The sequence below is a fragment of the Streptosporangium sp. NPDC002721 genome (assembly GCF_042888905.1).
Lineage (GTDB): Bacteria > Actinomycetota > Actinomycetes > Streptosporangiales > Streptosporangiaceae > Streptosporangium.
Genome location: NZ_JBIAQI010000018.1, coordinates 56224 through 112248, shown reverse-complemented (window position 1 = coordinate 112248; position 56025 = coordinate 56224). Strand labels below are relative to the sequence as shown.

The 56025-nt window shown below is 70.0% G+C and carries 66 protein-coding genes (2 of these 66 cut by a window edge); 60 read left to right on the top strand and 6 right to left on the bottom strand.

The genetic code is table 11. From position 1 onward, the window contains the following. The 3 genes from ACFYWM_RS25695 to ACFYWM_RS25685 form a co-directional block, all read left to right on the top strand. A protein-coding gene (locus tag ACFYWM_RS25695) for an IS701 family transposase (protein WP_389918127.1) crosses the window boundary here: on the top strand, positions 1-45 show its final stretch. Its footprint begins 1194 nt before the window's first position; 45 of the gene's 1239 nt are visible here — the last part of the coding sequence; the start codon falls outside the window, past its left edge; its stop codon occupies positions 43-45. A gap of 161 nt (positions 46-206) precedes the next feature. Next, a complete protein-coding gene (locus tag ACFYWM_RS25690; protein WP_389918125.1) occupies positions 207-1082 on the top strand; it encodes an IS5 family transposase in 876 nt (291 codons plus the stop codon). Between the two features lie 76 nt (positions 1083-1158). Next, complete coding sequence (locus ACFYWM_RS25685) at positions 1159-1503, top strand: hypothetical protein (RefSeq protein ID WP_389918123.1); 345 nt, start codon at positions 1159-1161, stop codon at positions 1501-1503. Positions 1504-1650: 147 nt separating this feature from the next. On the opposite strand, the gene ACFYWM_RS25680 is transcribed toward ACFYWM_RS25685, so the two are convergent. Beyond that, on the bottom strand, positions 1651-2058 hold the full coding sequence (locus tag ACFYWM_RS25680; RefSeq protein WP_389918121.1) for a hypothetical protein: 408 nt from the start codon (positions 2056-2058) through the stop codon (positions 1651-1653). Further along, the gene (locus tag ACFYWM_RS25675; RefSeq protein ID WP_389918120.1) at positions 2055-2216 is read right to left on the bottom strand and encodes a hypothetical protein; all 162 of its coding nucleotides are present in this window, start codon (positions 2214-2216) and stop codon (positions 2055-2057) included. The genes ACFYWM_RS25680 and ACFYWM_RS25675 overlap by 4 nt, the downstream gene beginning before the upstream one ends. 206 nt (positions 2217-2422) lie before the next feature. On the opposite strand from ACFYWM_RS25675, the gene ACFYWM_RS25670 reads away from it, so the two are divergent. The 14 genes from ACFYWM_RS25670 (at position 2423) to ACFYWM_RS25605 (ending at position 23237) form a co-directional block, all read left to right on the top strand. Beyond that, entirely contained in the window at positions 2423-4051 is a 1629-nt protein-coding gene (locus ACFYWM_RS25670) for a major capsid protein (RefSeq protein ID WP_389918118.1), read from the top strand. Positions 4052-4127: 76 nt separating this feature from the next. Beyond that, positions 4128-4967, top strand: a complete 840-nt coding sequence (locus ACFYWM_RS25665) for a hypothetical protein (protein ID WP_389918116.1) — start codon at positions 4128-4130, stop codon at positions 4965-4967. A gap of 8 nt (positions 4968-4975) precedes the next feature. After that, the gene (locus ACFYWM_RS25660; RefSeq protein WP_389918114.1) at positions 4976-5404 is read left to right on the top strand and encodes a hypothetical protein; all 429 of its coding nucleotides are present in this window, start codon (positions 4976-4978) and stop codon (positions 5402-5404) included. A 109-nt stretch (positions 5405-5513) separates the two neighbouring features. After that, positions 5514-9248: a hypothetical protein gene (locus ACFYWM_RS25655; RefSeq protein ID WP_389918112.1), complete on the top strand. Its 3735-nt coding sequence runs from the start codon at positions 5514-5516 to the stop codon at positions 9246-9248. A gap of 53 nt (positions 9249-9301) precedes the next feature. Then, positions 9302-15190, top strand: a complete 5889-nt coding sequence (locus tag ACFYWM_RS25650) for a hypothetical protein (RefSeq protein ID WP_389918110.1) — start codon at positions 9302-9304, stop codon at positions 15188-15190. Between the two features lie 51 nt (positions 15191-15241). Next, positions 15242-15718 (top strand): hypothetical protein, encoded by a 477-nt coding sequence (locus ACFYWM_RS25645; RefSeq protein ID WP_389918109.1) that lies wholly within the window; start codon positions 15242-15244, stop codon positions 15716-15718. 3 nt (positions 15719-15721) lie between these two features. Further along, the gene (locus ACFYWM_RS25640) at positions 15722-16036 is read left to right on the top strand and encodes a hypothetical protein (protein ID WP_389918107.1); all 315 of its coding nucleotides are present in this window, start codon (positions 15722-15724) and stop codon (positions 16034-16036) included. Between the two features lie 65 nt (positions 16037-16101). Beyond that, the gene (locus ACFYWM_RS25635; RefSeq protein WP_389918105.1) at positions 16102-18915 is read left to right on the top strand and encodes a hypothetical protein; all 2814 of its coding nucleotides are present in this window, start codon (positions 16102-16104) and stop codon (positions 18913-18915) included. Positions 18916-18925: 10 nt separating this feature from the next. Continuing rightward, positions 18926-19222, top strand: a complete 297-nt coding sequence (locus ACFYWM_RS25630) for a hypothetical protein (protein ID WP_389918103.1) — start codon at positions 18926-18928, stop codon at positions 19220-19222. Between the two features lie 317 nt (positions 19223-19539). Further along, positions 19540-20232, top strand: a complete 693-nt coding sequence (locus tag ACFYWM_RS25625) for a hypothetical protein (RefSeq protein ID WP_389918101.1) — start codon at positions 19540-19542, stop codon at positions 20230-20232. Between the two features lie 114 nt (positions 20233-20346). Then, entirely contained in the window at positions 20347-21144 is a 798-nt protein-coding gene (locus tag ACFYWM_RS25620; RefSeq protein ID WP_389918100.1) for a hypothetical protein, read from the top strand. Further along, positions 21135-21677, top strand: coding sequence for a hypothetical protein (locus ACFYWM_RS25615; protein ID WP_389918098.1), 543 nt, complete (start codon positions 21135-21137; stop codon positions 21675-21677). Before ACFYWM_RS25620 ends, ACFYWM_RS25615 begins: the two co-directional genes overlap by 10 nt. 305 nt (positions 21678-21982) lie before the next feature. Then, complete coding sequence (locus ACFYWM_RS25610; RefSeq protein WP_389918096.1) at positions 21983-22360, top strand: DUF4262 domain-containing protein; 378 nt, start codon at positions 21983-21985, stop codon at positions 22358-22360. Positions 22361-22598: 238 nt separating this feature from the next. Next, on the top strand, positions 22599-23237 hold the full coding sequence (locus ACFYWM_RS25605) for a hypothetical protein (protein WP_389918094.1): 639 nt from the start codon (positions 22599-22601) through the stop codon (positions 23235-23237). 103 nt (positions 23238-23340) lie between these two features. Here ACFYWM_RS25605 and ACFYWM_RS25600 read toward each other — a convergent pair whose 3' ends face one another. Then, positions 23341-23817 (bottom strand): hypothetical protein, encoded by a 477-nt coding sequence (locus ACFYWM_RS25600; RefSeq protein ID WP_389918092.1) that lies wholly within the window; start codon positions 23815-23817, stop codon positions 23341-23343. Positions 23818-23954: 137 nt separating this feature from the next. On the opposite strand from ACFYWM_RS25600, the gene ACFYWM_RS25595 reads away from it, so the two are divergent. The 23 genes from ACFYWM_RS25595 to ACFYWM_RS25485 all read left to right on the top strand — a co-directional run bounded on the left by ACFYWM_RS25595 (position 23955) and on the right by ACFYWM_RS25485 (position 40807). Continuing rightward, a complete protein-coding gene (locus ACFYWM_RS25595) occupies positions 23955-24206 on the top strand; it encodes a hypothetical protein (protein WP_389918090.1) in 252 nt (83 codons plus the stop codon). Between the two features lie 257 nt (positions 24207-24463). Beyond that, a complete protein-coding gene (locus tag ACFYWM_RS25590) occupies positions 24464-25123 on the top strand; it encodes a hypothetical protein (RefSeq protein WP_389918088.1) in 660 nt (219 codons plus the stop codon). Then, positions 25123-25443, top strand: a complete 321-nt coding sequence (locus tag ACFYWM_RS25585; RefSeq protein ID WP_389918086.1) for a hypothetical protein — start codon at positions 25123-25125, stop codon at positions 25441-25443. The genes ACFYWM_RS25590 and ACFYWM_RS25585 overlap by 1 nt, the downstream gene beginning before the upstream one ends. Next, positions 25440-25802, top strand: coding sequence for a hypothetical protein (locus ACFYWM_RS25580; RefSeq protein ID WP_389918085.1), 363 nt, complete (start codon positions 25440-25442; stop codon positions 25800-25802). The genes ACFYWM_RS25585 and ACFYWM_RS25580 overlap by 4 nt, the downstream gene beginning before the upstream one ends. Beyond that, the gene (locus ACFYWM_RS25575) at positions 25799-26272 is read left to right on the top strand and encodes a hypothetical protein (protein ID WP_389918084.1); all 474 of its coding nucleotides are present in this window, start codon (positions 25799-25801) and stop codon (positions 26270-26272) included. The genes ACFYWM_RS25580 and ACFYWM_RS25575 overlap by 4 nt, the downstream gene beginning before the upstream one ends. Before the next feature lie 86 nt (positions 26273-26358). After that, a complete protein-coding gene (locus tag ACFYWM_RS25570; RefSeq protein WP_389918082.1) occupies positions 26359-26697 on the top strand; it encodes a hypothetical protein in 339 nt (112 codons plus the stop codon). Continuing rightward, the gene (locus tag ACFYWM_RS25565; RefSeq protein WP_389918080.1) at positions 26691-27119 is read left to right on the top strand and encodes a hypothetical protein; all 429 of its coding nucleotides are present in this window, start codon (positions 26691-26693) and stop codon (positions 27117-27119) included. Before ACFYWM_RS25570 ends, ACFYWM_RS25565 begins: the two co-directional genes overlap by 7 nt. A gap of 102 nt (positions 27120-27221) precedes the next feature. Continuing rightward, entirely contained in the window at positions 27222-27848 is a 627-nt protein-coding gene (locus tag ACFYWM_RS25560) for a hypothetical protein (protein ID WP_389918078.1), read from the top strand. Further along, positions 27841-28341, top strand: coding sequence for a hypothetical protein (locus tag ACFYWM_RS25555; RefSeq protein WP_389918076.1), 501 nt, complete (start codon positions 27841-27843; stop codon positions 28339-28341). The genes ACFYWM_RS25560 and ACFYWM_RS25555 overlap by 8 nt, the downstream gene beginning before the upstream one ends. A 280-nt stretch (positions 28342-28621) precedes the next feature. Continuing rightward, positions 28622-29248, top strand: a complete 627-nt coding sequence (locus ACFYWM_RS25550; RefSeq protein WP_389918074.1) for a hypothetical protein — start codon at positions 28622-28624, stop codon at positions 29246-29248. A gap of 10 nt (positions 29249-29258) precedes the next feature. Continuing rightward, positions 29259-29726, top strand: coding sequence for a hypothetical protein (locus tag ACFYWM_RS25545; RefSeq protein ID WP_389918073.1), 468 nt, complete (start codon positions 29259-29261; stop codon positions 29724-29726). 73 nt (positions 29727-29799) lie between these two features. After that, positions 29800-30024, top strand: coding sequence for a hypothetical protein (locus tag ACFYWM_RS25540; protein WP_389918071.1), 225 nt, complete (start codon positions 29800-29802; stop codon positions 30022-30024). 135 nt (positions 30025-30159) lie between these two features. After that, positions 30160-30603 carry a hypothetical protein gene (locus ACFYWM_RS25535; protein WP_389918069.1) on the top strand — a complete coding sequence of 148 codons (444 nt, stop codon included), beginning with the start codon at positions 30160-30162 and terminating at the stop codon, positions 30601-30603. A gap of 87 nt (positions 30604-30690) precedes the next feature. Continuing rightward, positions 30691-31167 (top strand): hypothetical protein, encoded by a 477-nt coding sequence (locus tag ACFYWM_RS25530; RefSeq protein WP_389918067.1) that lies wholly within the window; start codon positions 30691-30693, stop codon positions 31165-31167. A gap of 3 nt (positions 31168-31170) precedes the next feature. Further along, positions 31171-31758 (top strand): hypothetical protein, encoded by a 588-nt coding sequence (locus tag ACFYWM_RS25525; protein ID WP_389918065.1) that lies wholly within the window; start codon positions 31171-31173, stop codon positions 31756-31758. A 56-nt stretch (positions 31759-31814) separates the two neighbouring features. Next, a complete protein-coding gene (locus tag ACFYWM_RS25520) occupies positions 31815-35687 on the top strand; it encodes a hypothetical protein (protein ID WP_389918064.1) in 3873 nt (1290 codons plus the stop codon). Between the two features lie 266 nt (positions 35688-35953). Then, positions 35954-36454, top strand: a complete 501-nt coding sequence (locus ACFYWM_RS25515) for an endonuclease VII domain-containing protein (protein WP_389918062.1) — start codon at positions 35954-35956, stop codon at positions 36452-36454. Next, a complete protein-coding gene (locus tag ACFYWM_RS25510; protein ID WP_389918060.1) occupies positions 36441-37766 on the top strand; it encodes a hypothetical protein in 1326 nt (441 codons plus the stop codon). Before ACFYWM_RS25515 ends, ACFYWM_RS25510 begins: the two co-directional genes overlap by 14 nt. 3 nt (positions 37767-37769) lie before the next feature. Beyond that, positions 37770-38819, top strand: a complete 1050-nt coding sequence (locus ACFYWM_RS25505; RefSeq protein ID WP_389918058.1) for a hypothetical protein — start codon at positions 37770-37772, stop codon at positions 38817-38819. A 14-nt stretch (positions 38820-38833) separates the two neighbouring features. Next, positions 38834-39034, top strand: a complete 201-nt coding sequence (locus ACFYWM_RS25500; protein ID WP_389918056.1) for a hypothetical protein — start codon at positions 38834-38836, stop codon at positions 39032-39034. 363 nt (positions 39035-39397) lie between these two features. Next, positions 39398-39865, top strand: coding sequence for a hypothetical protein (locus tag ACFYWM_RS25495; protein WP_389918054.1), 468 nt, complete (start codon positions 39398-39400; stop codon positions 39863-39865). Positions 39866-40288: 423 nt separating this feature from the next. Continuing rightward, the gene (locus tag ACFYWM_RS25490) at positions 40289-40495 is read left to right on the top strand and encodes a hypothetical protein (RefSeq protein WP_389918052.1); all 207 of its coding nucleotides are present in this window, start codon (positions 40289-40291) and stop codon (positions 40493-40495) included. Positions 40496-40504: 9 nt separating this feature from the next. Next, positions 40505-40807, top strand: a complete 303-nt coding sequence (locus ACFYWM_RS25485; protein ID WP_389918050.1) for a hypothetical protein — start codon at positions 40505-40507, stop codon at positions 40805-40807. A 1-nt stretch (position 40808) separates the two neighbouring features. Here the strand turns inward: ACFYWM_RS25485 and ACFYWM_RS25480 are convergent, their stop codons facing one another. Further along, a complete protein-coding gene (locus ACFYWM_RS25480) occupies positions 40809-41006 on the bottom strand; it encodes a hypothetical protein (protein WP_389918048.1) in 198 nt (65 codons plus the stop codon). Beyond that, entirely contained in the window at positions 41003-41206 is a 204-nt protein-coding gene (locus ACFYWM_RS25475) for a hypothetical protein (protein WP_389918046.1), read from the bottom strand. The genes ACFYWM_RS25480 and ACFYWM_RS25475 overlap by 4 nt, the downstream gene beginning before the upstream one ends. A 309-nt stretch (positions 41207-41515) precedes the next feature. On the opposite strand from ACFYWM_RS25475, the gene ACFYWM_RS25470 reads away from it, so the two are divergent. Genes ACFYWM_RS25470 through ACFYWM_RS25450 form a run of 5 tightly spaced genes read left to right on the top strand, consistent with a single transcriptional unit; the run spans position 41516 to position 44037 of the window. Next, complete coding sequence (locus tag ACFYWM_RS25470; RefSeq protein ID WP_389918044.1) at positions 41516-42460, top strand: hypothetical protein; 945 nt, start codon at positions 41516-41518, stop codon at positions 42458-42460. A gap of 20 nt (positions 42461-42480) precedes the next feature. Continuing rightward, entirely contained in the window at positions 42481-42810 is a 330-nt protein-coding gene (locus ACFYWM_RS25465) for a hypothetical protein (protein ID WP_389918043.1), read from the top strand. Between the two features lie 2 nt (positions 42811-42812). After that, positions 42813-43403: a hypothetical protein gene (locus ACFYWM_RS25460; RefSeq protein WP_389918041.1), complete on the top strand. Its 591-nt coding sequence runs from the start codon at positions 42813-42815 to the stop codon at positions 43401-43403. Continuing rightward, on the top strand, positions 43403-43702 hold the full coding sequence (locus ACFYWM_RS25455; RefSeq protein ID WP_389918039.1) for a hypothetical protein: 300 nt from the start codon (positions 43403-43405) through the stop codon (positions 43700-43702). The genes ACFYWM_RS25460 and ACFYWM_RS25455 overlap by 1 nt, the downstream gene beginning before the upstream one ends. Continuing rightward, positions 43699-44037 (top strand): hypothetical protein, encoded by a 339-nt coding sequence (locus ACFYWM_RS25450; RefSeq protein WP_389918038.1) that lies wholly within the window; start codon positions 43699-43701, stop codon positions 44035-44037. Before ACFYWM_RS25455 ends, ACFYWM_RS25450 begins: the two co-directional genes overlap by 4 nt. A gap of 89 nt (positions 44038-44126) precedes the next feature. On the opposite strand, the gene ACFYWM_RS25445 is transcribed toward ACFYWM_RS25450, so the two are convergent. Beyond that, complete coding sequence (locus ACFYWM_RS25445; protein WP_389918036.1) at positions 44127-44357, bottom strand: hypothetical protein; 231 nt, start codon at positions 44355-44357, stop codon at positions 44127-44129. Positions 44358-44686: 329 nt separating this feature from the next. Here ACFYWM_RS25445 and ACFYWM_RS25440 point away from each other — a divergent pair, with 329 nt between their 5' ends. From ACFYWM_RS25440 to ACFYWM_RS25370, 15 genes are all read left to right on the top strand, one after another. Next, entirely contained in the window at positions 44687-45469 is a 783-nt protein-coding gene (locus ACFYWM_RS25440) for an N-acetylmuramoyl-L-alanine amidase (RefSeq protein WP_389918035.1), read from the top strand. Further along, a complete protein-coding gene (locus tag ACFYWM_RS25435) occupies positions 45448-45723 on the top strand; it encodes a holin (protein ID WP_389918033.1) in 276 nt (91 codons plus the stop codon). Before ACFYWM_RS25440 ends, ACFYWM_RS25435 begins: the two co-directional genes overlap by 22 nt. Positions 45724-45917: 194 nt before the next feature. Further along, positions 45918-46343 carry a hypothetical protein gene (locus ACFYWM_RS25430; RefSeq protein ID WP_389918031.1) on the top strand — a complete coding sequence of 142 codons (426 nt, stop codon included), beginning with the start codon at positions 45918-45920 and terminating at the stop codon, positions 46341-46343. A 103-nt stretch (positions 46344-46446) separates the two neighbouring features. Next, on the top strand, positions 46447-47907 hold the full coding sequence (locus ACFYWM_RS25425) for a hypothetical protein (protein ID WP_389918030.1): 1461 nt from the start codon (positions 46447-46449) through the stop codon (positions 47905-47907). Next, positions 47904-48908, top strand: a complete 1005-nt coding sequence (locus ACFYWM_RS25420) for a hypothetical protein (protein ID WP_389918029.1) — start codon at positions 47904-47906, stop codon at positions 48906-48908. The genes ACFYWM_RS25425 and ACFYWM_RS25420 overlap by 4 nt, the downstream gene beginning before the upstream one ends. A gap of 4 nt (positions 48909-48912) precedes the next feature. Beyond that, the gene (locus tag ACFYWM_RS25415; protein WP_389918027.1) at positions 48913-49986 is read left to right on the top strand and encodes a helix-turn-helix domain-containing protein; all 1074 of its coding nucleotides are present in this window, start codon (positions 48913-48915) and stop codon (positions 49984-49986) included. A gap of 444 nt (positions 49987-50430) precedes the next feature. Further along, positions 50431-50712, top strand: a complete 282-nt coding sequence (locus tag ACFYWM_RS25410; RefSeq protein ID WP_389918025.1) for a hypothetical protein — start codon at positions 50431-50433, stop codon at positions 50710-50712. Beyond that, positions 50709-51713, top strand: a complete 1005-nt coding sequence (locus tag ACFYWM_RS25405; RefSeq protein WP_389918024.1) for a hypothetical protein — start codon at positions 50709-50711, stop codon at positions 51711-51713. Before ACFYWM_RS25410 ends, ACFYWM_RS25405 begins: the two co-directional genes overlap by 4 nt. A 3-nt stretch (positions 51714-51716) precedes the next feature. Continuing rightward, a complete protein-coding gene (locus ACFYWM_RS25400) occupies positions 51717-52079 on the top strand; it encodes a hypothetical protein (RefSeq protein WP_389918022.1) in 363 nt (120 codons plus the stop codon). Between the two features lie 197 nt (positions 52080-52276). Next, a complete protein-coding gene (locus tag ACFYWM_RS25395) occupies positions 52277-52537 on the top strand; it encodes a hypothetical protein (RefSeq protein WP_389918020.1) in 261 nt (86 codons plus the stop codon). Beyond that, entirely contained in the window at positions 52534-52743 is a 210-nt protein-coding gene (locus ACFYWM_RS25390; protein WP_389918018.1) for a hypothetical protein, read from the top strand. The genes ACFYWM_RS25395 and ACFYWM_RS25390 overlap by 4 nt, the downstream gene beginning before the upstream one ends. A gap of 208 nt (positions 52744-52951) precedes the next feature. Beyond that, a complete protein-coding gene (locus tag ACFYWM_RS25385) occupies positions 52952-53191 on the top strand; it encodes a hypothetical protein (protein WP_389918016.1) in 240 nt (79 codons plus the stop codon). Between the two features lie 125 nt (positions 53192-53316). Next, positions 53317-53571: a hypothetical protein gene (locus ACFYWM_RS25380; protein WP_389918014.1), complete on the top strand. Its 255-nt coding sequence runs from the start codon at positions 53317-53319 to the stop codon at positions 53569-53571. Positions 53572-53599: 28 nt separating this feature from the next. Then, positions 53600-54709 (top strand): LLM class flavin-dependent oxidoreductase, encoded by a 1110-nt coding sequence (locus ACFYWM_RS25375; RefSeq protein WP_389918012.1) that lies wholly within the window; start codon positions 53600-53602, stop codon positions 54707-54709. 369 nt (positions 54710-55078) lie between these two features. Beyond that, a protein-coding gene (locus tag ACFYWM_RS25370) for a saccharopine dehydrogenase family protein (RefSeq protein WP_389918011.1) crosses the window boundary here: on the top strand, positions 55079-56025 show its 5' portion. It continues 376 nt past the right edge of the window; only the first 947 of its 1323 coding nucleotides appear in the window; its start codon is at positions 55079-55081; its stop codon lies off the right edge, out of view.

The following is a 56025-nucleotide window of genomic DNA, read 5'->3' as shown; positions in this document are numbered from 1 at the left end:
ACCGAACTGCGCTTGAGCTGCCCAAAAGCAGTCGGGGCGGCCTGACGCTCTACACGATCCTCAAAGAGCTCCAGGCCCTGCTGGCCACCTGGGCAGGCCGATGCCCCACCTGCCACCAACAACCGCCCTAACCACCTAACAAAGCACTACTAGGGTCTGTTGCATAAGTTGATCTTTGTGTTACTTCTCGTCGAGATGATCGCTGCGTGCGTGGGGATCTGACTAATGAACAGTGGCAGGCATTGGAGCCGGTGCTGCCGAGCATGGCCAAGCGTGGTCGTCCGGCTGTATGGCCGAAACGCCAGCTCATCAACGGGATCAGGTGGCGGGTGCGGACCGGCGCCCCACGGCGGGACATGCCCGCCATCTATGGGCCCTGGCAGACCGTCTATGGCCTGTTTCGCCGCTGGCAGCGCGAAGGAGTCTGGGAGCAGATCCTGTCTCGGCTGCAGGCCAGGGCGGATGCCGCAGGGTTGATCTGCTGGCAGGTCAGCGTGGACTCCACCATCTGCCGCGCGCATCAGCACGCGGCCGGCGCCCGCCGCGATGGCAACGCGCAACGACAACCGCCGGGCGGTATCAGCAGGCCAGAACCTGCTGATCACGCGCTCGGTCGTTCTCGCGGCGGGTTCACCACGAAGATTCATCTGGCCTGCGAGCAGCGGCAAAAGCTCTTGTCCATCCTCCTCACCGCTGGTCAGCGTGGAGACTCCCCGCAGTTCGCGGCGGTACTGGAGGCCATCAAAGTGGCCCGGCTGGGGCCGGGCCGGCCTCGGAGCCGACCCGAGCGGGTACGCGGCGACAAGGCCTACTCCTCCCGGGCCAACCGCACCTACCTGCGCCGCTGCGGAATCCGTGCCACCATCCCCGAGCCCGCCGACCAGATCGCTCACCGCAAAAAGCGCGGCTCGGCCGGTGGCCGCCCGCCCACCTTCGACGCCGAGGACTACAAGGCCAGGCACGCGGCGGAGTGCGGCATCAACCGGCTCAAGCGCCACCGGGCGGTGGCCACCCGCTATGACAAGCTCGCTGTCCGCTTCGAAGCCACCGTCCAGGTCGCCGTGATCGGTGAGTGGCTGTGACCACGCCCCCGCCCAGGCTGGGATCCTAAAATCGTTCGTTACGGCAGGCGCAGGATGCGACAGAAGGAACGAAACGATGAGGAGCGACGACATCCGACTGAAAGCCGAGACCGAGGGCGGCGAACTCATCGTAGAACCGTCCGAGGACGCTCTCCACGAGATGATCCTTGAGTTGCCCGCCCCCGACAACACCTTCGTCATCATCGAGCCCGACGAAGACGACCCGCTCTGGTTCGCCTCGGTCTCTCGCCTCGATAACGGCACCTACGAGGTCGAATACCGCGATGCCGTCCGCAGCCGTCACCACCTCAGCGTCGAGACCGACCCCAGCCGTATTGCCAACGACGTGACCTGCTGGACCGCGGCAACCGCCCGGGCACACAGAGCTCTCAACCGAAACCAGCCCTCAGCCGACTTCTGAAACAGGCCCTAGTGGAGACGAGCCCACGCCTGTGTCGTAAAGAGTCCTGCGATGGCCCGCCCCGGGAAGCGTTCCCGAGCAGGGGCCGCACGCAACGGCCCTCGCGTTCCCCGGACGGACCTACGTCTGCGTCGGGGACCGCACCATCTACGGGATGAGGTCGATCTCCACGTCAGCGGCCAGCTCCTGCAACGGGGACGGATTGGCTGTGATCACGGGAAGTCCACGTCGTGTCGCGGTGTGCACGATGCTGGCTGCGGTGAGCTGCTCGGCCGCGTACGGCCCGGCCGTTTGGAGAATCGCCGCCACGCCTGGTGCGCTGCCAGGGGTGAGATCGTCGACGATGCTGATCTCCATCCCCAAGAGCGCGTTCAACACCGGAACGTCTTGGTCGGGGAGTTGAGCAAGCGCCGCGGTGAGCGCAGCCGCCGAGGTGACGACAGGAACGACATATCCGCTGTGCTGGGCTCGCGACCACACCGTGGCGTCAACGTACGGCGAGGTTCGGCGGCTCCAGGCCAGCAGGGCGCTCGTGTCGAGAACGCGTCCGATCACGCGGCGTGGCTACGGCGAGCGGCGAACTCCTCGTCGCGCCGGTGGGCGAGCTGAAGCATCTCCGGGTCGGGCTCCCCGCCCATGATCTCCCGCAGGCGGGCAAGGTCACGCTCGCGCTGCTCGTCGGTGTAGACGATCTGCTCCTGTTCGGCGTCCATGCCCTGAGAGTACCCTCCGATTGCTCTCAGTCACTAGCGAACTGTGTGATCTAGGACCAGGGGGAGTGTTTCCCCTGCTCGGGGCAAGCGCGAAACGCAGTCGGGCAGGAGGTCGTAGAAGCTCCGAAGGGCACCGTACGGGTACGCTACCTGCCTAGATAGCTGCTGGCCGCGGGCCGGGCTCTCCGACTGACCCAGGAGAGACCGTGGAGCGGTTCGAGCTGCCCGACGACATCACCAGCCTGGACGACGGCGAACTTTCTGCGCTCCTTGAGGGTGCTGTCGCCGCGTTCGATGCGCTGTCCACTTCCGATCGGGTGTCCTCAGACGACCTGAACGAGCTGCGCCGCCTGTCGACGGCGGTCGGCGACATCCGCGCCGAGCAGGAGAACCGCCGCGCCGCCGCTGAGGCGGCCGCCGCCGAAATCGACCAGCTGGCCGCCCAGGTGCGCGGAGGATCCGCTGAGGCGGCGACCGAAGCTGTGGAGGCCGCGGTCGAGGAGCCGGTCGAGGCGGAGCCCGCCCCGGCTCCGGAGCCGGTCACCGCGTCCGCGCAGGTGCCCGCCCGCCGTCCGGCGCTGGACCTGTCCGGGGTGCGCCGCCGCATGCCGTCGGTGCTGCCGGCGCCGCCACCCCCCGGCCCGGAGATCACCGCCAGTGTGGACGTGCCCGGCTACCAGCCCGGCCAGCCGCTCGACATGGACGGCGTCACCGAAGGCATCATCCGCCGCGCCAACGCGCTGAAGACCGCTGGTGGCGGCGTCGGCCTGACCGCCTCCTACCGGCTGCCGTTCCAACACGACCTGATCATCAACGACTCGTCGTCGGGGACCGAGGGCACCCGCGCGGTGATCCTCGCCGCCGACCAGGCGCGCCTGCCCGGCGATGACCTGGTCGCCTCAGGCGGCTGGTGCGCGCCCAGCGAAACGGTGTACGAGCTGACCAGCATCGCCTGCCCGGAGATGCTGTGGGACCTGCCGGAAATCCAGCTCGCCCGCGGCGGCCTGCGCTACTTCCCGATCCCGTCGCTCGACGTGGCCAGCATGACGTTCGTGCACACCGAGGCCGACGACATCGCCGGGTCGACGAAACCCTGCTTCAAGATCCCCTGCCCGGACCCGATCGAGGTCCGATGCGACGCCATCGGCGTCTGCCTGGAATCGGGCATCCTCACCCAGCGCCACTTCCCCGAGCTGGTCGCCTGGTACCAGCGCAACGTCATGGTCGCCCACGAGCTGCGCATCCGCCAGCACCTGTTCGAGCAGGCGCTGACGCAGGCCACCCCGGTCACCATCGCCGCCACCTTCGGCGCCCTGTCGGCCATCTACGCGGCCATCGCCCTGCAGGCCGCCGACATGGTCGAGCGGCACTCGCTGTGCGACAGCATCAACATCGAGGTGACGCTGCCCTGGTGGTCGCGCAGCCTCATGCTGGCCGACCTGGCGCGGCAGAACGGCCGCCGCCTCGACGAGGTCCGCGCCCAGGAGCTCGTCGAGCTGTTCGCCACCCTCGGCGTGCGCATCCAGTGGGCGCGCGGCCTCGGCCCGGCCGTCCCGGCTGACATCGGCGGCCTCACCCCGGCCCTGGACTGGCCCGCCCAGCTGCGGTTCCTCATCTACGTGGCCGGGTCGCTGCAGGCCGGACGCGGCGGTGAGATCAGCCTCGGCGTCATCCACGACAGCACGAAGTTCTCGACGAACGACTACACCGCCCTGTTCTCGGAGGAGTGTGTGGCGCTCGTCAACCGGGGCCCGGACCTGCGGCTCGTCACCGTCCCGATCTGCCCGAACGGCGCCACCGCCGCCCAGATCACGGCGGCCTGCCCGATCGCCTGACCGCACCTCCAACGATCGCGCCAGGTACGCGGCCTTCGCGCCTTGGTGCTCCTCGACCTCGTGAGGAGGTGGAACGATGCCGCACCCCGGCATGAGGCGCCGCGTCCAGGCCATCCCGGGCACACCGCTGCCGCACGGGCTGCTCAACGGCTGCACGACCATCCTCGACGTCGAAGACCCCCACGAGCTGCTCGGCGTCGACTGGGTGTCGCTGTCGTGCAAGGAAGCCCACCCAACCGACTGGTGCCCGACCGACGACGTCGGCAACCCGCTGCCGGCGCCCGGCCCGAAAACGTTCGACCGTCCGGACTCGGAAACCGCCGGCCCGGTCACGATCTACGCCGGCGCCGTCTGCTCGGCCCCCGGCTTCAGCTACGCGGAGGCGGAACAGCACGCGCGGGCGGGCCTGTCCCAGGGGGAAGGCCGCGCCCTGGAGGAGTGGTTCTGGCAGAACGTCCTCGCCGAGCAAGCCGTCGACCGGACCCCGGCGGCCGGAGCGGTGTCCGTCAGCCAGGGCATCTCGATCCTGGAGGGCTGGCTGGCGACCGACTACGGAGGCGTCGGCGTCATCCACGTCCCGGCGGGCGCGGCCGCGCTGCTCGGCCGCTTCCACCAGCTCGTGCAGCAGGGGTCGCGGCTGCGGACGTGGCTGGGCAACTGCGTCGTCCTCGGCGCCGGTTACGCCGTCAACACCGGCCCCGACGGGAGCCCTGCCCCGGCTGGGCAGGCGTGGCTGTACGCCTCCGGCCCGGTCGTGGTCCGCCGCGGCCCGGTCGACGTCATCCCGAGTACCGCGTCGGCCTCGGTGAACATCCGCAACAACGACCGCCTCGTGCTGGCTGAACGGACGTTTGTGCCGTCCACGACGTGCGCGGTCGAAGCCGTCCTCGTCGACCTGTGCCTGTGCTGCCCGTAGGAGACCGCGTGATCAAGATCTGGCCGCGACGAGACCTGCGGCGCGACTTCGCGCGGTGGGCCGCCCCGCTCGGCATCCGCACCGTGTCGGTGACCGAGTTCGCCGTCCCCGACTCCCTGATTCCGGCCATCCCCGAGGAACTCCTAGCGGGCGCCCGCCTCGATGGCCAGCTGTACGTGGCTCCCGCCCCGGAGCAGCAGACCATGCGAGGGGCTGCACCACCCCCGGGGCAGGAGCCGCCCCCCGCCGGCGACGGCGGAGAAGACGAGGGCGATGGCGGCCAGGCCGTCGCCGAGCAGCCGGCAGCTCCGGCCCAGGACCCCGGGCCGGAGCCCGCCACCTCACCCACACCGCAACCCGCGCCCGCTCCGGAGGGCATCGCGCACTCCGCGTCTCGCCGGAGGGCGGCCCGCGGCAAGGGCGGGGAGGGCCGCTGAGATGCCGGTCGAGCCTCAGCCGTGCGCCCCCGGCGGAGGCGGCGGTTCAGCTGAGGGCTGCTGCAGTCCGTCGATCGCCTCTCAGGCGTTGTGCCGGGCGGACGGCACGATGGTCCTGCTCGTGGTGCGTTCCGGGTGCGCCGAGTGCGGCACTGCCGCAGCTGATCCGCAGCCGGTGGGGTGGATCGACCCCGCGACAGGCGTGTTCACCGCAGGCCCGCTCCCGGCTGGGGTCGGGCCGTGTGACGGCGGCTGCCTGGACGTCACGACGGTCCAGCTGTGCGACCTGACCCCGGGCGGCGGGTGCGTGCCGTTCCTGCGGCACCTGCTGCGCGACTGCGACGGGGCGATCACCTCCAGCACCGACACCGCGCTGGATGGCACGACCGCCTACACCGTGGTGGGGACGGCGGGCGACTGCTCGGCGTGTGCGGTCGAGTGCGTCGACACGATCTGCGTGCAGCGGTGCGACGACACCGACGGTGACGGCCAGGCCGACCAGACCTACTCGGAGCTGTGGTGCGTCCACGCCGACGGCTCCACCGAGCTGGTACTCACCTACGCCGACGATCCTTCCCAGCCGTACACGCCGCTCGCCCCGGTCGAGTGCGCCTACGGCTGCCCCGAGTCCCAGACGGTGCTGCTGTGCGACGATTCCGGCGCGTTCTTGCGCCGCTACACGTTCCTGGCCGGCACCGCCACGTACGAAGACGTGGCCCTCGACGGGCAGACCCCGCACGTCGTCACCGGCACCGTCGGCGCCTGCGCCGGAGACGGCGAAAGCGCCGCGCCGTGCGAGGAGCAGACGACCCCGGCCGCCACGCTCGGCCTGTGCCTGGCGGACGGCACGCCGATCGCCGTGGTCGTCACCCGCGACTGCGCTGGCACCGTGACCCAGGACGGGTGGATCAACCTCACCACCGGCACCTGGTCGGCGGGCTCGCCACCTGCCGGCGCGCAGGCGTGCGGCGACTCCCGCGCCTTCGGGTTGGCCGGGCTCCTGTGTGACGTGGATCTCGCGACGGGCGACGTGCTCGGCCTGGTCCTGGTGGAGTACGAGTACAACCCTGACGGCAGCCTCGCCAGCGTGCGCCTGGTCGACCCCGCCACCGGCACCACCTACACGCTGCAGGGCGAGCTGAGGAACTGCCCCGGCGGCAGCGCGGCGCAGCCCGAGCAGGACCTGGTCGTGCTGTGCGACACCGCCGCCGACGGGACGGTCACGGCGTTCCTGCGGGACTATCGCAGGGACGCGGCCGGCGCGATCACCGGCCACTCCGACTACGCCCTTGACGGCGCCGCCTACGTTCCGGCCGGGACGGTCGGGTCCTGCCCGGAGTCGTCGTCGTGCCGCCAGTGCCAGACGCAGATCCTGTGCGACACCCCGGCGGGCATGGGTACGGCCGACGTGCCCGGCAACACGGCGAACGGCCCCGGCACCGTGGCCGGAACGCTGTCCAACGGCGTCGACTACGCGATCACCGGCACCACTCGGTTCAACGGACAGCAGTGGTGGGGCATCGGAGCCGCCGGTACCGGGCCGCAGGTCTGGACGTTCACGCAGCCGGTCACGGCCACGTGGGCCGTGCGGATCATCTTGCAGAACCAGTGCGCGGTGTTGCCCGAGGGCAGCGAGCTGGTTGAGCTGTCCGCGACGCACACGTGGGATCCAGCGACGCGGACCCTGTGCACGACCGTCAACAGCGACCAGTCCACCTCCACGTTCAGGCACTCCGCCCCCGTGACGTCGCTGTCGTTCGACATGAGCGGCCCCGGCAACACGCCCACGCGCATGGTCGGCCTCATGGCCGTGACGCCAGTGCCGGTGACGTTCCAGCGCACCACGTGCCGGGACTGCGACGGCGAGGTCACCAGCACCACGGACACCACGCTCGACGGGCAGCCGTACACCCCGGCCGGCACCGTCGGTGTGTGCGGACCCACTGCCGGCACCGGCACGGAGCCGTGCGGACACAGCGAGGCCCTGCCGCTGTGCGACGTCGCCACCGACGGCACGAGCACGCCGTTCCTGCGGCACCTCGTCTACGACTGCGCCGGGGCGGTCACCGGCACCGCGGACACCGCTCTCGACGGCACAACCCCGTACACCCCGGCCGGCACCGTCGGTCTCTGCCCCACCGAGAGCGCCGATGACGGGCCGCTGGAGGTCGGAAGCTACCCGCTGTGCGTCATCGACAACGCTTCGGGGAACGTGCTCCAGCACGTGCGGCGGGAAGTCGTCTACGACGCCGCTGGCGATGCCGTGGCGGAACGCTTCGTTGACGCTGTGACCGGTGGCCCCGTCGCGATTCCCGGTGGCGCCCACCTCGGCGTCTGCCCCTCCGAGCACGCGTGCCAGGACTGCCAGACGGTGCCGTTGTGTGACACCGGCGTCGACAACAGCTCGTTCGAGCAGGTGCCGATCTCGATCCTTCCGAACGGTGGCGGCGGCCTGGGCAACCCGGACTGGCCGTACGGCAGCGTCGGTGTCAATCAAGGGGCATGGGTCGCCAGCCCGGGCTACTGGATCACCGTGCCGCCGCAGGCGCAGCAGTGGCAGATCGGCATGCCCGTCTACATGCGGCTCGGCATCAAGGGCCTCGCCCCGGGCGAGACGATCAGCATCAACACGGCTGGATACGTCGTGGAGTCGCTGAGCCCGAACCACATCCTGGCGGGGAACGTCCTGACCGGTGGCCCCGCCTCCACCGCCGCCGATGAGACGATCCTCCGCTACGACACGCCGCGTCAGCAGTTCATCCTTCAGCCGCAGTCGGGTGACGGCAGCGGCCTGAGCTTCCTCCAGGTCAGCCTTGAGCAGCCGTGGGCCACGGAGGCGACGGTCACGCCTTTCCTGCGGACCGTGTGCCGGGACTGCGACGGCGCGATCACCAGCACCACGGACACCACGCTCGACGGGGAGCCGTACACCCCGGCCGGCACCGTCGGGGTGTGCGGGCTCACTGCAGGCGCCGGTACGGAGCCGTGCGGACACAGCGAGGCTCTGCCGCTGTGCGACGTCGCCACCGACGGCACGATTACCCCGTTCTTGCGGCATCTGACCTACGACTGCACCGGCGCGGTCACTGGCATCGCGGACACCGCTCTCGACGGGACGACGCCGTACACCGCGGCCGGTACGGTCGGGGTCTGCTCGCCGCAGCCGGAGTCGTGCCCGGTGCAGGTGATCGAGCAGTGCCGGTGTGATGACACCGACGGCGATGGCGTGGGCGACACCGATTATGTGGAGCTGCTCGGCGTCGCCTGCGACGGCACCCTGACCCCGCTTGGCATCTACACCGCGGACCTGGCCGGCCCTTACACGCCGGTGGCGCCTGTCGAGTGCCCAGTGGAAGGCGCCCCGGAGCCGGGGTGTCCCCAGCACCTGCTGCGCGAGTGCCGCTGGGACGACACGACGGGTGACGGCCTCGGCGATACCACCTACGTCGAGTTGATCTTGGTGGATGGCTGTACCGGCCAGCTCACCAGCCTGGGCAGCTATCTGCCGGACCTCACTGGCCCGTACACGCCGGTCGCGCCGACCACTGAATGCCCCGTCGAGGGCGCTCCCTCGGCCAGCCCGGTGCAGGCCCGCCGCGTCCAGCTCGACCCCGGTGGTACCTGGGGCGCCGCCGCGGTGCCGCTGCTGCAGTCAGTCACCGCCACCGCGCACGGCGGCAACGGTGTCGTAACAACGATGGATGGCGACTCCACGCTCTTCGCGGGCGAAAGCATCACCTGGAGTACTCAAAGGGACGCCGACGTCCTACTGGTCGGCCCGCTGACCATAACCGCCCAGACCGGGACTGTGACCATCACCTACACCACCGGAGTGACCTTGTGAGCGGATGCTGCGGGCCTGGCCCGGTCATCGTCAACAGCCCCGCCAGCGCGCGGGTGGATGTTGAGACGCTGCTGCTGTGCGACGTCCTGCCTGATGGCACCGTGGCCGGTCTCGCCCTGGTCGAGCCGATCTACGACACGAACACCGGCGACCGGGTGGCCACCCGCCTGGTCGACCCGGCCACCGGCGCCGTCTACACCCCGGCGGGCACTCTGGGCCCGTGCGCGACCGGCGGCTGCGGCAGCGTCGACACGCAGCTGCTGTGCGACGTCACCGCCGCGGCGTCGACGCCGTTCCTGCGCGCCGTCGTCTACGACTGCGACGGCGCGGTGACCGGCACCGCCGACCTGACGCTCGACGGCGCCCCGTACACCGTTGCCGGCACCGCCGGACTGTGCCCGCAGACCACGGACTGCGCATCCCCGACGACTCCCACGGCGACGGTCGGCCTGTGCCTGGCCGACGGGACACCGATCGCGGTCACCGTGGTGCGGGACTGCGACGGCGTGGTCACGTCGGAAGGGTGGATCAACCTCACCACTGGAGCGTTCTCAGCCGGGGCCCCGCCGGTGGGAACGGTCGCCTGCGGAGATTCCCAGTCGATCCAGATCTCCGGCACGTTCTGCGACCTCGCCCCCGACGGCACCGTGCTGGGCCTGGTCCTCATCGAGTACTCGTACGCGGCTGATGGCACGATCGCCTCCGTGCGCCTGGTCGACGCCGTCACCGGCGCCACCTACACGCCGACCGGCACCGTTACTGTCTGCCCGGCCGGGGTGGAGCAGCCGGAGCAGGACCTCGTGCAGCTCTGCGACGTTGCCGCCGACGGCACGAGCACCGCTTTCGTCCGCGACTACCGGCGCGACGAACTCGGCGCGATCACCGGGCACTCGGACTACCTGCTCGACGGCACGGCGTACGTCCCGACCGGAACCGTCGGCATCTGCCACGCGGAGTGCCGGAACTCCTCCACGGTCCTGGTGTGCGACGTCCCCGCGGACTCCTCCTCGGAGATCACACCGACGATCGTGGACGGCGTGGCGGCCGATATCGCACAGACGCAGTTCGCCAACCTGGCCGGACCCTACACCTCCCTGTGGACCGGCGGCAGCCTGGTCTACCCGGCGGGGACAGGTCCAGCCCAGGAGCACCTGATCGCCGTCGGGCAGCTCACGGCTGGCACTGCGGGTTGCGAGGGCGCCTCGGGCACCGTGACCGTGTCCGTCCGCGTCACACAGAACGGGCCAGGCACCGGGCAGCTCTGGGACGGCGCGCTGCGGATCTTCCGGGGGACGACCGTCCTCATGGATGACCCGGTGGCGCTGTACGCCCCTCCGGGGCACGTGCAGACCCTCACCGTCAGCGCTTCGGTGACTGCCGCTGACCTCGTCGCCGGGGACATCCGGTTCGGGCTGGCCCTGGAGACCTTCCACGGCACCGCGAAGAGTTGGACGGCCGACGAGTTCAGCGCGACGATCGAGCTGGAGGGCTGTGAGGCCACCAGCAGCGTCCAGTTCTTGCGGACCCTGGTCACGGACTGCGTGACCGGCGAGGTCGTCTCGACCACGGACACGACCCTCGACGGCGACCCGTACACCGTCACCGGCGAGGTCAGCCAGTGCACGCCCACCGAGCCCGCCGAGTGCCGCAACTGCGAGGGCGTCGTCCTGTGCGACACCGTCGACGACGCAGAACCGCACACCTTCCTGCGTACCGTGTGCCGGGACTGCACCGGCGCGGTCATCAGCGTCCTGGACACCGAACTCGACGGCACCGCCCCGTACGCGCCGACCGGCACTGTGGGCCGCTGCCCGCAGGTGAGTGGCTGCGCTTCGCCGACCACGCCCGTAGCCGCCGTCGGCTTGTGCCTGGCGGACGGTACCCCGATCGCGGTCACCGTGCAGCGGGACTGCGACGGCGCGGTCATCTCCGAGGGCTGGATCAACCTCACGACGGGCGCGTACAGCGCCGGGGATCCGCCGACTGGGGCCGGAGCGTGCGGCGACTCGCAAAGCGTGCAGGTGTCCGGGACGTTTTGCGATATCGACGCGGACGGCGACGTCGTCGGCCTGGTTCTCATCGAATACTCCTACGCGGCGGACGGCACGATCGACAGCGTCCGCCTGGTCGACGCCGTCACCGGCACCACCTACGTACCGCAGGGGGCGATCACGGTCTGCCCGGCGGGGGTGGAGCAGCCGGAGCAGGACCTGGTCGTGCTGTGCGATGTCGCCGCCGACGGCACCGCGACCCGCATGCTGCGGGACTACCGGCGAGATGAGAACGGCGCGATCGTCGGCCACAGCGATTACACCCTGGACGGGGCGGCCTACACGCCGACTGGCACGGTAGGGCTGTGCGGCGGCTGCAACACCACGCAGGTGTGCGTGCGCTCCAGCGGCCGGGTGGAGTTCTTGACCAACCCCGAGGGGTTGGCCGACAACAGTGTGGACTCCGACTGGACCTGGTCGCCGAACCTCGCCGGGCCGTGGTGGCCCACCTACCGGCTGACAGGGTTCCCGGGCTGGTTCACGGTGGACGGCGGCACCCCGGAAGGCACCGCGCACTGGGTCGCCCCCCACCCCGGCGGCGTGCTCAACAACACCGGCCAGCCCGGTGAGGGTCCTGCCGTTCCGCAACCGCCCGGCTCCGGCGACTGGTACGTGCGTGCGGCGTTCACGCTGCCGGACGACACCGACCCCGCCTCCATCCGCATCAGCACGACGGCGCTCAACGCTGACCAGCTCGCCGTCGAGTGGCGGCTGAACGGCGGCGCGTGGCAGCCGGTCGGCACCAACCACACCGGCCCGCCGTACGTGCTGGCTCCCACCGCGGTCCCAGGCGCGCAGGCTGGCGTGAACGAAATCATCGTGCACGTCCGGGAAACCTTCGCCAATCAGGGCGCGGCCGGGCTGCTGCTGCACGTGATCGCCGAATACGACGTCGACCCGTCCTCGTACCTGCTGTGGACCCAGGTGGTGTGCGACGACGGCAGGGTCTACTACCTCGACGATCAGGGCGAGCGGCAGGATGCGCTGCCGGACGGTTGGATAACCGTGCCATGCGCCTCCAGCACCCCATGTCTGGCCTGCGAGACGTTGCCGATGTGCGACGCCGGCGAGACGGTGACGCTCACCCTCGACCGGACCTTGACCGACACCGACCCGACGCCGTATTTCAAGGCCGCTGACAACCTGTGGAAGGTGCCGCTCCCCGGCGGCGGGCAAGTCTTCTGGGACGGCGCGGCGCTGCACTGGCCGACCGAGGCCACGCCGCCTCCGCCGGCGCAGCAGGCCAATGGGCAGCAACACCACTACATCGCCGCCCTCATCCAGGGTGAGCCGTTCGTCGCGGATTGCCTGGGCGTGGAGCCGCCGACGGAGGTCACGATCACGGCCGCAGCCGTCATCCAGAACCTCGGCCCGACCAACGCAGTTCTGACGGCCGCGCTCTTCCGCCTCCATGACGGCAATACGCAGCTCACCGCGACGTCGACGGCCAACATGGGCCCCGGCTCGATCCGCACGCTGACGTGGACGCACACGGTCACCTACGAGCAGTGGCTTTCCGGGGACCTCGCCGTTGACCTGGACATGGAGACGTACACGAACGGTCCGAAAGGCTGGGAGACCCGGCAGTTCACCCTCACCGCGACGGCGGAGGTGGCCGGCTGCCCGACGACGTTCCTGCGCACCGTCTGCCGGGACTGCACCGGCGCGACCGTGTCCACGACGGACACCAGCCCGGACGGTGCCGCCTACACGCCGACCGGCATTGTCAGCGTCGGCGCGTGCCCGGAGGTGGCGGAGCCGTCCTGCCAGCACTGCGAGACGGTGGTGCTGTGCGATGGCGCTGGCGACACGGCCACGATCACCGGTTCGGCCGCGTCCGGCACCCTGGCAAACGGGGTCACGTGGGCCGCGACGGGCGCGACCAGCCCGGGACCGGCACAGCCGCCGACCACGAACAACGGCGACGGCTCATGGTGGGGCCTCCACTCCTTCCCCCACACCGCGGAAGCGCCGACCACGTGGACGTTCTCGCGGCCGTCGGTCGTCGAGTTCTCGGTCTTCCTCCACTACAACCCGACGACCCCGGCGATCAACACCGCGCAGCTCCCCGCCGGGCTGGAAGTCGTGCACCTGCCAGACGGGTACTCCTACAACGCAGCAACCGGCGTGCTGGCTCGCACCTCGGACGCAGCCCCGGGCGACCCGTGCACGTATTCGACGGACCCGCAGGTCGAGACCAGCGCCCGGTTCCGCACCGCTGGCCCGGTCACGACACTCAGGACCGCACCGGCGCCCGGCAGCCGTATCGCACTATGCGGGAGGTTCTTCACCTACTGGGCCGGCGCTCTCGCAATTTCCCCCGGCGGTTCGTTCCTGCGGACCATCTGCCGCGACTGCGACGGCACCGTGACCAGCGTCACGGACACCCTGCTCGACGGCGAGACGCCCTATACGCCGACGGGCGCCATAGGGGCCTGCCAAAACGAGCCGCCTTGCGGCAAAGCGGTGCTGTCGGAGTGCGTCTACCGGCTGCCGGACACGGCCACCGGCTTCGACGCTGACCAGACCACGTTCCCCGGCTGCTGGCTCGGCACGGCCCTGAACCCCAGCTATGTGTACGGGAACCGGGTCACCTCGTGGGAAGGCACGTACCAGACGAGCACGGGCACCGCCTCCTCGGTTGGGTTCACTAGCCCCGACCTCGGCGGCACCCTCAACTTCACCACCTTCACCCCGGCCATCCCGGTCAGTCCGGCCCAGTCGGCCACGGGCTACCAGGGCACCGCGGTCATCAACGGCATCACCGTCACGCTGACCGCCACCGCGGGCAACGGCCTGTCGCTGGCGGGCACCCTGCTCTCCCTCACCCCCGGTGACCGGTTCCGGGTCGAGTTCTCCGACCCGGTACGCCTCACCCTGACCACCGCGGCGTTCGCGGACCCGCCGACCCCGCACAACGAGCGGCTGTGCGGCGTCGTCGCCGAAACGGTGCCGTGGCAGGCGGTGAAGCTCGCCGACTGCGAGGGCGTCATCACCATCGTGGACCGGGACACCCGGGCGCCGCTGCCGGCCACCGCGACGGTTGACTGCGACTGCTGCCAGCCAGCGCAGGTGTGCGTAGTCAGCACCAGCACCGTGCGGCAGGAGTTCATCTCCAACGCGGCGAACGTGGTGAACAACTCCGTTGACCCGACGTGGACGTGGAGCCCGAACCTGGTCACCTGGTATCCGATGTACCGGACGCCGGTCTTCCCCGGCTGGACGACCGTGGACGGCGGCACCCCGCAGGGCACGGCGCACTGGGTCGCACCGCACCCCAACGGCAGCATCGGCAACAGCGGCCTGCCGGGTGAGGGCCCGACGCTCGGAGTGCAAACTTGGTACGCCAGGGCGTCGTTCAACCTGCCCGACGCCGCGGATCCGGCATCGATCAAGATCTCGGCCACCGCCCTCAACGCCGACCAGCTCGCCGTCGAGTGGCGGCTGAATGGCGGCGCGTGGCAGCCGGTCAACGCAAGCCATATCGCGCCGCCGACAACATTCGGGCCGACCGCAGTCCCAGGAGTACAGCCCGGCACGAACGAAATGATCCTCCGCATTTCGGAAACGGTTGCTGGCGGCGGCGGCGCGGGCCTGCTGGTCCATCTGATCGCCGACTACCAGATTCCCGAGGTGGGGCAGCGGTCATGGACCCGCATGGTGTGCTGCGACGACACCGTCTACTACATCGACGACGCCGGCGCCCGGCAGGACGAGCTGCCGGAGTTCTGGTCGATCGTCGCGTGCGGCAGCGGTCAAACGCTCGTGCTGTGTGACACCAACGGCCCGTTCATCCGCCACGTCGGCTACCGGGACGGTGCGGCCTACGTCATAGACACCACGCTCACTGGGGGCGCGTACGTCTCGGTCGGAGCGGTCGGGGTCTGCTGATCTGCGCGGGGGCCGTGTGGCGGCCTCCGCCCACAATGAAGGAGATTCCCTATGTCTGGAACCAACGGCAGCGTCGCCGGAGGCTCGACGCCGGACGTCGAGTTCGAGGTGCTGTGCGACGTCAACGCGGGCGTGTCGACGCCGTTCCTGCGGCACTACACCACCGACACCGCCGGGGTGGTCGTCACCGATGACTCCCAACTCGACGGTGTCACCGCCTACACGGTGACCGGCACCGTCGGCGTGTGCGCCGCGGCGGCCACGGCTAACCCGCAGATCGACAGCACCGCGCAACGGCAGACCGGCGCTGGCACCGTCACGATAACTACCGGCGCGCGGTCGGTCACGCTCATGGTGTTCGCTGGCGCCCCGACCGTGAGCATCGGTGGTGGCGCGGCGGTCGCGTTCCCCGCCGGGTCCTCGGCGACCTGGTCCGTCGACCAGGGCGGCGAAGCTCTGGTCGACAGCTTCGTGTTCACCGGATTCGCAGGGGCGGACTTCGCGGTGCTCAGCACGCGCGAGGTATAGCGGGTGGCCACCAGCGGCGAGTACATGCCGCCGGAGCGGCGTGTGTTCGCCGCCACCGGCACCACCAACGCTTTAGGCAGCGTGGTCTTCACTTTCAACCCGCCCTTCACGAGCGTGCCCGTGATCAGTCACGCGACGCAGACGGGCGCCACCGACCTGACGGAGTGCCGGATCACTTCCGTGTCAGTGAGTTCGGTGACGTTCAACGTCCGCCGCTCCCCGTCGGTGAGCATCCTGGGCATCTCAGTCCTCCAAGTGCCGCAACCCGCCTCGGGGGTGATCGTGCATTGCACGGCCGTCCAGGCCGGTGCGGTCTAGGACCTCACCGTGCACGCCATCACGGTCCAGCCGTAACCAACCAACTAGAATTCCAAAGCCGCTGGTTGCTGGCCGGGCTCAAGCACTCCCTAGGAGATCCCTTGAGCAATTGCGGCTGTAGCCGACGATGCGACTGTCTCGTTGTCGCCGGTGCAAACGTCACAGTGGCAGGCAACGGTGGCACCAGTGCCCCCTACGTCATCAGCGCGACCGCGGGGGTAGTCACCTGCGAGCAGGTGCGCCCTTGTGTGTCCGCTGGGCCGGGCGCCACCTACGACCCGGCGACAGGCGTGATCGCGGCAAACGTGTCGACCGACGCCGGGAACCAGGTGACGATCGGCACCGACGACGGGCTGTTTGTCCCCGCCGGCGGTGGGGCTGTCACGGCGCTGGCGGTGACAGACACCGACACGGTCGACCTGGAGCTCACCGGGACCGGCGCCGCCGGCGACCCGTACACGGTGGCCGCTGACGTGGTGCTGGACCCGGCGCCGCCGGGCGGCGGCACGAACCTCCTGCAGGAGGGCCCGGACGGGTTGTTCGTGGAGTGCGAGGACGTGCGGACCTGCCTGTCGGCCGGGCCGGGCGCGACGTATGACTCGGCGACCGGGGTGATCGGCGCTCGGGTGTCGACCGACGCCGGGAACCAGGTGACGATCGGCACCGACGACGGCCTGTTCGTCCCCGCCGGCGGCGGCGATGTGGAGCTCGCCGTTGAGGACACGCCCACGGCCCACATGGAGCTCACCGGGACCGGCGCCGCCGGCGACCCGTACACGGTGACCGCTGACGTGATCCTGGACCCGGCACCTCCGGGCGGCGGCACCAACCTCCTGAAGGAAAGCCCGGACGGCCTGTTCGTAGAGTGCGCCGACGTGCGGACCTGCCTGTCGGCCGGGCCGGGCGCGACCTACGACTCGGCGACCGGGGTGATCGGCGCTCGGGTGTCGACCGACGCCGGAAACCAGGTGACGATCGGCACCGACGACGGCCTGTTCGTCCCCGCCGACGGGGCGGGGGGTACGGCGCTCGCGGTGACGGACACACCCACCGTCGACCTGGGGCTCACCGGCGACGGGTCAGCGGGTGCCCCGTACACGGTGACCGCTGACGTGATCCTGGACCCGGCGCCGCCGGGCGGCGGCACGAACCTGCTGCAGGAGGGCCCGGACGGGCTGTTCGTCGAATGCGACACCGTACGCACCTGCCTGTCAGCTGGCGACGGCATCGAATACGACCCGGACACCGGCGAGATCAGCGCATTCCTGTCCGAGGACCCGGGCAACCAGGTGGAGTTCGGCAGCGACCGCGGCCTGTTCGTCCCCGCCGGTGGAGCGGGGGGTACGGCGCTCGCGGTGACGGACACACCCACCGTCGACCTGGGGCTCACCGGCGACGGGTCAGCGGGTGCCCCGTACACGGTGACCGCTGACGTGATCCTGGACCCGGCACCTCCGGGCGGCGGCACCAACCTCCTGAAGGAGAGCCCGGACGGCCTGTTCGTGGAGTGCGCCGATGTGCGGACCTGCCTGTCGGCTGGTGACGGCGCCGCCTACGACCCGGCCACAGGTGTGATCACCGCACGGCTGTCCGGCGACGCCGGCAACCAGGTGGAGATCGGCGGTGACGGAGGCCTGTTCGTTCCGGCTGGCGGGGCGGGAGGTACGGCGCTCGCGGTGACGGACACGGACACGGTTGACCTGGGCCTCACCGGAACCGGCGCTGTCGGCGACCCGTACACGGTCACCGCTGACGTTGTCTTGGATCCGGCGCCTCCCGGTGGCGGCGCGAACCTTCTGAAGGAGGGGCCGGACGGCCTGTTCGTGGAGTGCGCCGATGTGCGGACCTGCTTGTCGGCTGGTGACGGCGCCACATACGACCCGGCCACAGGTGTGATCGCGGCGAATGTGTCTCCGGCCGCGGGCAACCAGGTGGTGATCAACCCTGATGGCGGGTTGTTCGTTCCCGCAGGTGGCGGGGCTGCTACGGCGCTCGCGGTGACGGACACGGACACGGTTGATCTGGAGCTCACCGGGACCGGTACGGCTGGCGACCCGTACACGGTGGCCGCTGACGTGGTGCTGGACCCGGCGCCTCCGGGCGGCGGCGCGAACCTCCTGAAGGAAAGCCCGGACGGCCTGTTCGTGGAGTGCGCCGATGTGCGGACCTGCCTGTCGGCTGGTGACGGCGCCGCCTACGACCCGGCCACAGGTGTGATCACCGCACGGCTGTCCGGCGACGCCGGCAACCAGGTGGCGTTCGGCGGTGACGGCGGCCTGTACGCGCCGCCCGCCGCGCCAGCCGCACTCGAGGTCAGCTGCGGTCTGGCCGGCAACGGATCAGCTGGGGCGCCGCTGGCGGCTGCGGTGACCGCGTGGCCGTACCCGTGCGACCTGGACGCGCAGGGCGGCCTGGTCTACTGCGACTCCACGGGCACCCTGCGATCGGAGCCGCGCGCCAAGTACCAGTACTTCACCACCTCACTCAACGAGCTGATCCCGGGCAACCCGGCGGTGCCGACGACCACCACGACCGGCGGAACGACTGTCGCCACGCGGACGCTGGACATCACGAACCCTGACCCGTGCCGTCCGGCGATCGCCATCACCTCGGTTGAGGTGGATGTTGACTTCGTGATTCCGCCGGGCGGCCGGGCGGGGCACTTTGTCTACGGCGACGAAATGTATCGGTTCGAAAACCGTGGCTCTGCGACCGTTTCGGACGTCCACACCCAGACCACCAAGGTCGTCGGTAACACCACGATCCCGCCAGGCGGCACGGTCACGGTCTCGGTGGATATCGGACTCGGTTTCGGCGCGGGAGGCGCGACCTACAACCGGGTTCAGAGCTTTATCCGCGCGATGGTTTTCGCGCTCTAAAGGGGGATGAATGAAAGCGCGCAAAGATGAGCACACGCGGTATTTCCGCACGCCAAGCGGCAGCGTTGGTGAGATCGCTGATTCTCACGCGGATGCCGGAGGGCTACCCGACGGAGCGGTGGAGATCACCGAAGCGGAGTTTCAGGAGGCGCGTACCTCCTGGGAGGCTGGTGTCGCCGATCATGTCGCCGACCTGGAGGCGGCGGACGCTGAGCTGGCGCAGGAAGCCTACGAGGCGCTGCGCACCGCGGGGATTCCGGAGAAGAGCGCGCGGCGCCTGTCCGGGTTCCACGCCCAACCGTCGTAGCCGCTGAGGTCCGCCTGCGTGCTCCGGGGGCAGGAACGCCTCCGCTCACCCTTGGTGAAGCGGGGGCGTTCCTGCGTGGAGGGCGCTGAGGGGCCGGGGTAGTCGGCCGGCCCCGGCGCACCCTGACGTGGTCAGCCCCCACCCGCCGTCGACCCGGCCATGCTCCCAGCCGCCGCGCGCAGATCTTAGCGAGCGCGAGCCCGGACATGCCGCATGGGCCGATCTGCGGAACCGGCGTCTCGTGCGGATACGCTGGCCTTCACTGGATAGCCGCTGGTCGTGGGCCGGGCGCAGAACTCCGTCAGGAGGTGCGTCCGTTGCCGGCGACATGTTGGAAGTCGATTCACGGGCTGATGGTCCGTGCCACGAAGGTGGACGCGTGCGGCATTCCCGTCGTCGGCCCGTGTTCTGTCGTGACGACCGACGGTCTGATCACCGCCTCGTACTCGCCGGAGATCGCCGAGGGCGACGAGATCGAGGTCAAGAACGCGGCGGGCCGCATCTGCATCAGCTCGAAGGACTGTCCGCAGCTGAAATGGGTGAACTTCGAGATCACCCTGTGTGGCGTCGACCCCGACCTGTTCTCCTTGCTGTCGGGGTATCAGACGGTGCTGGACTGGGAGGGCAAGTCGGTCGGTAACCGCATCGGCGAAGACATCCTCTGCGCGGGAGGTGTCGGCTTGGAAATCTGGTCGGAGGTGCCGGGGGAGACCTGCGGCGCGTCGGGCCTGCCGAGCTACGGCTACTTCCTCATCCCCTGGCTCAAAAACATGATCATCGGTGATTTTGAGATCCAGAACGGTGAGACGACGTTCACCCTGACGGGCCGCAGCGAGAAGGGCTCCGGGTGGGGGGTCGGGCCTCACGACGTGGATGCGACGAGCGCGGCCAACCCGCCGGTGCCCGGCCCGCTGCTGACGCCGATCGGACCCAAGGACCACCTGGACCTGCACCTGACGACCGTGCCGCCGCCAGCGGCGGTGTGCGGCTGCCAGCCGCTGGCCGCGTAACAGCCTGGGGCAGGTGTTCGAACTGGGCTCCTTCCCGCGGCCCTCGCGGGAAGGAGCCCGCGGTTTCGGTGCGCTCCCACCGAACCTGCGTGATCGGAAAGGATGGGGTGGCCGGTGAGCCTGACCGATCACAGCCCGTGCTGGCCGGCCCCTGACGCGGACCCGACGTGCTGCCCAGGCTGGGAGAGCGCCGACCCGGCGCTGAAAGCCCGCCTTGGGAAGATCGCCGCGCAGATCCTGTCGCCGCTGACTGGCGGCCGGTACGGGGTGTGCGAGCTCACCGTCCGCCCCTGCGGGAAGACCTGCGGCGGCGGGGGGCCGCTCGACGTCGGCGTGGGGCCGCCGTTCTACCCGCTGCTGACCTCGGACGGCTGGGTGAACTGCCGCGTCTGCTCCGGCGCCTGCTCCTGCTGCCACGTGTGCAAGGTCGACCTGGAGGGCCCCGCGCAGGCGATCGTCCGCGTTGTGGTCGACGGTCTCCAGCTGCCGCCGGAGGCGTACCGCATCGACAACCATCGCGAGCTCGTCCGCGTCGACGGCGGATGCTGGCCCGAATGCGCGGACCTGACCGCGCCGGTCGACGACGTCGACGGCGGCGCGTTCGCCGTCACCTACACGCGCGGCCTGCCGTTGGATGAGGCGGCGATGCACGCCTACTCGACGTACGCGTGCGAGCTGCTGAACGCCTGCCGCGGGGATGACTGCTGCCGCCTTCCCGAGCGCGTCACCACGATCACCCGTCAAGGGGTGACGGTCGGGTTCGTCGACCCGATGACGTTCCTCGACGAAGGCAGGACAGGCATCCCCGAAGTGGATCAGTGGATCGCGTCGGTCAACCCCTACGGGCTACGGCAGCGCTCCCGGGTGCTGTCGCCTGACCGGCCGAAGCTGCGGAGGACCTCGTGGCCGTGAACCTCGACCAGGTCGCCTTCGACCTCGCCGCCGAGCTGCTCGGCTGCTTCTGCGCCGCCCTGGAGGAGAGCACGGCGGGCGCGGCCTGCCGGTGCAGCCTCCTGGCCGGCGCGAACGTCGCGGCGGACCTGTGCTGCGACTGCGGCGACGGCAACGGGCAGGCGTGGGTGCGGGTGGCGGAGATCTGGCCCACGACCGCGACGTGGCCGCAGCGGCTCGCCCAGATCGAGAAGTGCCCGCTGAACCTGTGGGCGGTTGAGCTGGAGATGGGCGCCTACCGCTGCGCCGCGAAGATCGACAACCGGGGGCGGTTTCCGAGCGCCGCCCGGCTGACCCGCGACGCCGAGGTCGTCATGGACGACGCGGCCGCGATGCGCCGCGCCGCGAACTGCTGCTTTCGCACCAGCGAGGCGGCACGCCAGTCGGCGCGCAGGTTCATCGTCGGCGGGTGGCGGCCGCTCGGCCCGGAAGGCGGATGCGTCGGCGGCCAGATGTCGGTGACGGTGTCGGCCTACGACTGCTGCCCGGCCTAGGGTCACGCCCGCGAAAGCAGAGACCAGGGGTGCGGCGGACCGGACGTGTAACAAACGGACTCATGCTTCTTTATGTAAATGAGACATGGGAACAATCGACTACTGACACCCCACACCTGTAGTGTATGAATTGCACATTAAAACCCTCCACGAAAGGAAGTGTCATGAACGTTATGACCTGCGGAAACCACGCTTCTCCCGGCCTTTCCTGGTGGGCTCCTGCAGTCCAGTGGGGGTAGGCGAAGCAACAAACCCGAAGGGCCTCCGTCACCATGGCGGAGGCCCTTCCTCGTATCCTGGCCCGCGTGCAGCAGAGCATGCGTGAAGTTTTCCTCGACCAGGTGCGGCAGGTCATCGCCGAGCACGGGCACGCTGTCCAGTCCGTGCTCGGCGAAGGCGGCATGCCGGACCTGTGCTACACGGTCGGCCTCACTGAGCGGAACCTGCCCGAGCTGGCCGCCCTCGGCGCCGCGGAGGGCCTGGCGCACGTGACGCTCAACGTCCTCGCCGCCGCGCTCACCCCCGCCATGACCTTCGGCGGCGCGGTGGCGCTGTCGCTGCCGACCGGCCCGGCCCGGGTGATGCTCGCCCCCGTGCCGGACGCCGCCGTCGCCCAACTGGCCGTCGCCACCGCCCTGTACGGGCAGCGGGTCCGGGCGCTGCAGGTGGCGTTCGCGTTCTAGCTGTGCCGTCGTATGAGGTTGGTGCCACGGCCGCGATTCCGGCCGCAGCAACGCCTCGCGCACACGGTCTCCTCGGGCGGAGGTGAGTCGAGTCGATGATGTACGGATGACCTACATAGCTCCCCCCAAGTGGCCGCCACCGGATGGGTGGCCGCTACCGTCCGACGACTGGACACCGCCGACGGGTTGGACGCCGGACGCGCGCCGACCCGTCCGTATTCCGCCGGACGGACACGGTGTGCTGCTGCCCAGGCTGCCCGACGCTGAGGAGTCCTCCGCGCTCGAACCACCGGCCGACGCCGCAGATGCACGCCACCGGGTCGTGGTGCGGATGCTGGCGCTATGGGCTAGATCCGTCCAGCGCGACGCCCACAGCTACTACCAAGCCGCGAGCAAGGCCGTATGGACGGACTGGGCGATCGAGCACGGCGAGGAATGGTCACCCACCGAGGATGATCTGGCACGGGTAATCGAGGACGTCTGGGTCCGTGGCTACCGGCTCGTCATGTCGGCCTACCAGATGGAGCGCTGGTCGCAGGCCCACCAGCAGATCACCGGCAGCAGCGAGCAGCCGGACGATCGGCTGCGGATGCTGCGCAACACCATCGAGCACCTGGACGAGGCGTCCTTCACCGACCTCGTCGCGCAGAAGGGCCCGCTCGACCCGAGAAACAAGAGGAAGAAGTGGTCCATCGACGAACTGCCCGGCAAGGAGCTCTTCCTCGGTTTCGATGCCGGTTTTACCGAGGCCGCGTTCGGCCTGGTCAACCTGCGGGACGTGACCACGCGGGCGCGCCTGTACGCCCAGCTTGATGCGCCCGACGAGCCGTCGTTCGACGACTACGTGCCCGATTCGTACGACCCGGAAAGCGACTGAACCGCACCTGCACAGCGGCGTGTTATGCGGGACCGAGTCCTGCCTGCCGGGCTAGCTGTGGTGTCTCATGACGCCGTGGAACCAACGTCATGAGACATCACATCTAGCGGCCGCCGGCCCTGGCGCGGTGGGCCGGGATGACGCCGGCGCACGCCGACCGCCTGCCGAGCATGCTCAGCACCTGTGACAGTCCGGTCCGTCCGCGTGTCCACGGCAACGGAGGACCGACGAACATCAACGCTCGTTTTTGCCTGATGGCCTCGTCGCACCAGGGCGCCGGGTCGGTGATCGTGATCCCGGTGACGAACGACAGGTCGCCGCCATCCGGGTCGGGGCAGCGCACCTCCACCTCGCCGCCGGGGCCGATGCTGATCCGCCACTGCTCGCCTCGCGCCGGGTGCAGCGGCATGGAGGCGAGGCCGTCATCGACGGAGAGCGCGACCGGCGGCAGTCCGAGGAAGGCCAGCAGTGGCAGCAGGTCGGCCGCCGGATCGCCGACCTCGGGGGACACGTAAAGGGCCGGGGGAAAGTCGTCGACGTCGGGCAGCAGCGCCCGCACGTCGAACACGTCGTGGCTCATAGCAACCGATTGTGTCCTGTAGGTGACCGGCTCGCCGTACGACCGCACTTATGCAGGTGTTTCCGTCAGTCACGCCGCGTATCCTCCACATGACGGATGACAATCATCATTGTCTCCTCCTGGGAGGTGTGAACGCCATGACGATCCCCTGCCCGTTCACGACCTGCGAGTGCCTCCATGTCGGATGCGAGTACGGCTGGATCACTCTGCCGGGATCCGACGGCAGCGACTTCGTCCGCCCCTGCCCGACATGCAGGCCCGAGGTCTCCGCCCACCTGCGGATGGGAAGAGGGTCGGGCGCCCAGGTGCGGGCGCAGCTGCGTCACCTGCCGCGACCCTCCCGGGTGGCGGCGAATTCCACGAAAAAACGCTCCTCCCGCAACGTGTAGTGAAACACTTGCAACCGTACCCGCATATCTGTAGCGTATGAATTGCAGAGGCTTGGACGGCTCACGGGGGAGGCTCGCATGCCCGCACGGCTCGACGCCGACCCGACGGACCTCGACGTCCGACTGCCGCCGACCAAGCCGCTGCCCGCCCCCCGGGCCGCCACCGGCACTCGAGGTGGGGCCTGTCCGACAGCCACGACCCGTCACCGCAAGGGCGCCCGCTTGGGGCGCCCTTCGCATGTCCGCAAGGAGAACTCGTGCTCCCTGATCACCAGAACGAACTCCTCGGCCCGGGCCGGTCCGGCACGGCGGGGGAGACCTCGACCTGCCCGGCCTCCCAGCAGGGCACCCACAGCCCGCCCCACCGAACGCCTCCCGCCCTCCACACCGTGGCCGCCCCCGACTGCGGCCGCTGCGGCGACACCGGTGTCATCGACGAGGTCGTCATCCCGCGCCTGGACCTCACCGCTGAGCGGCTGGAGAAGCTGACCTGCATGTTCGAGGCCGCCGCTGACGCGGTCGACGAAGGTCGCGACTCACACGCGCGGAACCGGGCCGGCGTCGCCCAGCTCCTCACCTGGGCCCTGTCGGGCGTCCCCGCCCAGGGGCGTTGCTCCTGCAAACGCGGCCGGAGCCAGGAGGTGCAGGACCGCACCGAACAGCTCCTCGGCGAAGGCGCCAACGCACAAGAGGTGCTGCTGGAGCTGATGCCGGTCGCTCGCGCCCTGTACTGCATGTGGGCCAGCCACCAGCTCGACGAGACGGCGCCGTTCCGGCCGCAGCGGCAGGCCCGCGCCGCGGAAGAGGCACAGATCCTGCTGAGAACCACCGACCCGTGGCTTCGTGACGCGCTGGCTTTGTCCTGGCGGCGGGACCTGCAGGTGTACGCCCCGCTGGTGACAGGTGGTGGCCACTGATGGCGCTCACCATGGGAGAAGCACAAGCCGTCGGCGACCTGCTGGGATTCCTGTTTCGCAGCTCGTGCGATCCGGTGCGCGCGCTGAACGGGGCGGAGTTCCTCGCCAGCCAGGCCCGTCAGGTGAAGGCCGGTATCAGGGCTGAGGAGATCCAAGCCGGATGGTGTCGCTTCGAGCGGAGCGTCACCCTGGACGCCGCCGTCCGTACCGAGATCGACGCGTTGCACCGGGCCGGACAGCTGACCGCCGTCGCCGCCGCCCGCCTGCACGCCGCCCTCCTGCCCGCCGGGAACACCGCGCCGACCAGGGGACGCCGATGAGCGGCGAAAGCGGCCTGGTGCCGCTGACCGACGACGAGCAGCAGGCCGCGGAGCGGGTCATCGCCGAGTACTTCGAGGCGAAAATCCACGAAGCGGAGGAAGTCGCCGTTCAAGCAGCGGCGAACGTCCGCGCGGCCAAAGCCACCGCCACCGCCTGGGGCACCACTCGGACCCTGTGCGGCGTAGAAGCTTTCGGCGTGGTCGCCATCGCCTCCACCCGCCTGATCGAGGCGGGGGAAGCCCTCATCGCCGGGGGCGGCAGCAAGGGGGACTACGAACGGCGGCGCGACGACCAACGCCTGGTATTCCGCTACGTCCGCGAAGTCCTCGGTCACGACATGGAAGGACACCAGTCGTGACGGGAAGAGATGGCCTCACCATGAAGCCTGCCCGCATCGGCGCCCTGACCCTCATCGTTCTGGCGCTCCTGGCCGCTTCCTCGTCCTTCGGATCACCTGGGCCTGCGACAGAGGCCGCCCGACCGACGCCCGAGCCCTCCTCGACCGCATGCGAGCAGGCACGGACCGCGATGGTGCCCGCCCTGCAGCTCGCCCAGGCCGCGATCGAGGAGACCAGCGCCGGTGACGCCAGGCTGGCCAGCATCAGCACAGCACGCGACATGCTGACCAGCGCCCACGTCATCGCCACGGTGAACGCCTGCCTCACCGCCGACCGGGCGGCAGGGACCACGCTGACGGACATCTGCGCCAGGGTCGACGAAGCCGTGCTTCGCATCTCGGAGATCCGCACGACCGGCCGTGCCACCGCTGACGACCGCGTCGCCCTCACCCGCGTCCTGGGTGAGCTGAACACCTTCCTGGCGCCCTGACCTCGCCTTTCTGGCGCCTCGAACCGCTGGCTCAGCGCCGTCTGGCGGCGCCCCTTGCTCCTGTGACTCGTGAAAGAGAGACCCCCGTGCCTGTGACCGACCTGCACAACCGCCCCGACCCCGCCTACAGGCAGCGCCTGGTCAACCAGAAGGAAACCGTCGCAGACCTGCTCGGCGCGCAGGCCGCCGCCGACGAGAAGCTCGACGAGATCGACCGTTGCCTCAACGACCTGCTGCGCCGCTCCACCGGAGCCCTCCACGATCTGAACCACACCGACTACGAGGACGCCGCCGAGGACGTGGAAGCCATGCGCCGCGCGATGCGCAGCCTGAGGCGCATCACCGCCCCCCTGCAGGCCCGCGTCGACGGTCTTCTCGCCGTTCAGCACGCTGACGCCGCCATCCCCGGCGACCCCTCATGCTGATCACCAAACCGGTGCCGTGGGAGGGCACGATCGCCCGCTGCAACCTCGTCGGCCGCGACCAGGTGTGCATCGTGCACGCGACGTCCAACCGCCCGGACGGCCTGCCCGCCGAGCTTCGCGACGACAACGGCGAACCGATCGGCGTGGCCGATGAGGTGTGGATCGACGACCAGAACCTGATGCGTGCCCGCGGCCGCCTCGACGCCGCCACCGACGCCGGACGTGACGCCGCCGCCCGTCTCGTCTCCGCCCAGCACGTCGCCGTGCACCTGGGCGACGCCCACACCCGGCGGCTGCGCGAGGCCGGCTCCGACGTCCTCGACATCGTCTTGCTGACCGGCTGGCAGGTCGAGGCGGTGCAGCTCGTCCGCGCCGACCAGGCCCCCTGGGATGAGGCGGTCATCACCGCCGCCCCTGCCTGACCGGCCCTACGGGCACTACCAGCCGATCGGCGGCCGAGCCCCCACGGGGTTGGGGCTCGGCCGCCGATCCTGCCCATCGCTGATGCTGAGGAGAACCACACGATGCCCAACTCCAGCCACGCCGAGCCGCTCCTGCTGCTCGGCGTGGACGACACACCGAGTCTGGTCGGCTGGCAGGTGACCGCGACCCGCGTCCTCGCCGGGCAGGTGATGAAGGGGGTGCTGCTGCCCGCCACCGCCGCAGGCCTGCTGCGGCTGCACCCGGACGACGGCGACGCCCCGCTGCTAGAACTCGACCCGGCACGATGGCGCATCACACCGAGGGTGAGCCTGCAGGAGCGGCGCCGCCAGTCGCGGCGCCTGATCCACTGCCCCAACGGCCTGCTCATCTACCGGTACGGTGATCTGCCCACCACGCAGCTGGCCACCAAGACGATGCTGCGGCGATTGCGGCGCCGCCCCGCGACGGGGCAGGCGCCGATCGCGTCGTACATGATGCAAAAGGGGTACGCGCCGCTGTTCGCCGTGGCCGACTCCCACGAGCTGCCGCCGCTGCCCCCGGCCCGCCAGGCCGCCTGGATTCTGGCCCGTACGTGCGCCCGCTGCGCCAGCCGGGGTGACCGGCCCTACGAGAAGACCGACCGTGACCAGCAACGGTATTGCCCGCCGTGCCAGCAGCCCGCGGCCGAAGAGTGGCAGCAGCACAACCGCGGGGGCGGACATGGGTGACGTCGAGCAGCACGTGTGCGTCGCCCGCTACTGCGGCCTTCTAATCCCCGCGCACTGGGTGATGTGCCCGCAGGACTGGGCTCGGCTGCCGCCCGAGCTGCAGGCCGAACTGCCGCGCGCCTATCAGGAACGGCGGCAATGGTGGTCGAGGTATGTGCGGGTGGTCGGCGCGGCCCGTGACATGGTCGACGAGGCGATGGGGCGCGTCGTGGCGTGCGGCCCGGCCGGCGAGGCCGCCTCGCTGGCGGATCCGCCTGCCCGCTACGTTCCTTTCGGCGACGCCTTCTGGTGTTCCCTGTGCGGGGGCCTGGTCGTGTGTCGCGTCCAGCACGACGACTTCCACCGGGCGCTCGCAGCCGGCCCTGCCGCAACGCCCACGGTTCTCCTACGCGGCGAGGAGGCCAGTCACGTCAGCCCCCGCCGCTGGGGCGGTGACGTGACCGGATGGGGCGAACCAGTCACCTGGCCGGGCCGTGCCCGGCACCCTGGTTAGGCGAACTCGCCGTGACCTGTCGGATACCGACTGTAGGTCTGGGGGTCGTCCCGTCCTCCGGGGAGTCACCTGTGGTCTTCGGCCAGACCAGCTCCGCCTTCCTGGTCGGCGCCATCACCGTGACCGGCTGGCCCCTCGCCGCGGCCCTTCGGCTCAGACGGCGGAAGGGCTGGAGGAGCGGGCGCGCCACCTGCGCGAGCAGCTCGTCACCAGCGAGGGCGACTGACCGGCAGAACTTCATCCTCAATGACGCGAAGTACGACCCTTTGGGAGGGACGCCATGACGGACACGACCACCATGACGACGGTGAGGGTCGGCGACCACACCGTGCGGGTGTATCTGCCCGAGGACGTCGACGGCTGGCTGGCCGCCGTCGCCGCCCTGGACACGCTCGGGGTGCACAAGCAGGTCGCGGCCGACCGGGTTCAGGTCCTCGCGCAGCTGGCCAGCGAGGTGGTTCACCCAGCGGACCAGCTGGTGTTCACCGAGGTCGCGGCAGAGGGTGGAGAGGTCAACGTCGCTCATGCGGCTGACGTCCTCACCGTCTTCCTGGACGACTACGTCCGGGACGTCGCGGCCCCGCTCAGTGCCTCTTCACGACGGCCCCGCACCCGGCAGCGGGGGGTGCCGCGCAGGCGGCGGCACTGGGCGTCCTGGCTGCCGTACGCGTGGCGGGGCGTGCACGAACGGGTCGCGGCGCGGTACGGGATGTTCTGGGAGCCGTGCCCGGTGTGCGGGCGGCCGTTCGGCGGGCACGAGTGGCGGCGGGTGAAGGGCCGCCCTGACGCGCTGCCGGTGCCGGGGTCGCCCGGCGAGTGGTCGGCGATCTGCCCGCGCTGCACCCGTAACGGGTACGGCGCCACCCAGCACCCCGACGGACCGTGGACTGTCGGAGGCGGTGTCTAGCATGCCCGGTATGACGGGAAGAGGAAAAGCGGGGGAGAGCTGGCAGGAAGGTGACCTGGTCATCGCCGTTGACGGCGCCCTGTGGGTGCGCGCCTACGAAGAAGATGAGGTGAAGGGCTGGCCATGGGGATACCCCGGTGAGACGGCGCGCTCGTTCACCGGCGGGGCAGCAGGCGTCAGCGGGTCTGTGCCCGAAGACGTCCCGGTGCGTCCGCTGACGCTGCTGGTGCGTAACGGCCGCCCTTACTCGCCCGTTGAGGCCCAGGCGCTGTCCGCCGCTCAAGCGGTCGGGTCAGGCGGCTTGTACTTTCCCGCGGCGGTGCTGCGCCCCGACGTGCCCGGCCCGGCCGCGGCGAAGGTGTGGGCGGCGTTGAGTGACGACGTGGTCGTGGTCGACGCCCCCGGCATGGCGGCCGCGCTCGGCGCGGGCGATCTCGTCGCCCGGCTGCTGGCCTGGCACAACACCGAACCCTCCTGAGAGCGCAACACGTTCGGTCACTCAAGGCCGCCCTCGGTGGAAACGAGGGCGGCCTTCTGCTTTGCTGCTGGTCATGGGCTTGACCGTGAAAGCGAACGCGCCGGTGCTGGGCATGCACGACGGCCAGCAGTACGACGTCGCGGACTCGCCGTTCATCCGCAAGGTGATCGCGTCGGGGAAGCTGACGCTGCTGGCCGACCCCTCCTCGGCGGAGGAGGAGACCGGCTCATCCGACGGCGGCCCAGGGCCGGCGTCCGAGGAGCCGCTGACGGTGCGGGGCAGGGCACGCAAGCCGTGAACGACCTCCGGCTGGTCGCCGACCCGGACGCCGAACTGGAGGCACTGCGTCAGCCGCCCGACATCGAGCTGACGGTGAAGGTCCGCGAGCCCGACTACGACGAGGCGGCCTGACCCGCCAGGAACAATGGGGGGTGTGGTGGCGACGTACCGGGTGCGGGTCCGCAACAACCAGCCGGCGCTGAACCGGTTTCTGCGCTCCCCAGACGGGCCGGTCGTCCAGCACGTCGGCGAGATCATGCGGGAGACGGCGAACCTCGGCCGGCGCACCATCCGCGTCGATACCGGCCTGGCCCGCGACACGATCTACAGCAACGCGCTGGGGCTGGCCAACCATGTGGTGGGCCGCGCCGGGTCGCTGGCCCCGTACGCCTACTGGCTGGACGTCGGCACGGGCATCTACGGGCCGACCGGCAAACCCATCGTGCCCAAGCGGGCGAAAGTGCTGGTGTTCACGCCGAAGGGCTCCAACGTCACAGTGTTCGCCGCGTCGGTGAAGGGCATCAAGGGCGACCGGTGGCTGCGGCGGGCGTTCGCGCTCGCCTGCCCGTACCCGGTGGTGGACCTGGCGCCCATGTAGCGGCGTGCTCACGCTTCGGCGTTCGAGCAGGTCGCGGCTCGCGCGATGATGGGGGCGTCAGGGGATCGACGTGTTCCGGGGGGAACGATGAGCGAAGTGGCTGTGAAGGACGACGCCCAGGTGAGCGGCGAGGACCTCGAAGGGGTCGTCGTTGACCCTGACCTGGTGTTCACCACCCCGCCCAAGCCGCACTTGTCGACGGAGTCGACGGTGGAGCGGACCGTCGGCTTCGAGCTTGACGGACAGACCTACTACTTGATCAAGCCGCGTAAGTGGGAGGACGCGCTGATGGCGTTGGAGGAGACCGCGGCCCGGCGGGCGACCGGCGCGGACGTGTTGTGGCAGGGCTGGGATTTCCTGCAGACCGTCGTCACGCCCGAGTCGCTGCGCCGCCTGATGGGCCGGGCCCGCGACGACAACGACGACTTCGAGCGCAGCGACCTGTTCGACCTCATCCCGAAGATCATTCGGAAGTTGCAGGCGAAGGAAACCGCTGGGAAGGCGGCGGTGCCGCGCCCGGCGCGGGCACGCGCCGCCCGCTCGGCGTCCGCGCCGCGCGAGTAGCCGGTGGAGCAGTGGCGGCCGGCGGTCCTTGGGCCGCCGGCGTCGTTCGTCCTCGACGACGAGGTCTACGAGCTGTCGGGGACGTGGCAGGTGCTGCTGGAGTATCTGCCGGCCGAGCGGTGGCACATGTTCGTCCTGTACGGGCTGCTGCACCCGCTGGACGCCGAGCGGCTGTCGGACCGGCTCGACGACGATGACGATCCGCTGACCCGGCAGGAGGTGTGGGCGGTGGTCGAGCGGCTGGTGCAGCAGGCGACCGGCCGCAAGTGGTGGGTCGCCCAGCGGTTGTACGCGACGTTGGCCGCCTCCTGGGGGGAGCTGGACGGGCGGCTGTCGCTGCGCGGCGTGGAGCTGGCGGCGATGCTGCCGAACCCGGCTCGCATGTGCAACCTCGTGTACGGGTGGCTGGTCGACGGCGCCGACGAGCAGGGGCGGCGCCGCCTGGACATGCAGCTGACCCGGCCCCCGGCGGGGATGTCGAGACGGCAGGCGATGGCGGCCTGGTCGCCGCAGGAGCAAGGACGGGCGTTCATGGACGCGTACCGGTCGCAAGGCGATGCGGGAGGGCGAAGCCCGGTCCCCGTAGCCTAGGGCTGTCGCTGTGCTGAGGGCCGGACACCATTGCCGTCCGGTAGGGGTGCCCGCCCATGGCCGCAGGTCAGCCGCTCTCGCGCGCCGAGGTGGAGCTGGTCCTCAACTTCGAGGGTCTGTCGGAGGAGCTCCGCGAAGGTCTGGAGCGGCGCGTCAAGGCGGCGGCTGCGGTCGCGGCCAAGGAACTGACCCGGGTCGAGAAGTCCGCCGCCGGGATCGGCACCGAAACGCAACGCTCAGCACGAACCGCTGAAACGGCCGTTCAAGGCGTGCAGCGCGGTGCGAAGATCGCCGCCGCTGAGCTCGACAAGACCGCGAAGGCCGCCGCGAGGGTCGGCGTCGAGGCGAAGAAGTCCAGCGACGACGCGGCTGACACGCTCAACCGCAAGCTGGTGCCCGCCGCGACGAAAGTCCGTGAGGCGCTCGCGAACATCGGCGAAGGAGGACGAACCCGAGGCGGCCTGCAGGGGCTGCTGCGTGACCTGGCCGGGCTGCCGCCGGCGTCGGCGCGGGCGGTACGCGGCCTGACCTTCACCCGGCAGGCGATCATCTCGACCATCGCCGCCGCCGCCGGGCTGGCGCCCGCGTTCGCCGCCGCCGGCGCCGGGGCCGGAGCGTTCGGCCTGTTCGCGGTCCCGACGATCACGAAGGTGATCAAGGCGCAGACGGAGATGGCCGACGAGTGGGCGTCCCTCACCGACGACCAGAAGATCGCCGCCGTGTCGACGTCCGCCCTGGTCGACGAGTACAAGGCGCTGTCGGCGTCGCTCGCCCCGGACACGCTGCGCGTCTACAACGCCGCCTTGACCGAGACGCGGGAGCTGCTGCCCGAACTGGTGCCGCTGGCCCGCGCCACCGCGACCGAGCTGGCCGACGCCGTGGCCACCCTCGGCGACGGCTTCGATTCCGACCGCGCGCAGGAGTTCTTCTCCTTCCTGGAGCGCTCAGCGCCCGGCGCGATCAGCGGCATCGTGTCGATCGTGCAAGACGGCGGGGCGGCGGCTGCGGCGCTGCTGCAGGCCCTCGCCCCGCTCGCCCCCGTCCTGGGCGGCGTGGTCGCCGGGACGCTGCAGCTGGTGACCGCCGTCTCCGAGCTGTCGCCGGAGCTGGTGCAGCTGCTGGTGACGACGGTCGCGTTGCGCGGCCCGATCACCGCCCTGGGCAGCCTCTTCACCACTGGGGTGGGAAAGGTCAAGGCGTACTCGCGGGAGACGAAGGGCGCCTCGCTGGCCTCCAAGGTGCTCACCGCCGCCGCGGCCGCCGGGCCGAACATCTACCTCGCCGGCGCCGCCGCGCTCGGCATCTTCGCGATCTCCCTGGCGACCGCGAAGACGCGCGGCGAGGAGCTGGTCGACTCCATCCAGGCCAGCAACCTGGCGGTGCGCAACAACGTCGATGGCTACCGGAACGCGAACAGGGTGCTGGCCGGTGAGCTCGCCCCGACCGAGGCCGCGATCGGCCGGGCGCTGCAAGGGGTGAACCGCGACCTGAACGCCAACACGGTCGCCCTGGCCCAGGCGGCGCTGGCCCAGCGCGGCCTGTCCAGCGTGAACGTCGCGGCCGCGCAGGCGATGGAGCAGAACCGGGCGGCGCTGACCAACATCGACACTGGAGCCCGCGCCGTCGCCGCCGCGTACGGCATCACCACGGGGCAGGCGATCGCCTTGGCGGACGCGGTCGGCGTCGACCTGTCCCAAGGCGTCACCCGAAGCGGCACCCTGACGGCGGCGGCGGCCGCGAAGTTCGCCGCCTACCAGGCCGCGGTGCAGGCGGCGCAGAACCCGACGCTCGCGATCCAGACGGCGTTCGCGAACACCGCCAACGAAGCCCTGAACCTGACCGACCGGGTCAAAGCGCTGCAGTCGGCGTTTGATCTGACGATCAACCCGAGTTTGGCGCTGTACACGGCGACGACCCGGGTCCGTGACGCCTTCGCGGCCGCCAACACGGTGCTGTCCCAGGGCAACACCACCTCGCAGGCGCGACGCACCGCCCTGCAGAACCTGATCACCACGTTGCGGGATCAGGCCAACGCCGAGTTCGCCGCGAACCAGTCCGTCGACAAGACCAGTACGGCGTTCCGTAACCAGCTGCCGACCCTGACCGGGCTGGCCGGCAAGAGCCGGGAGAGCCGGGCCCTCATCAACGAGCTGGCGGGGGCGCTGGCCGGGGCGAGAACCGCGGCCCAGACCGCGGGCAACGCGATAGGTGGTCTCGGCGGTAAGGCCGGCGCGGCGAAGGGCGGCCTGTCGGAGGCGGCCCGGCAGGCGGGCGTCCTGGACAAGCGGGCCCAAGGCGCATCCGGGAACGTCGCCAACCTGGCCACCCAGGCGCAGACCGCCGGTAACTCCTCCAGCGTCGCCGCGCCGAAGGTCGACGACCTGGCCAACAGCATCCGGGGCCTGAAGTCCAGGAGCGTCACCATCCGGGCCAACACCGCTCCGGCACAAACGGCCGTTCAGTCGTTCATCCGCGACACCAGCGGCAGGGTCGTCGACGTGACGCTGCGGATCGGCAAGACCACCGCCACGGCGGGGGCCACGGGCGGCATGGCCGAGGAGCTGAAGCCTCGCGTGTTCCCGCCGGGCTTCGCCGCCGGCGGCAAGCTGCGCGGCCCGGGCACCGGCACCAGCGACTCGATCATCGCCCGCCTGTCGACCGGTGAGTTCGTCGTCAACGCCAAGGCGACCAAACGCTACGAGGACCTGCTGCGGGCGATTAACAGCAACAAGTTCGCGACCGGCGGCAAGGTCGGCGACAGCCTGCCCCGGTTCGCGACCGGCGGCCTGGCCCGCGGACGCAACCCGGTGATCGACCTGGGGGCGCTGCTCGGCACCGACCTGGCGCGCGGCCTGGCCCGCTCGCAGCGCGCGATCGACGCCGAACTCGGCAAGATCAGCAAGGCGGTGAAGGAGAAGCTCGCCGACATCAACCGGTCGGTGGGCGCCGACTTCGTCCGCAACCTGGTCTCCGCCAGCCCGGAGGAGATCTCCCGCCAGCTTCGCGACCTGCAACGGCAGATCAGCGCCGCCCTGAAGAAGACCGACACCCGGGTCGATAACCTGCTGGTCGCCCGGCTGACCACGCTGAACGCGGCGCTGGGCAAGCTCGCAACCGAACGGGACCGGCTGGCGGCCAGGGTGGAGAAGGCGACCCAGACCGCGGCTGACGTCACCGATCGGGCACGCTCCTCGGCCGCGCTGTCGACCCTCACCGAGGAGGAGCGGGCCACCCCTCAGACCATCGCGGCGGGTCTCCGCAGCCGCCTGAAGGCGATCAACACGTTTCAGGACGACATCGCGCGGCTGCAGCGGCGCGGCGCCGACAAGTCGCTGATCGAGCAGCTCGTCACCGGCGGCCCCGACCAGTCCGGGCAGCTCGCCGCCAGCCTCTCCCGCGCGTCGACCACCACCCTGCGGGAGATCAACTCGCTGCAGAGGCGCATCAACGCCGACAGCAGATTCCTCGGCCAAGAAAGCGCTGATTTCCTGTTCGACTCCGGAGTCAACGCCGGTCGGGGTTTCCTCGCGGGCCTGAAATCGCAGCAGAAGGAGATCACCACGCTGATGACGGCGATCGCCAAGAGCGTGTCGACGACCATCCGGAAAGAACTGAAGATCAAAAGCCCGTCGAGGCGGCTGCGCGCCGACGGCCGCGACACCGGCCGCGGCTACCTGCTCGGCCTGCAGGACGTGGCGCCGCAGATCGAGCGGGCCGCCCGCCAGATGGTCGCCCCCGTCCCCTCCGCCCGCACCGCCCCGTTCCGGCCCGCCCGCGACGCCGCCACCGCCGGGCAGGCCCCGGCCCGCGCGCAGGGCGGCTCCTCGGTGCGCGACGTGACGTTCAACAACACCTACACCCAGGTCATGGCCACCGCCCCCGACATCTGGGCCGAGCAGGAACGCCAGCTCACCGAGGCATTGCGATAAAGAAATGAGGAGGAATGTCCGCCACCCGTTTCCGCTGCCGCAATGACAAAAGAATCGGCAACGGTGCTGTTCTTTTTCGATATAGTTTAGATATGGCTTCTAGATGTTCTATCGAGAGCTGTGAAAAATGGGCTCAGAATGCTGGAGTTCTTTGCCGGGCGCATTGGCGTGAAAAAAGTGGAATTCCTCGCGGAAAGGGTGGGGCGAAGTCTACGCAGAAGGGCTTGACCTGCAAGGGGCCGGAATGTGCCCGCGAGGCGCACAGTATGGGCTACTGCAAGACACACTACGGTCAGCTCCGCAACAAAGGACGCGTTTGGATTATCGGATCGCGTCAGGGTCGAGCGGCGCACGCCACGTGCATCGTTTACGCCTGTGGCGATTCAACGGTGCAGTGGGGGTACTGCACAGCACACATCGATGAATGGCTCGGCCGATGCATCATTCACTGGTGCGACGAGCCGATCCGCTATAAAAAGCTGGGCTTGTGCGACGCGCACGCCCGACAGAACCGATGGTTCAGTCATAAATACGGGATCACCATCTCCGAGCGCTACTTGCTTGCCGAGCGGCAAAACCATCAGTGCGCCACCTGCTCCGCCCCGGACGAGCGGGGCGCACTGAACGTCGACCACTGCCACGACACCGGCAAGGTACGCGGGCTGCTCTGCGGCAACTGCAACCGAGCCATCGGCTTGTTCAACCACAACCCTGCCGCACTGAAATCCGCGGCTGAGTATCTGGAGAAAGCCCATGGCGTCGACTGACTGGCTCTGCGTCGCTGGAGTAGAGATCGCCAACAGCGCCCGGGTGTACGCCTACAGCCAGGCCGGCCTCGCCCCCAAGCACGCCAGCGTCCGCGACTGCGGCTGCGAGGGCCTGCCCGCCGTGCTGGGCGACGAGCCGTACACGCTGCCCGCCACCGACGACGCCCCCTGGTACGACCCGGCGGAACCCTCCTCGACGGACTTCGCGGGCTTCCTGTGCACCGACATCGAGGACATGGAGTCGGCGCCGGTCTCCCGATCGGTGACCAACCGGCTCGGCGACGGCGCGGTGATCGGCCGCCGACGGCTGGGCGCCCGCACGATCACCGTGACCGGCGTGCTGATCGGCCGCACCTCCTGCGCGGTCGACTACGGCCACCGGTGGCTCTCCAGCGTCCTGCAAGGCGCCCTGGCGTGCGGCCCCGCCTCCTGCGGCGGCGACGACCTGGAGTTCATGACGTGCTGCCCCACCCAGCCGCTCGCCCCCGGGGAATGCTGCCCTGGCCCCTGCACCGGGCCGACGTGCGCCCAAGGCGTGTTCCGGACGCTGCGCGATGTCGCCCTCACCAGCAAGGTGAAGAAGATCCGCAGTATCACCGGCTGCGGCTGCTGCCCGGGGGAGCTGCGCGAGGTCACCTTCGAGCTCACGGCTGGACGCCCGCACGTGCTGCGCCCCGCGGTGACCGTGGCCGAAGCCGTCGTCTGGCCGCCGGAAACGCCCGACGACGAATGCGTCCAATGGTCGACCGGCCCCGGATGCCTAGACGAGGCCGGTGAATGCGCCGCCCAGCAGCCGCAGCCGTGCCCGCTGGATCCGAACTGCCCGCCGCCGACCCTGCCCGACCTGCCGCTGCCCGCCAACCCGTGCCTGTGCGAGCCGTTCACCAGACGCCAGCTGTGCATCTCGGTGCCGCAGGGCGCGGCACCGATCTGGGCCGACCTGGTGCCGCTGGTGGAGATCTACTCCGGGTCCGCCCTCCTGCGCGGCATCCGCATCAGGTTCTACCCCAACCCGTTCGGCGCCGCCTTCACCGACCTGGACCCCTGCGCCTGGTGCAGCGAGATCAACATCTCCTACCTGCCCGCCTCGGCCAAGCTCACCTTGGACTCGACCCGCCACACCGTCCTCGTGCAGTGCCCGGGCCGGGCCGACACCCCCGCCGAGGACATCGTGTCCGGGCCACAGGGCCGCCCCTTGAGCTGGCCGACGCTGGAATGCGGCATCCCCTACCTGGTGTGCGTCAGCGCCGACTCCACGACGATCGCCGCAGACGCGACCGTCACGCTGCGCACCGTCATAAGAGAGGTGTGAGGCATGGGCTCGCTCGGCTGCCCCGAGACGTACACGGTCGCGATCGCCGACCGCACCGGCGGCCGCGAGTACGGCTCCATCGAACCGTCCGCGCTCGACTGGTCCCGCATCCTCGACGACACCTCCGACGCGTCGGTCACCGTCCCCTACCAGGGGGCGGAGTGCTGCGCGCTGCTCGGCAAGACCCGCACCTGGTGCAACTCGCTGATCTTCTACCGGGACCAGCAACGGGTCTGGGAAGGGCCGGTCACGCGCATCACCCACCGCGGCGAGGACACCGTGCTGAGCGCCCGCGACGTCTCCCAGTGGCTGTTCCGCCGCAAGATCCGCGCCCTGCTCGACTACACCGGCACCAACAAGGCCGACCTCGCCGTCATCGCCCGCCTGCTCGTCGAACACGGCTTCGGACCCGATGACCCGAACGTGCTCGCCTACCTGTGGGTATCGGCCTCCGGAATCGTCGGGGAACGCAAGTACGCGGCCAACTCCGGCTACGTCCTGGATCACCTGCGCGAGCTCGCGAGAACCGGCGTCGACTTCACCGTGCTGGGCCGGCGCATTATCCTGACCGGGGAGGGGCCGCTGGGCCGGTTGCCCGGCCTGACCGACGAGCACTTCGCTGGCCCCCTCAACATGATCGAGGACGGTCTGTCGGCGATCACCCACGCGACCGTCATCGGCAAGGGCGTCATGGCCGAATCGGGCGGCGTCGGCGTGTGCGGGCTGCTGGAGTACCTCGCCTCCGAGGAGGAGATCCAGGACGTCGCCTCCGCCCGAGCCGAAGCGAACGCCCTGGTCGGCGCCGGTGAACCGGCGCCCGTCTTCGTCGAGGTGCCCGACGACGCGCAGCTGGCACCCGAAGCACCGGTCGGCATCGAGGACCTGATCCCGGGCGTCGTCGTGCCGGTCACCTCCACCGCCACGTGCCGTACGATTGCCGCCGACCTGCGGCTGCTGCGCGTCCGCGCGACCTACACCGAAGCCGACGGCGAGAAGGTCGGCATCACGCTGGCGCCGCTCGGCGTCGACACCGCGGCGACCGCCGCCGTATAGACGAAGGAGACGCCATGGCGAGAGTGCAGACGCGGCCACGCACACCCACCCAGGTCCTACGCGACCTGGACGACCGGCTACGCGTCCTGGAGCACCGCACCAGCGTGGTCGTAGGCGTGGCCCCGGACGCGTTCGTCCTCGAGGTCGACGGCTCCGGGCGGTTGACCGCCCGGCACGCCATGACGGGTACCGTCACCATCGTCGCCCTGCCTTAACGCGCCCCCGTACAGGTACGTCATCGCTGTCAGGTGACCTCTGGTGCGGTGATCAAACCGAAAGTCCCAACGGTGATCAACTAGCCGTGTGGCTATCACGCTGACGAAGGTCCACGAAGCCAAGAAATACCTAGACGTGGGCAAATAGGGGATTCATGTGCGCCGAAGAAGAATTTCACATTTTCCCGAAAGCGATAAAAGCAAACCCGGCGGGCTTGCCTTATTAGGCCATGGTTGTCTATGGATTGGACAATAGGTGCAAATGCTATTTATCTATGACAATTCCTCCCGTATCGTTGTTCCATCGGCCCGAGTTGCCAACTGATCGATACTGGCGACTCCTGACCGGAAAGGGGAGCGCCTATGCACGGCAAGCGACGCGTTGTGCTGCTTGGTCCTGCGCTTATTGCTGGCCTTGTTCTGGGAACATCAGCAACTTCCCAGGCCTCTGCTGTTTCTGGCCTTGGAAAAACGGCGGCAGCTGCAACATCACAGGAATCGACTGCCGTCGACACTCTCATTAAGTGCAAGAAGCGCTACGGTAAACTCTGCTGCAAGAGGCACGGTCGGTGGAACTGCACGAAGCTGAAGAAAAAGAAGAAGAAGTCCACCGGCAGCTACGACAAGTACGAGAAGTGGGGCAAAGGGGGCGGCAAGTACGGCAAGGGGGGCAAGTACAAAGGCCAGTACGGCAGCCACGTAGGTCCCATGAAGCCCGGGGATAGGGGGCCCGCAGGGAAGAAGCCCTCCCAGGGGCATGGCGGGCAGCCGCCGTGGTTCAAGCTGGGCCCGCATCCGAACACAAAGCAACACGGAAGATCGGGACGTTAAGATCGTTCGTAGTAGACGGTCGCCACGAGAAAGTACATAGATAAAGCGTCGGCTGAGAGTGGTTTCGCTCGCTCCTTCTGTCAGCGAGCGGAACCACGGCGCCGATTACTCCTCGTAATGCGAGAAAGTGCGTAAAACCAAGATCTTTGGACGCGACGGTGTGGGAAAAGAGCGGTGGCAGGTGCGGTCGAGGCATCGGTGACGACTTCGCCATTTTGGCAGGAAAAGGATGCGTTCCAACGGAAGTCGGGAGAGCAAGGATCCGACATCGCGGGGAATGCAGTGGCCCTTCACGTCAACGCTGGATTTGCCGCATCAGAAAAGCTCTCGACCCGACAGACGTAATCAAGCCATAACAAATGGTGATCTTGGTAAGGTTGACCTGTGGATATACACGGTCTGCGCGTTGATGGCTGCCGAAGGGTGCATCACCCCACCACGAGCCGTGACCACCGCGGCGAGGACCTTCCCGCCCTGGCCTGCAACACCGGAATCGCCGGCTGGGACGTGAGCCGCCTGCACGTCACCCATGACCCCGTCGACTGCCGACGCTGTCTGCGCCTGGTCGGCGCCGCTCCTCCGCCGGACGATATGGAAGTTCTGACCCTGTTCGACGCGGACGCGGCGTAGCGTGACGGTGTGACCGACTTCCGTGATCGCCCGACCAACGAGGCCGATGGCGTGGCCATGCTCGTCGACGCTTACCGGCGGTGGGCCACGATGCCTCCCGCGGAGGTCTCCGTGGACCGCCGCGACGCCTACATGGCGATGGGCGGCTTGCAACTGCTGCAGCGTCACCCGGCTCTCGACCCGGAGATGAAGGCCGCCTTCGAGCGGGTCGGCCGCCTCCTGCAGGTCGCCGTGTGCGACGACCCTCAGCTGTACGTCATGGCCGAGACGGGCTGGGACGCCCAGCACGACGTCGAAGAGCAGGAACCCTGATCTAGGGCAGCTGCTCCTGCTGCGGGCCGATCGCCACCGGCGTGGTCCGCGCCGTGTCGCGCTGCGCCTCCAACTGCACGCATCGGAAGGCGAGCGCCGCGATCAGGAGATCCGGTAACGCCTGCTTGAGCCCGTCGCCGAAGACGAGCTCCCCGAAGCCGTTGATGAGGGCGGCGAACATCACGATCAGCGGGATCACCGCAGGTGTGCTTCCTGCTCGGTGGCCGCCCCCTCGTCGGGGCCACCCTGCGGGACCGGTGTCATCCACCGGCTCGGTGAGGTCGACATGCCCGCGTCGTGGGTGCGGCGCGGCCGCAGCAGGAACAGGGCCAGGCCGGCGGTGCTCAGCACGCTGGCCAGTGCCAGAGCGGCCCAGCTGATAGTAGGGGAGAGGTTCACGCGCCGATGGTAGGACGCCGACCCGTCCCGGAATGCTGGGATCAGGTAAAGGACGCGAGGAACTGTCCTCGCGCCACGCCCGCACCGCCGGGGACCTCCAAAGGGGGTCGGAGGCGGGGGAGCGAAGACGCTTGCCCGGTCCGAGGGCAGCGGTTCAGGAGAGCACGCGGACGTCCCGGTACGCTGGCCGTGATGCTGCTGGCGTGAGGGCCGGGCCTACCTGCGGATATGTGCGGGGTGGTCACGATAGCCCGGTGCGGGTGTGCCTCCAGCTGCTCCTGCCTGATCTCTCCCGGCGCGGGTGTCACCGTGACCGGCAACGGCAGCACGGCCAACCCCTACGTCGTGTCCGCGACGGGGACGACGAACTGCGAGGCGATCCAGGACTGCGTGGGCACAGCCCTCGGCCCCGGCCTGGTCTACGACGACGCCGGCAACCAGATCCGCGCGAGGATCTCCGGCGATGCGGGCAACGCCATGGTGTTCGGCGGCGACGGCGGCCTGTACGCGGCCGGAGGCGGAGGCGGCGGCGGAGGGCTCACCACGGTCGCCGTGCAGGACACCCCCTGCATCAACCTGGGCGGCCTGGGCACGGTGCCGCAGCCGCTGACGGCGACGCCCACCCTCAACCCGGCCGCCGGGAACCTCCTGACGTGCACCGCGACCGGGTTGCAGGCGCTGCTGACGGTGGGCGCCTGCGGGCTGCAGGGTGCGGGCACGGCCGCGTCGCCGCTCGCGGCGAGAGTTACGGCCTGGCCGTACGCGTGCCCGGTCGACGCGAACGCCGGCGCCGTCTACTGCGACAGCACCGGCGCGTTGCGCTCGGAGCCGCGCGGCAAAGCGGAGTACTTCACCACCAGCGCCAACCAGACCTACGCGAACGTGGCCGTCCCGGCGACGACCGCGACCGGTGGGACGACGATCGAGACGCGGTCGCTGTCGGTGACCAACCCGGACGCGTGTCGGCCCGCGCTGGCCATCACGATGACCGAACTCGACATCGACTTCATCATTCCCGCAGGTGGCCGCGCCGGAATGTTCATGTACGGCGATGAGACGTATCGGTTCGAAAATCGTGGGTCGGCCACGGTGAGCAACGTGCACACCCAGACGACCAAAGTGGTGGGCAACACCATCATCCCGGCGGGCGGCACCCAGAACATCGACCTCGTGATCGGGCTGGGCTTCGGGTTGGGCGGCGCCACCTACAACCGCATCCAGTCCTTCATCCGCGCCGTGCTGATCGCGCTGTAGCCGAAAGGAAGGCAGACAGGATGAACGACACGACGCAGCCGGCGCCGTTCGTCGGCGACCGCGCCGAGCTGGAGCACGTCCGCTACTTCCGCACCGCCACCGGCAGCGTGGGGGAGGTCGCCGAGTCCGCTCCCGGCATCTCGTCGCTGCCCGCCGACGCCGTGGAGATCACCGTCGAGGAGTACCGGCGGGTGCGGCACGGTTTGGAGGCCAGCACCGAGCAGCTGCTGGCCGACCTGGAGGCCGCCGACGGCGAGCGGATGCGCGGCGACTACGAGGCGCTGCTGGCCGCCGGGATCCCCGCCGGCACCGCCAGCAGGTTGACCGGCTACACCGCGCCGGAGGGATGACGATGCCGCAGGTATGTGTGGGCCCGGAGTTCATGGTCGACCCGAACGGCAGGCTCCGCCTGGACTTGTGCGGTGGCCCCGCCGAGCAGGCGTGGCCCTACTCCTGCCCCACCTCGCAGAACCCGCTGCGGGTCGACCCGAACTGCGGGCTGTGGGTGCCGCCGTACCCCAAGGCGGGGCGGGCGTCGGCGTCCGGGTCGACCGGCGGCGCCCTGGTCACCGTCCCGGCCGGGTTCACCGAGGTCACCCAGGCCGAGATCGAGGTGCAAAACCCCTCCGCCTGCTACACGGCGATCGTCGTGCAGTGGATCCAGGTCGACATCGACTTCTACCTGCCGCCCGGGACGGACTCGCGCGCAGGCTTTCGCATCAACGGCAACTCGGTGCTGGCGACAGAGAATCCGGCACCGGCCGGGGGCACACAGGAGACCGGCGTCCACTGGGAGCTTCACCAGACGCTGGTGTCCGGCACGATCCCCGCGGGCGGCACCAACACGTTCACCAGCCCGATCGATGTCGGCTCCGGTCAGGGCGGCGCCCAGTACGGCGAGATCAGATGGCAGATGAGGGTTCTAGCGCTGGCGGGACTGTGATGATCACGAAGTTTTTCCGGCTGGGCGACGGAACGCTGATCTCCCGCTCCCTGCAGGTGGAGGGCTCGTACGCGATGACGCTGCGAGTGCCGACCGACGCGCAGGAGATCTCCGCCGAGCAGGCCGAGGAGATCCGGGCCGGTCACGCCGCGCAGGTGAAGGCGTGGGTGGCCGAGCAGAACGCGCAGATCAACGAGGTACGGCGGGCCGACTACGACGCGCTGCTCACGCTCGGAGCCCCGGAGGCGACCGCGCGCCGCCTGACGGGCTACCGGGGGCCGGCAGACCGGCCGACATGAGCGATGACGCGCCGTCCCTCGCGGAGGTGATGCGCCGTCTCGGGGACGTGCGCACCGACATCCGCGACGACCTGGCGGACCTGCGGGAACGCCAGGAGCGGGAGTGGGCGGCCGTCTCGGTCCGGCTGGACCAGCTGGTGACGCGTGACCGCTACGAGGCGGAACGCGTCGCGATGCTGGATCGCATCTCCAAGCTGGAGGTGGCCGTCGAGCGGGCGGCGGAGCGGCGCGGCATGGACTGGCGCCAGTTCGTGTTCTCCGGACTCATCCCGGCGGCGATCTTCCTGTGCGGGGTGCTGGTCCAGATCTTCATGGCGCGGGGAGGCGCTCCGTGATCGGCCAGAGGAGCCGTCTGGCGCGGTGGGGTCGGACGGCTCTCGTCGTCGGAACGCTGGCGATTGTGCTCGGCCTGTTCATCGCCGTGTCAGTGCAGCTCGCGGCCCTGCGCGAGGACCTGGAGCGGGCGCAGTCCGACCGGGAGGTCCTCGGCGACCAGGTGACCGAGCTGGGAGGTGTGCCGGCGGTGAACGTGCCGTCCGGGCCGCAGGGGGAGCGGGGCTCGGCCGGACCTCCAGGCGGTCAGGGGCCACCCGGCCCATCTGGCCCGTCCGGTCCGCCCGGTCTGCCTGGGGGGCGCGGCCGAGACGGCCGCCACGGCAAGGAAGGTCCTGCCGGGCCAGCAGGACCGGTGGGGCCACCTGGCCCAGCAGGACCTGCGGGGCCTCCCGGCCCTGCTGGTCCCGAAGGGCCGCCCGGACCGCCGGGGCCGCCAGGACCCGCCGGCCCGGAAGGGCCTCCCGGCCCCGCAGCGTCGCCGCCGGGTGGCCCGGTGAAGGACGGCGAAGGGTGAGCGTTCATCCGCTTCGGGCGCCGTACCGCACCGGCCGGTACGGCAGGCGACGTGAAGCAAGAGCACCGGCGGCCGCGCCGGAGCAAGCAGGCCGCGCGCCGTCGCGCGGCCCGATCCTCAAAGGGGAGACGCCGATGGTGCAGCTGGTGGACCGCGACCAGTGGGGGGCACGCTCCCCGAAGGGCATAACGGTGCTGCAGAGCCGCCCGAAAGGCGTGAAGATCCACTTCGTGGGGGATCGTGTCGACCCGGCCATCGTGAACAGCCACGGCAAATGCCTGGCCCTGGCCAAAAGCATCCAGAAACACCACATGGACACGAACCTGTGGGGGGACATCGGCTACACGGGGCTGATCTGCCCGCACCGGCAGCTGCTGCTCGGGCGCGGCCCCGGCCTGCTGCCGGCCGCCAACGGCAACGGTCTCAACAGCAACCACTACGCGATCATGGCGATGGTGGGCACCTCCGGCCTGGTCGTCCCGCCCGACGACATGCTGCACGGCCTGGTCGACGCCTTCCACTGGCTGCGCCGCCTGCCGGCGAAGGAGAAGCCATGCGGGCAGGAGGTCCTCGGCCACCGCGACGGCTGGGACACCGACTGTCCCGGCGAGTGGCTGTACGCGTGGATCCAGCGCGGCTACCCGAGGCCCGACGGTGGCGCACCGCCTGCGCCGGGCGCCGACATGCCGCCCTGGCCCGGCCGCGTCCTGGAGTACCCGCCGGCGGCGGTCGGCGACGACGTGCTCACCTGGCAGAAGCAGATGCGCCGCCGCGGCTGGCCCATCACCGTGGACGGCTCCTACGGGCCGCAGTCTCGTGACATCGCCCGCCAGTTCCAGATGGAGAAGGGGCTGCGCACCAGCGGCAAGGTGGGCCGCGACGACTGGGAAGCGGCGTGGCTGGCGCCGATCACATAGGCAGGCACCGCCGCTCGGGGAAGGGCGGGATCTGGTCGCGGGTGTGGTGGCGCGACGCGCTTGAGAGAGCGGTGCGGGCGGGCGCGGCCGCCGCGGTGACCGGGATCGGCGCCGACCAGGTCGGCGCGGTACAGATGTCGACGCTGCGGGCGGTGCCTCTGCTCGCCGGCGGGGGAGCGCTGTTGTCGCTGCTGCTGTCGCTGGCCGCGGCCGGCACCGGTGACACCGAGTCGGCGTCGTTCACCGAGTCGTGAAACGGGCGAAGGGCTGGCCGTCGAGTGGCCAGCCCTTCTTCGCTCCCCCGTGGAAGGGAAGCCTGCGCCCGGTGAGCGCCCAGCTGTTGAAGAGTACCGCGTTACGTGTTCTTTACCATCACTGTTGGGGAAAAGTTGCAGAGAGTTTCCTGACGGGTGTAGGGTAAGACTTGCGTGGTAGGGGAGGTGAAGAAGTGACTGAAGCGCCCGAAAACCTGCCCGACCTGGTCGGACAGCCCGATCTCGCCAAGATGCTTGGAACGTCCATCAACACGATCCACTCATGGCGAGCTCGGGAGGACTACGGCAAGCTGCGTAAAGCTGATGTCGTCGTCTCGGGCACCCCGTTCTGGTTGAAGCAGCACTGGACCGATCCGGACAAGCCGGTGCCGACGCTCCCGCCGCTGGTAGGCGTCAAGGAAGTGGCCGCGATGTTCGACGTGGAGCCCGACACCGTGACCATCTGGTTTCAGCGCGGCAACGGTGCTCCGCGAGAGAACGTCAAGATCGGGCGAACCCGGATCTGGACGATCCCTCCCTGGGAGGAGTTCGCCCGCCGGACCGGCCGGCCGATCAACGCGTCCGTTGTGAAAAGTCTTAAACAGGTAAACCAGCAGTAAGCGCCGCCGTTCGTCCCAGCCAGGGGCGAACTCCAGCTTTCACCTATATGGGAACAGTCGAGCAAGGTTCCCGCCCAGCTTCCCCGTGGAAAGGAAACGCCAAGTGATCCTTCAAACGCGCCCGCCGACCTGCGTGGTGCCCTACCCGACCCTCCTGATCGAAGGGCCCGCGGACTCGGGCAAAACCTGGATGTGGGCGCAGCTCACCGCCTCCCCGCTGATCGGCCGCAGCCTGCTGCTGGACCTCGGCGACGGCCGAGGCGACGAGTACGGCGACGCCATCACCGGCACCCCCACCTACGAACTCATCCAGCACGACGGCACCTGGTCGTCGATCATCGGCCAGGTGGAGGCCGCGCACGCCGAGGCGGCCCGCGCGCACGCCGCCCGGGAAAAGCCCGTCGCGTTGTGCGTCGACAGCGGCTCGCGCATCTGGGACATGCTCAAGTCGTGGGGCAACGCCCGCGCCAAGGGGTCGATCAAGCACCAGAGGTTGCTGGCCTGGGATCCGAACGCCGACATCCGCATCCCCAACAACATCTGGGACGACGTCCACGCCCGACACAGCCAGCTCCTCGACCTGCTCACGACCTTCCCCGGCATCGTGGTGATCACAGCGCGCGGCCGAGAAATGTGGATCACCGAGGACAGCGCCGACCCCGTCCCGAAGACGGCCAGCTACAAGGTCGACTGCCACCGTGACCTGACCCACGCCGCGACCGTGTGGATCCGCCTGAGCCTCGACGGCCCGCCGACGATCATCGGGGCACAGTCGAAGTACCTGCACATCACCTACGGCTCCGACGAAGCCCGGGTCGTCCCCGACCTCAACCTGGCCGACCTGATCTTCAAGACGTTGCGGGTCTCCGCCGACAGCCAGCCCCGCCCCCTGGTGCGCCTCGGCCAAGAGCGGCTGCCCGAGGCGATCCGCGACGACGCGCTGGCCACCGTCGACCGCGAACACCTGCAGCGGCTCCTGACCGAGGCCGCCCACCCGGCGCACCGGGGCATCACGGTCGACAACGAGTACGGAGCCGAGGAGACCCTGACCGAGCTGATCACCCGCCGTATCCGGTCGGTGGCCGGCCAGGGGGGCGCCGACGGCGCCGAGTACGCCGCCCCCGACGGCGTCCCGGCTGCGCCGGTCCGCGCGGTCGCCCAGCCCGGCCCCGGCGGGCAGGTGATCCAGGCGACCGCCGAACGGTCAGCCATCCCCCCCACACCGCCCACCCCGCCGGACCCGGCTGAGCCCGCCGCGCCGGAGGCGGCACCGGACCCGGCCGCGCCGCTCGACGAGGCGACCCTGCTGGTGCTGCAGCGCATGCTCGCCGACTGCGGGGTCACCACCCCCGATCAGCGGCACGTCGTCCTGCAGATCCTCACCGGCAAGCGGCTGACCAACAGCCGCAGCCTGACCACCGCGATGGGCGCCGAACTCATCGTGATGCTCGCCCCCGTGATCACGGCGCCCGAACCGAACGAGGCGCTGCGCACCCTGATGCAGGCCCGCGTCGCCGCCAGCATGACCGCCCACACCCCCGCCCAGGAAAGGCCCGCCGCATGAGCCGCCGCACCCCCAGCAAGAAGGCCGCCCGCAAGAGCCGTGCCTGGAAGAAAGGCATGGGGCCGGGCACCTACGACTTCGGCAAGGGCGAGTTCACCCCGGCCGCCCCTGCGGCGGCCGACCCGCCCGAGGCCGCACCGGAGCCGACCACCCGCATCCACGGCGTGCCCGGCCGCGACGAACCCGTGGTCTTCACCGGCGATGACGCCATGCCCGGCTTCGCCGACCTGTCCTTCCAGGAACTCGCCCAGCTCGCGGGCATGGCCGGTGTGCCGACACCACCGGGCACCGGCGAAGTCCTTGAGGGAGTGGTCCTCAAGGAGGAGGTCGCCGCCGCCAAGAAACTGCTGGCCGACGCCGAAGAGCGCGGAGAGAGCGCCCTGGACCTGGCCCACGCCTACGCCTACCTCGACCAGGTGCACAAGGCGATCGGCCGTCACGTCAAGCGCACCCGAGAGCACGCCGAGAGGCTGTTCGCCGCCGCCCAGCTGGTGCACGGCATGAAGTCGCTCGACGTGATGGCCGACGACGGCGGCCCGGCCGTGGCGACCATCCACCTCCAAGAGCCCGCGCCGCAGATCACCTGGAACATGGAGGCGGTGGTGGCGTTCTGCGAGAAGCACGCCACCACCGAGCTGTGCCAGCAGGTTCTGCCCGGCGCGTTCTCCCTGCCCGACGTCGTGGCCTACATCGCCATGACCCACCCCGACTACGTGAAGACCCACGTGCAGGAGGCGTACCTGACGCGCCTGCAGTCCGAGATCGACGAGCAGGGCCGCAAGGCCGACCCGACGACGGGGGAGCTGGTGCAGCTCGCCACCATCACCCCGGGCAAACGCAAGGGCGCGTTCATCACCCGCTACGCCACGGCGAAGAACGGCCGTCCGAGCGGCAAGGAGCGGATCGAGGCCATGTACCGGGCGGGCGCGATGGGCGACGTCCTGGCGCTCGGCCCCGCACCGGAACCCGCCCCGGACGAGCCTGCCGCCCAGGAGGATTGAGCAGGTGGGAACGATCCATCCTCTGGTCGCCGAGCTCAACGCGGTCCGCGTCGAGCTCGGCGTCCCCGCCGAGGACGTGGCCGAGGCCGTCGGCGTCGCCGTTGAGGAGATCAACTGGTGGGCGAGTGGCCTGCGCATGCCGTCCCTGGGGCAGGCCATCGCCTACGGGGCGGCCATCGGCCGACAGATCGACTTCCTCGGCGACGCAGCTCCGGCCACCCCCGAGGAGGAGGCCGAAGCCGAGACGAGGGACGTCGCCTGGCTGATGGCCGTACTGGGTGCCCGTTCCAAGGCGTTGAACATCTCCCAGCGTCGCCTCGCGACGACCCTCGGCGTGGGCCGCAACACGATCCAGCGGTGGACAAGCGGCGCTTGGACGCCGTCGCTGGTCAACTTCACCGCCTACGCCGACGCGGTCGGCTGGGCGGTGGGTCTTCGGCAGGGGCCTCCTGCGCCGGTCAAGGCCGTAGCCGAACCCGGCGGCGTCGAAGAAGACCATGCCACGGCGGTCAGGGTGCGGCGGCCGCCGCACCGGCTGGTCGTCACGCTGGAAGCCATCCGGATCGAGCAGGACCTCCCGAGGTCGGTGATCCCGCGGTTGTCGTCGAACGTCTTGACGAAGGCCTCGCTGCAGCGGTGGGCGAGCGGCTTCGTCACCCCGGGCCTGAACGACCTGATCGTCTACGCGCGCACGCTCGGCTGTGACCTGGGCGTTGTGCGGCCCACGGAGGCGGGGGTGGCGCCGCAGGTGCGGCGCCGCCGCGACATCCTGCAGCAGATCGAGGTGGAGCGCGGCACCCGGCAGACGCAGCTGGGGGGCGGGCCCTTCTACGTGGACGGCACGGGCCCCTCCTGGCAGGAGATGGCCGACGAGGCGTTCTTGCGTGACGTCGAAGCCGATCAGGGCAACCGGCTCACTTGGGCGCTGCGGGCCCAGTCCGTGCTGGGCCAGGTGTTGCGCAGGGACGATCCGGTCGAGCTGCGCGCCGAGCTGGTGAGGGCGGCCGCGGTGCTGGTCGCCTGGTTGGAGGACCTCGATGCCCGCGACGACCAGGAGCAGGACGACGAAAACGCGTGAGGGCCTCGGCCGGAAACGCGCGGTGGTGATCTGACGGTCTGCCCTCAAGGCCGCACGCCGCAGGCGTGCGGCCAGCTGGGGCGTGGATGGGAACCTCTGGCGGTAGATGGCAAACGGTCGTTACTGTTCCCCCACGGCTCCCGTTGCGACAGCCCAGCAGCGTTACCGGCGGGAGCCGCTCAAGTGCCCGGAAAAAGTGAAGGGCCGGGGTCCGCCTGCCAGCGGTCCGGCCCTGTGTACGACCTAAGTCGAGGAGGTCGTGGTGCTGCGCATCACTGTACCCATACAGGTCCTGGTCGCACAGGCGATCGGGGGTCGCATACCCGCACAAAACCCGAGCCTGGTTCGGCTCGTTCCTGGGCGAACCCGCGCCTGCCGGACCGCGCTTCCGGTGCTTTCGCCGCTCGCGCGGACGGTTCACGCGTCGGCGCCGGGGAGGTGCCGGTGAGAAGCGAAGGATCCCTGCCCGCGGCGTGGCTGTCCGATCCGCGGCTGACCATGGAGCAGCTGCTGATGCTCGGCTACCTGGCCGAGTTTCCCGAGGACCACCTGCACGCCTGGGAAACGATCGCGAGCGGCATGCCCTACCACCGGCGCGACGAGGCGCTGCGGCTGATCCTCGCCCTCGCCGGCCTCGGCTACGCGGTGATCACGTCGCCGGATCCGGTCGCGTTCACCTTGCGTCCTCGCGGGATCGTCGCTCCCCGGCGATCGGCTGACGAGTGACCGACAACAACGAGCGTTTCAGCGTTGCGCAGGCGTCCAAAGACCCGTTCGGAATGATCTATTTCGAGGTTCTTGACGATGATCGTCTGGACCATAACGCCAAGGACGCCTATGTGTGCCTGGTGCGGTGCGCCGACTACTACGACAGGACGCTGGAGGAGCTGACGCGCGCCGACATCGCCGCCGTGATGGGCATGTCGGTGGACTCCTTCGACCGCGGTCTCAAGAAGCTCGTCGCGTGCGGATACGTCGAAGTGCTGGTGCGCTTCCAGCCCGGTACGAAGTCGCGCGCGCCCTCCGGATACGTGCTCTACGACTCCAAGCTGGCCCGCCTGGAAAGGGACATCAGGGAGAAGTCGGATGCGACTACGGAGAGTGCGCCTGTGGATAACCTCCCCCAGGTAAGTCGCGCCAAGCTCCAAGGCGAGGTAAAAACCGCAGGTCAAGGTGGCCGCACAGAGCGGCCACCACAGAACGGGCATAGTGGGGCCCTGGCCGCTGACAGCGGCAACCCTTGCCGCTCACAGCGGCCACCCTTGCCGCAGGGAGCGGTAGCTATTCCTTATAGAGGTTTTAAAGGGAGGGGGGAAACCCCCCTCCCTTCCCTCCCCACGCCAGAGGGCCCCGCTGTGGACGAGGAGGAGGGGGAGGAGGGGGAGGAGATCATGGAATTGGTCGCAGATCTTCGCCGCCTGCGGCCCGACTGGTCGACGCGGTCGATCATCCGCACCCTCACCGACTCCTCGGTGGTCGAGCGGCCGTGGTGGATCGTCCGGCACGCGGCCCTCGCGCTCGCCCGCGATCCGGTCACGCAGTTCCCGGGCCGTCTGCTCCACGACGGGCCGTGGTGGCACGCCGCCACCCAGGCCACCGACCGGCCGCCGGTCATCCCCTGGTGCGGCACCTGCTCCGACCCGATCCGCCGCCGCGTCGAAGACGCCGAAGCCCGCGACCTCGGCCCCTGCCCCCGCTGCCACTTCTCCATCCGCAAAGGCGCCTGACCGGTGGAGCCCAACAGCCGGGAGAAGACCCCGTGCAAGCACTGCGGCACGCTGATCTTCTTCGCGGTGACGCGCAACGGCGAGCGGCAGCCGCTGGACATCAGGCCCGACCCGGTCCGCGGCAGCGTCGCCGCCTACCGCCGGGGCGTGCGGCTGTGGTGGTGCCGCTCCCTGCTCGCCGCCGACGGCGAGCATCCGGCGCACCCGCTGGAGAAGCGGTTTGTCCCGCACCACACGACCTGCGCCAGCCGCGACCCCTCCGCGCAGCTGGCCATTCCCGGCCTGGACGACGAGCCGCCGGCCCCGCCTCCGGTGGCGCCGCCGAGGCCCGACAACGTCATCCCGTTCCGGCGGCGCCGCCCCTGAAGTGCCCTGCCCGCCGCGCCCGCCGGACGGTCACCCGACCCCCATCTTAGGAATCGACAAAGTAAAGGAGCCTTTGCCATACAGCGTGCGACATCACGAGAAGATCACCGTTGGACCAGGTCACAGCACAAAGCGTCAAGGCTGAACCGGCGAGCCGTACTGGCACATCCACGGGATGACCTCGCTAAATTCGGCCCATGAGCAGCCGTTCCTCCTGGGCCGTGAGCCCCGACGCCATCACCGAGGTGATCCCGCGTATCCCCGCGTCGTCCCCGCGCAACACCGCCCCCATCCCGATACTTCAGCCGATGGCGCTCGCCCTCCCCGAACCGGTGCCTCTCGCGGCGATCCCGTTCCGGCCCTGGCGGATCATCTGGTGCGCGCTCAGCTGGGGCCACTTCTGGTGGCCGGGCGCCGTGCGCTGCCTGGACTGCGGCTGGGAGCGGAGGCGAGCATGAGCGGCGCTGCGCCGCCGGACACCGCGCTGTGCATGCCGGACGGATTCGACGTCAGGATGCGGCACTGCGGGCAGCCGATGACGGAGCGCGGCATCCGCGTGACCTGGACCGGCAAGCCGGGCCAGGGCGCGGAGCTGTCGGACCACACGTTCACCTGCTCGCACTGCCCGGTGGCGGTGACCATCTCGGTGCGGCAACCCTCGTGAGCGGCTCACTGCTGCCGGGCCGGCCGTTGCCCGATGGCCGGGACGAGCCCATGGCCATCGCCGACGCGGTCCTGACCGCGCTCGAGGAACTGGAGTGAGCGGGTTCCCGGCCGCGACACGGTCGGCGATCCGTTCCCGGTCGATGGGGATCTGCGAGGCGTGCGGCCGACGGCCGGCGACGCAGCAGCACCACCGGGATCCGCGGGGGATGGGCGGTGATCCTCGGAGGATCACGAACTGCCCGTGCAACGGGCTGGACCTGGACGACGTGTGCCACGCGTGGATCGAACAGAATCGAACGATCGCGCGGAAGCTGGGGCTGCTGCTGGGGCCGGGGGAGGACCCGTGCACGGAGCCGGTGTTGCTGCGGGTGGCGTACGGGCCAGGCTGGTACCGGCTGGACGCGGACGGCGGCGCGGTGTGGGCGGGGTCGATGCCCTGGCTGTGATGCTCGGCGTGGGGAGGCCCGGTTCTCGAATTCGAGAACCGGGCCTCGCTTTCTCGCCATCGTTTCATGTATATCCGACCGGTTAATATGTGTTTATTCGCTGGCTGATTACGCGAGGAGTAGCAATGGCCCACCTATATGAAGAATTAACAGTCGTGTGGACCAGGGTCTACTCCGAGCTCACCGGGCTCGACCCGGGGATCGTCGGCACGGCGATCAAGCGCAGCTCGTTCAACGACATCAAGCTCGCCGGGGACGTCGTCGAGCGCGAGCAGCTGGTGGCCGACGCCTTCAGCGAGGCGAAGCTCATCCCGGCCCCCGTCAAGATCGCCGACATCGTCGACACCCGGTTCGACGCCACCCTGGAGAACCCCACGTGACGCCCTTCCCGGCGCCTGGAGGCACCCGATGAAGTTCCACTGGTTCCTGCCCACCGCCGGTGACAGCCGGGTCCTCACCGGGGGCGGCCACGGCCTCGCCAGGGGGCACGGCCGCTCCGAGGCGGTGGCGTTCCGGGCGCCGGACATCGAGTACCTGGCGCAGGTCGCCCGCTCCGCCGAGCAGCTCGGCTTCGAGGCCGTCCTCACCCCGACCGGCACCTGGTGCGAGGACGCCTGGCTGGTCACCGCCGCGCTCACCCGCGAGACCGAACGGCTGAAGTTCCTCGTCGCGTTCCGGCCGGGCTTCATGTCCCCGACGCTGGCCGCGCAGATGGCCGCCACCTACCAGCGGCTCTCGCGCGGCAGGCTCCTGCTCAACGTGGTGACCGGCGGGGAGACCGTCGAGCAGGCCAGGTTCGGCGACCACCTGTCCAAGGACGAACGCTACGAGCGCACCGACGAGTTCCTGTCGATCGTGCGCGGCGCCTGGAGCGGGACCCCGTACGACTTCGAGGGCACGCACTACCGCGTTGAAGGCGCGATGGTCTCCGAGACGCCCGACCCCGTACCGGAGATCTACTTCGGCGGTTCCTCGCGGGCGGCCGGACCGGTCGCGGCCAGGCACGTGGACGTCTACCTCACCTGGGGCGAGCCTCCCGGGCAGGTGGCGAAGAAGATCGAGTGGGTCCGCGAGCTGGCCGAGGAACAGGGGCGCAAGCTCCGCTTCGGCATCCGGCTGCACGTCATCACCCGCGACACCGAACGCGACGCCTGGGCGGAGGCGGAACGGCTGCTGGCCGCCATCGACCCGGCCGACATCGTCTCGGCGAGGAAGCTGCTGAGCCGCAGCGAGTCGGTCGGCCAGAAACGCATGCTGGAGCTGCACGAGGGCTTCGCAGGTGGCACCGCCCGCGACCTGGAGATCCACCCCAACCTCTGGGCCGGGGTCGGCCTCGTCAGGGGCGGCGCGGGAACCGCCCTGGTCGGCAGCCACTCCCAGGTCGCCGAACGGATCGAGGAGTACGCCTCCCTCGGCATCGAGGAGTTCGTCCTGTCCGGCTACCCCCACCTGGAGGAGTCGTACTGGTTCGGCGAGAACGTCCTGCCCCGCCTCGCCGCCGCCCCCGTCCCGAGGTGAGCACGGGGGTGTGACGGGATCGGTGCCCGCCCGAAGGCCGAGGGCGGGGCGAGCCCGGTGTTCGTCGCGTTTGTCGTTTTCGTCCGGGTGGGCACGGGAGTCTGGCGGGGCCCGTGCCCATCCGAAGGGGAACGTGGTCGTCGTGCCCGTCCCGAGTGGCCGTGCCATGCCCGAGTGGTCGTGTCACGCTCGGGTGGCCGTGCCATGTCCGAGTGGCCGTGTCACGCTCGGGTGGCCGTGCCATGCCCGAGTGGTCGCGCCACGCTCGGGTGGCCGTGCCATGCCCGAGTGGTCGCGCCACGCTCGGGTACGTCCTGCGTCCGGCCCCGGCAGCTTGCGCCCGGCCCTGACAGGGAGGATTCTCGGCCCATGCCTGACGACCGCTCGTACGACATCGTGCTGTTCGGCGCCACCGGGTTCACCGGGGCGCTCACCGCCGACTATCTCGCGCGCCACGCCGGTCCCTCCCTGCGCTGGGCCCTGGCCGGGCGCAACCGGGCCAGGCTCGAGGCGGTCAGGGAGCGGATCGGCCTGCCCGAGCTGCCGCTGCTGTACGCGGACGCGACCGATCCCGCCTCCCTGGCGGAGATCGCCAGGCAGGCCAGGGTCGTCGCGACGACCGTGGGCCCCTTCCTCACCTACGGCGAGCCGCTCGTGGCCGCCTGCGCCGAGGCGGGCACCCACTACGCGGACATCACCGGTGAGTCCGAGTTCGTCGACCGCATGTTCGTCCGCCACCACGAGCGGGCCAGGCGGACCGGGGCCAAGCTCGTGCACTCGTGCGGCTTCGACTCGATCCCGCACGACCTCGGCGCCTACTTCACCGTCAAGAACCTGCCCCGGGGGGTGCCGCTGGAGGTCAGCGGGTTCGTCCGGGCCTCCGCCGCCGCATCGGGCGGCACCGTGCACTCCGCCGTCACGGTGCTCTCCCGCCTCCGGCAGTCGGCCGAGGCCGCGCGCCTCCGCCGCGAACTCGAGGAACGCCCCTGGGCGCGTCCCGCGACCGAGACCGGCGCCCGGGGCGCGACGGGCTCCGTGACCGAGGCCGTGGCGGGCTACCGGACCACGATCGCGGCGGGTTCAGCGGCCTCGGCGGGTTCGGCGATCTCGGCGGATTCCGCGACCTCGTCCGGAGCCGTGGCGGTTTCCGGGAGCAGGAAGGCGCGTGGCGGGCCCGGGTCGATCCGCTACGTCGGAGGCTGGGCCCTGCCGCTGCCCACGCTCGACCCGCAGGTCGTCGCCCGTTCGGCTCGCGCGCTGGAGTGCTACGGCCCCGACTTCACCTACCGCCACCACCTGGCGGTCAAGTGGCTGCC

Excerpts from the sequence above, each read along its gene's own strand:
- ACFYWM_RS25685 (WP_389918123.1), top strand. The coding sequence starts at position 1,159 with ATGAGGAGCGACGACATCCGACTGAAAGCCGAGACCGAGGGCGGCGAA.
- ACFYWM_RS25675 (WP_389918120.1), bottom strand. The coding sequence starts at position 2,216 with ATGGACGCCGAACAGGAGCAGATCGTCTACACCGACGAGCAGCGCGAG.
- ACFYWM_RS25665 (WP_389918116.1), top strand. The coding sequence starts at position 4,128 with ATGCCGCACCCCGGCATGAGGCGCCGCGTCCAGGCCATCCCGGGCACA.
- ACFYWM_RS25655 (WP_389918112.1), top strand. The coding sequence starts at position 5,514 with ATGGTCCTGCTCGTGGTGCGTTCCGGGTGCGCCGAGTGCGGCACTGCC.
- ACFYWM_RS25645 (WP_389918109.1), top strand. The coding sequence starts at position 15,242 with ATGTCTGGAACCAACGGCAGCGTCGCCGGAGGCTCGACGCCGGACGTC.
- ACFYWM_RS25630 (WP_389918103.1), top strand. The coding sequence starts at position 18,926 with ATGAAAGCGCGCAAAGATGAGCACACGCGGTATTTCCGCACGCCAAGC.
- ACFYWM_RS25600 (WP_389918092.1), bottom strand. The coding sequence starts at position 23,817 with ATGAGCCACGACGTGTTCGACGTGCGGGCGCTGCTGCCCGACGTCGAC.
- ACFYWM_RS25595 (WP_389918090.1), top strand. The coding sequence starts at position 23,955 with ATGACGATCCCCTGCCCGTTCACGACCTGCGAGTGCCTCCATGTCGGA.
- ACFYWM_RS25585 (WP_389918086.1), top strand. The coding sequence starts at position 25,123 with ATGGCGCTCACCATGGGAGAAGCACAAGCCGTCGGCGACCTGCTGGGA.
- ACFYWM_RS25580 (WP_389918085.1), top strand. The coding sequence starts at position 25,440 with ATGAGCGGCGAAAGCGGCCTGGTGCCGCTGACCGACGACGAGCAGCAG.
- ACFYWM_RS25565 (WP_389918080.1), top strand. The coding sequence starts at position 26,691 with ATGCTGATCACCAAACCGGTGCCGTGGGAGGGCACGATCGCCCGCTGC.
- ACFYWM_RS25560 (WP_389918078.1), top strand. The coding sequence starts at position 27,222 with ATGCCCAACTCCAGCCACGCCGAGCCGCTCCTGCTGCTCGGCGTGGAC.
- ACFYWM_RS25555 (WP_389918076.1), top strand. The coding sequence starts at position 27,841 with ATGGGTGACGTCGAGCAGCACGTGTGCGTCGCCCGCTACTGCGGCCTT.
- ACFYWM_RS25550 (WP_389918074.1), top strand. The coding sequence starts at position 28,622 with ATGACGGACACGACCACCATGACGACGGTGAGGGTCGGCGACCACACC.
- ACFYWM_RS25545 (WP_389918073.1), top strand. The coding sequence starts at position 29,259 with ATGACGGGAAGAGGAAAAGCGGGGGAGAGCTGGCAGGAAGGTGACCTG.
- ACFYWM_RS25540 (WP_389918071.1), top strand. The coding sequence starts at position 29,800 with ATGGGCTTGACCGTGAAAGCGAACGCGCCGGTGCTGGGCATGCACGAC.
- ACFYWM_RS25530 (WP_389918067.1), top strand. The coding sequence starts at position 30,691 with ATGAGCGAAGTGGCTGTGAAGGACGACGCCCAGGTGAGCGGCGAGGAC.
- ACFYWM_RS25520 (WP_389918064.1), top strand. The coding sequence starts at position 31,815 with ATGGCCGCAGGTCAGCCGCTCTCGCGCGCCGAGGTGGAGCTGGTCCTC.
- ACFYWM_RS25515 (WP_389918062.1), top strand. The coding sequence starts at position 35,954 with ATGGGCTACTGCAAGACACACTACGGTCAGCTCCGCAACAAAGGACGC.
- ACFYWM_RS25510 (WP_389918060.1), top strand. The coding sequence starts at position 36,441 with ATGGCGTCGACTGACTGGCTCTGCGTCGCTGGAGTAGAGATCGCCAAC.
- ACFYWM_RS25505 (WP_389918058.1), top strand. The coding sequence starts at position 37,770 with ATGGGCTCGCTCGGCTGCCCCGAGACGTACACGGTCGCGATCGCCGAC.
- ACFYWM_RS25500 (WP_389918056.1), top strand. The coding sequence starts at position 38,834 with ATGGCGAGAGTGCAGACGCGGCCACGCACACCCACCCAGGTCCTACGC.
- ACFYWM_RS25495 (WP_389918054.1), top strand. The coding sequence starts at position 39,398 with ATGCACGGCAAGCGACGCGTTGTGCTGCTTGGTCCTGCGCTTATTGCT.
- ACFYWM_RS25465 (WP_389918043.1), top strand. The coding sequence starts at position 42,481 with ATGAACGACACGACGCAGCCGGCGCCGTTCGTCGGCGACCGCGCCGAG.
- ACFYWM_RS25460 (WP_389918041.1), top strand. The coding sequence starts at position 42,813 with ATGCCGCAGGTATGTGTGGGCCCGGAGTTCATGGTCGACCCGAACGGC.
- ACFYWM_RS25455 (WP_389918039.1), top strand. The coding sequence starts at position 43,403 with ATGATCACGAAGTTTTTCCGGCTGGGCGACGGAACGCTGATCTCCCGC.
- ACFYWM_RS25450 (WP_389918038.1), top strand. The coding sequence starts at position 43,699 with ATGAGCGATGACGCGCCGTCCCTCGCGGAGGTGATGCGCCGTCTCGGG.
- ACFYWM_RS25440 (WP_389918035.1), top strand. The coding sequence starts at position 44,687 with ATGGTGCAGCTGGTGGACCGCGACCAGTGGGGGGCACGCTCCCCGAAG.
- ACFYWM_RS25420 (WP_389918029.1), top strand. The coding sequence starts at position 47,904 with ATGAGCCGCCGCACCCCCAGCAAGAAGGCCGCCCGCAAGAGCCGTGCC.
- ACFYWM_RS25395 (WP_389918020.1), top strand. The coding sequence starts at position 52,277 with ATGAGCAGCCGTTCCTCCTGGGCCGTGAGCCCCGACGCCATCACCGAG.
- ACFYWM_RS25390 (WP_389918018.1), top strand. The coding sequence starts at position 52,534 with ATGAGCGGCGCTGCGCCGCCGGACACCGCGCTGTGCATGCCGGACGGA.
- ACFYWM_RS25385 (WP_389918016.1), top strand. The coding sequence starts at position 52,952 with ATGGGCGGTGATCCTCGGAGGATCACGAACTGCCCGTGCAACGGGCTG.
- ACFYWM_RS25380 (WP_389918014.1), top strand. The coding sequence starts at position 53,317 with ATGGCCCACCTATATGAAGAATTAACAGTCGTGTGGACCAGGGTCTAC.
- ACFYWM_RS25375 (WP_389918012.1), top strand. The coding sequence starts at position 53,600 with ATGAAGTTCCACTGGTTCCTGCCCACCGCCGGTGACAGCCGGGTCCTC.